Here is a 57,378-nt window from a genome sequence, read left to right as displayed (position 1 = left end):
AGCTCCTCGATCCGCTCGTCGGACAGTTCGGGCGTCGAGACCCGGCCCGATGCCGAAAGAGTCAGCGCTCCCTCCGCAACCAGTCTTCGCACCGCCTCGCGCGCCGGCGTCATCGATGTGTGGAATTCACGCGCCAGCCCGCGCAGTGTCAGCGGCGTCCCGGGCGCAACTTCGCCCAGCATGATGCTGCTGCGCAGGTGGCGGTACAGGCGCTCATGCGCGGCGGGATCTGCGGGTCGGGCGGCGGACATGCGCCATCTGTGATCACAAAATCGCCTGCGGTCAATCGCGGAATTTCCAGACCATCAGATCGCCACCGTGCCGCCTCAGCCAGACACGCTGCGATGCGTGGCCGGGGCACAGCCGCTCGACCACCGACCAGAACCGGCCGGAATGGTCCATATGCGCCAGATGCGCGACCTCGTGCGCGGCGACATAGTCCAGAACCTCTGGCGGCGCCATGGCCAGGCGCCATGAAAACATCAGCCGTCCATCGGCGGTGCAACTGCCCCAGCGAGAACGGGTATCGCGCAGGTCGATGACCCGGAAGGGCCGTTCCAGTGCGGTGGCATGCCGGTCACAGGCCACCCGCAGCCGCTGATGCGCCACATGTTTCAGAAAGGCCGCCAGAACCGGTCCGGCCGGTCGCCGCTCGGGGATCAGCAGCGCGTCCTGTTGCAGGGTCGCGGCCCTGACGGACGCCGCAACGATCTGCCGCGGCCGCCCCTCGACAGGAAGCGCGGCGCCGGCTTCGGCGCGCATCGGCGCGGGCCGGCGGGCCGCCGCCTGCACGAGCCAGTTCCGCTTCGCCTCGGCGAAGGCGAGCCCTTCGCCAAGAGGGACATGCTTGGGCAGGGTCAGCACCATCTCGGCCCCATCCCGGGGAACCCGCAATGTCAGCCGACGGGCACGCGATGACCGCCGAACCGCGATCCGCAAACCTCCGGCGATGGTAATGTGCTCGACCATCTGCCATCTCCCACCAAAGCAACTCGTCAGAAAAGCCTTTGACACCCCCGCGAGGCTGTGGCAGGGGAACCGCCAATTTCCCTAATTGCGGCGGAAGGAGAATACCATGCCCAAAGAGGAATGGGGCACGAAACGCCTGTGCCCGCATTGTGCCACGCGCTTTTACGATCTGCGCAACAATCCGATGACCTGCCCGGCCTGCAACAACCAGTTTTCGCTGGAAAGCATGTCGGACGGACGGGGCAAAGCCCTGGTCAGTGAAAAGGCCGCGCCCAAAAGCAAGAGCACCGTGACCGAGGACGACGACGAACTCGAGGACGAGGGCGGCGATCTCGACGACGATTTGCTGGAAGACGATGACGACGACGGCGACGTGTCGCTGGACGAGATCGCCGACGTGGCCGACGACGACGACGATTGAACCGTCCGCGTGACCGACCTGCCGCTGAAACGCAGCCATCTCGGCTGCGTTTTTTCGTTTCAACCGCAGCGGCCCTGGCAGGCCGGCGGGTTTCCCGCAAAAGCCTCGCAGCCAGCCAATTTTCCACTTGCGCCGCGTCGCACCCGCCCCTATACGACGCCCCACGCAGCGACCCGAAAGGGCGGTGCAGACCTCCGGTGGGGCCATAGCTCAGTTGGTAGAGCGCTTGAATGGCATTCAAGAGGTCAGGGGTTCGACTCCCCTTGGCTCCACCAATAAAATCAATGACTTACGTGAAAAATGGCTCCGCTGTAAGGTCTTGTTTTCTTTTCGGGGAACAGTTGGGGAACGGCCGATTCCGCTTCGTCTTGTTGCTGTGTCGTGACCTTGTGTTGCCCGAAACTCCCTGTTAACGAAACCTTAACACTGGGTGATGTACTGCCTGTGTGCAGTTCACCTGGCGAGAGGGAGTGACTACTTGACAGAGTTCGAAAGTGAACTTCGCGAATTGTCTGCTGCCGATGGGAGTTGGGACGCCGTTGAGCAATCATGGAGTCGTGAGTGCCGTGAGCATGGGGAAGATTTGGATGAATATGCCATCGGCTCATTGCCGGTGGTGAAAGACTTGGCAGACACTCCCCATCAGCGCACACGAGCTCTTGGCCTTTTCGACACCGGCGGTCGATGCCATGCGATATGCCAAGCAAACGTCGCGGTCATTCCGGGATACAAGGAACCTGTCTTGCGTGTTCGGCATTTACTGTTGTCTCCTGCCTATGACTTCGGCGACTTGGATGGCGGAGCCTACGCCATGGCCCTCACATCTGTGTTTGCCGGTGTTGTTAAGGCAGCATTTACCACACTGCCGGCTAAACACGTTCACTTCCACCTGCGCAGCCCAGCTGACGTATCATTTTTTGGAGCAGTCGCGAAAACTTTAGCCAGTCTGCCCACCTTCGAGACTGTTCAAATGAGGGGAGCATGGCTATATCTGACATTGAAGGAAATGCCGCAAATCGGCCGGGGGAGTTAGTTAGATGATCGACCAAGATGAGGTGTTCGTCGCATTTCACAGTGCATTCACCAATGCTATCAATGAATTGGGTGTTGATGCCTTGAAGCGAACTAGCCTGTTTGGCTCCAATGATCGTGCGATTAAGCGAGTCGCAGCCTGACTTTACTCAGGCTAACATCTGTTCATTAGGCCCGCCCTCACCGGCGGGCTTTTTCATGCGCCTCAGCCTGATCTTGTCTTGCCACGGCAGAATCTTGCCGAGGACGATTGCGGCAACACGGGCGGTCCGGCCTTGCCTGTTTGGCTGCCCCCGTGGTGAACAGTAGCAGCCTTGGCCACGCCCCCGGAAGTTTCAGATGGGGGTTTTGGCCGGATGATTGGGACCGCGAAATGTTGTCGGTTGCGTCAATATTACCACTCTTTCACGCGCGCGCGGGTGAACAGATCGGGGCCGGTGCGCGGTTCCCCCGTGCCCCCGGCCCTTGCCCTGTCGCGGGCGATCCGGCCTAGCCGGTCGGGCTGCCCCCGGTGGTGAACCGTGACAGCCTGCGCCGCGCCCCCCGGAAGTTTCAGATGGGGGCCGCGCCGTGACGGGGTTCTGGCCGTATGCTGCCGGGCACTCACCGTCTGATCCCAGATGCTTCGCGGCATGTTAGGGCCGCAGGGCGCATCCCGGCCCTATTCCGCCCAATCGATGAATTGCAGCGCGTCTTGCAGGTGCGCGCCGTCGATCCCCGCCGCCTTCGCTTCGGCCAGCGCCTTGACCATCGTTGCCAATGCCCGAGCCTTCCCGCCCGCGTCGAACGCCTGCGCAGGTCTGACGCAATCAATCGCCACGCGCGCGGCCAGCTTTTCGCTAGCTTCCTCGGCCATGATGTTGGCGATGGGTTGCAGCACGATCTGCGCCAGGTGCCGCTGTGCCTCGCGGACCATCGGGCCGGTCGTCGCCTCGTTCATCAGCCCCGGAAGGATGCCATAGACGCCGAAGATCGCGCCCTTGGCGTCGGTCAGCAGCTTGTCGGCTAGCGTCTTGTCGAGGTGCGGTGAAAGCTGATCCGGTGACTTGCCGGTGTTCGGGTTCATGCCTGCCGCCGTTGCCTGAGCCGTGCCCTCGATCACCAGCGACGCGCCGCGACGGCCACGAAAGCCCGCCCGCAGTTCCGCCATGTCATCGGCAGAGCCTTCGGGAACGGGCACGATCAGGCTGCCCATCGGCGCATCGCGGAATACATCGCGCAAGGCAGTCTCAAGTTCGTGCAGCAGGCCAGCCGACAGAGGCGCGCGGCGCAACGGTGCCGTGCCAGCCCAAGGGGTTGCCGTGTCGCAGCCAATCCGGAAATGCAGCACCTCGCCCGCAAGGACGGTTTCAGCGCGCCCGCCGCCCGCCTCGGGCAGCCCCAGGCGATAGGCGCGCGGAATTCCGTTGCGGGTCGATATGTCCCAATCGGTCGCCGGAATCAGCCGGTCGCGGATCAGGAACACAGCCTCGCCCCGCAGCGCCAGAGCGCGGCCAGCAAGCGCCATGTCGTGCCGGGTCAGCAGGTCGGTTCCGATCACATCGGAGAGGCTGAGACAGCCTTCCCACAGCGCCACAGCAGTTTGCACGGTCGCAGTCAGTTCGCCCATGCTGGACGCGCCGCTGATCCAGCTTTCGCGCGCCGCCATGATCGCCGCCGTATAGCCGGGGGCCACAGCGCGGGTTTCGACAGGCGCAGCCTTCCGGGCGAAAAATGACAGCAGGCCCATCAGATCCTCCAACGGTTCAGGTAGTGAACAGCGCCCCGGCGGGGTTGCCGGTCCTGGTGCGTTTCCCACGCCCGCGCCTCGATCTGCGCCGAGGGATAGGCGGGCCGGGTCACGGTCGAGAGTTCGAACAGCGATGCGCGGGTGATCGTCCGCAGCACGTCCGCGCCGCGCCGTTCGATGCGTTCGCCATCCGCCGCCACGCGGAAGCCGGGGGAAAGGCCCCGGACCAGGCCAGAGCCATGAGCCGCAAGGAAGTCACGCGCCCAGGTCGTGCCGTCTGCAATTGTCGCCTCGATCATCAGCGCGTCGTCGCCATCGGTCAGCGTCAGGTTGCCCGCCGATCTGGACGCCAGCGGGCGGTTGTAATCGTGACCGGCCAGAAGATGGATCTCGCCGCCCGCCTCGATCCGTTCCGCAAATGCCCGAGAGGCGATAACCTCGCGCCGCCCCGGTGCCAGTTCGGTTTCTGCACCATAGGGAAACCGCGCGCGAAGGCGGGTTGAACCGCCCTCGCTGCGAAGTTCCAGCGCCCCGAGATTGCCGCCCCACAGCATCTTAAGCCCCGATGCCGGTCAGGATGCGGATCTGCGATCCGCGTGCCACGGTCACGTCAGCCGTCAGCAGGCCCGTGAGCCGCAGCCCGCCGTTCTGTGCGTCGGTGTAGGGATCGCGGATCAGGTCAAGCCCGCCCCACAGCCCCAGGAACGCCGGGGGCAACCCGCCCGCCGAGGTGGTCAGGATCGCCGTGCCCGCGTCCAGATGGTTTGCCGTGGCGATCTTGCCCGCCGGAACGTGACGGGTCAGGCGGTCCCATTCGGAAACAGCCGTTCCGGTGATCAAAGCGCCGTCCAGATCGGCCCAGATTTCCGGGTCAAACGCGACGTTGACGCCCGATGCGCCGGTGATCTGGTTCGCCTGCATGAACGCGACAATCTCGGCCCGGAACGCGGCCCAGGATGCTGCCGCTGCGATAGCGGTCGAGGCGATGCCGTAGGTTGCCGCGCCGGGCACGAGGCCGAGAGGCTGGCCCGCCGTGCCCGTGCCCATCAGCACGGCCCGGTCGAGTTCGGCCCCGATTGCGCTGTTCATGTCGCGCCGGATCGCCTGTTCCAGCCCGTCGCCGGTCTGCTTCAGCGCCTTGCGGCTGATGCGCATATGAACGCCCAACGTGTGATCGGGGGCCAGCATCCGCTCGGCGGTCTGGAACGGGTTCGGGCCGGTCACGTTGCCGCCTTCCGTCGCCGCCCATCCGGCAATCGCGCCAGAGGTCGCCACGGGCCATTCAACGCTCCCCTGCGCGATGTTGATCGTCTGGACGCCGATGCGGGCCGCAACTGATGCCGGAAAAAGCCGGTCAATGATCGGGCGGGTTTGCGTCGGGTTGGGCACGTCAGCAGAGACGGTATTGCGCAGTTCCAGCGCGGCCAGCGGAACGGGCACGCCGCGATAGCCGCCCGCGTTGCGCATCTCGGCCACAACTTCGGCGGTCTGGCCGGTCAGCGCCCGGCCCTCGTCCAGCGCCAGGACGATCTGGCGCAACTCGAAGCCCGCAACCAGATCAGCGAATTGACGGTCGGTGCGCGTTTCAAGATCAGCACCGGCCTCGCGGCGTTCGCTGTCCTCGGCAGTCAGGGCCGCGCGATAGCGGATTTCATTCTGCCGATATTCCGCATCGAGGGTTTCTATCGAACGGGTTTCGTCGGTCGTCAGGGTTTCCTTGCCCACGAGTTCGGACAGGGCTTGGCGGATTTCAGATTGCCGCCGCGTGATTTTGACAGAATCCAGCATTTGATACCTCATGTTGCCGGGTTGGGGTTCGTCGCCAGATCGGCAACAGCTTGCCCCCAGGCTTGCCGCTCAGGGGTGATGATCGGCGCGGGATGCCCGCACTCGATCCTGGTTTTTTTCGTGTGGCAGGACGGGCAGCGGGTCGCACAATTGGCCAGGTCAAAGGCCAGATCCGGCCGGGTCCGCACGGGTTGCACATGGTCGATTTCCAGCCGCCCACGGGTCTGCCCGCAAGCGACGCAGGCCCATCCGTCGCGCTCCAAGACGATCTGGCGCAGCACCTGCCAGCGTTTCGTTTTCAGCACGGGCCGGGAATAGCGGCGATGTTCGCGCCTCACGCCCATGCCGCCCTCGCTTTCCGCGTGGGTGCTGCCTTCATCCGCGCGCCCTGCGCCACGGCCAGCACGGATGCCGCCGCCGCGTCGATCCGCCCGAGGCTGCGCGCCTTCGCCAGCTTCACATTGTTGGCCGGGTCCAGCAGAACGATGGCATCGGAAAAGGCAGACCGCAGCAACAGCGACGGGGCCACTTTCACCTCGCCGTCGAACAGCGCGCGGCGAAAGCGTTCAATGTCCTCTGATCCGTCCTTCCAGCCGAAGCCGCGCCAGATGAACGGAACGCGGGCCAGACCGGCTTTTTCCATCGCCTCGACAAACTCGGCATGACGAAAACGGTCGCCGCAGATGCAGGCGATTTCCACGCCGTCCAGCTGCCGCACGATCTCGGCCAGCCAGGGGCCGGGCGGCACGGTCGCCTCGCCCATCACGGTCATTTCGCCGCGTTCGGCCATTTCGACATAGCGCCCGGACACGCCATCAGCGGCGCCACGGTCGGCCAGTGAGGGATTGCCGGGAAACGTGCCCAGAGCCTCAAGACGGCCCGTGTCGGGCCAATACATCGCCGCCGCAGACATGGACCGGCTGCCGCCCAGATCCACGCCCAGGACGCAAGGCCCCTCGCGGGGCGGCAACTGGTCGGGGTCAACCTCGGCGGCAAGCCATTCGTCAACCGTGACCAGCACAGAACGATCCTCGGTCGAAACCCGCTCGTTGCGGTTCAGGTTGCGAAAGCTGGACAGGGCCGATCCGCCCCGCGCAATCGCCCGTCGCGCCTGCGCAATGAGCCATTCCGGGCTTGAGCCGATGCCCTCGGTTGCGCCGGGGTTGGCTGCCAGAAGACTTTCCAGATCATCGGCGGGCAGCCCGAACGCTGGCCGGTGTTCCTGCACATAAGTGCCGGGCGGGGGTTCATCCAGCCAGCGGGAAAACGTGTTCGCGTCGTCGGGCGCGCTGGTGCTGATGATCAGCGCCCGGCCTTCGCGCTTGCCAAGGCCCGACAGGATGGCGTTTTCGAGGTTGTCGCCCTTTTCGCGTTCCCACGCCGCCCGCTCGTCCATCAGCGCCAGCGTCGGTGCACCGCCGAGGATGGATTTGCCGTCCGCTGCAATGACACGGGCCAGCCCGCCGCCATTCGACGCATATTCGACTTCCAGCTTGGAGCCGCGCCGAACGGTGAACAGTTCCTGGTCGGCCTCGGGCAGCCCTTCAATGAAACCGATCAGAAACTGAAATGCCGTGCGCGCCTGGTCGCGGTTCCGGGCCGCAAAGATGATTTCGCGTTTCGGCTGATCGTCCCAGATGCCCATCAGCGCGCCCAGGGCCAGCCCCGCCGATAGCGCCGTTTTCGCATTGCCCCGGCCAATCGACAGGCAGGCCACCATCACGCCCCCGGCCAAAGCGCCGCGCACGAAACGCCGCTGAAACTCGGCCAGCTTGACCGGCTGCCCGGCCATTTTTCCCTCGGGAATTTTCAGGGCTTCGAGAAACGCAATCGCCAGATCGGCAGGTTCGGCCCCCGATTTTTCCGAAAGCGCGAACGCAACACTCCGACGCCGGTCCCTGTCTGCATCAGAAAGCCGGGCATTGGGACCAACCGCGCCCCTGATCCGCACGCGCCGGTCTGCCGCCTTCGCCTCGGGCGATCCCGCTGGCAACCCGTCCTTGCGTGGCCTGCCGCGTGGCTTGCCCGCCGCCGCTGTCATATTGCGAGCCGCCGATGACGCGCCGCGATGCGGGCCGCTGCAATGGACAGCCCTTGTGCTGCATCGGTCAGGCCGCGTGCGTCATACATCATCGCCGCATGGTCAGTGACAGCCAGTGCCAGATCAGCCGGGATGCTAGCGCGGTCGGTGCCATATCCAGCAGGATAGCGGACGCGGATTGCAGCGCCGTTGCCATTGCCAGTGAGGTTCAGCACAGGATAGCGCCCGCCCTCGATCCACCAGCCAGCCGGGTGCGGGGTTGCGTTGCCTGCCTCGTCGATCAGTTCGACGGTGATCGGATGATCGGCCAGCCCCTCGGGCCAGAACGGGCCAACTGGCATCGGGATGCGGCTGCACCACGCCCGCAGCGTGACGGTGACAACCTGGGCCAGCAGCGCCAGTTCGCAATGCGCCTCGATTTCTGCCGCCGCTGTATTGCCAATGACGGATAGTTGCAGATCGTCGTCGTCAAAGCTGATGCGGGCACGTTCCTTGACCGCCCCGAGATCATAGGGCGTGGCGGAGCTAATCGGGGTTCGGGTCGTGATCATCGCGTCGGTTCGCTCAAATTCTGCAACGCCAGAATATCCGAAGACAATATATTATGTAACTATATCAATAACTAACACTGCCTCACAGCGTCGCGTCGGAAACGGTCAGCGAGGCAATTTGGGCAAACTTTGCTACAGTTCAACGGACGATCCGTTCTTGATGGGACAGCGTTGCCGTAGCACCTGCGGTCGCCTCTGACCTCGTCCAATCCGGCTGGGTATATGGTATATTAAGGATGTCACTGATTTGGTGACGGTAGGCATGTCCAGCGGGGTCATCTCGTCACTGATTTGGTGACGCCCTGTCACTGATTTGGTGACGCCTATTTGTTACCCGTCACTATTTCGGTGACGTGCCGTCGCCAATTCGATGACAGGGTTTTGCTTTCGGTTGGTGCCGCGCGGGTTATGAATCGCCGCCTTTTGCACCGGATAATCGCCGCCCTCTTTCCAGTCGGCAAACAGTTTCCTTGGCCGTGTGCCTTCGCCCGGCATGGCAATCTCGGTTAGCTCGAACTCTGGGGCAGTTGCCTGCCCCTTGACGCCCAGTTGCGCGTGACGCTTCACCACCAGAAACCCCTTGGCTTGCAGATCATGGAACGCCCGCGCCGCCGTGTTGATGCCGCAGCCCATAAGCCCCGCCGCTTGTCGGACACTCAGAACGATCCTGCCGTTGTTATTCGCCTTCGGCCCGCGCCACTCCAGCTTTAGCCAAGGATAGAGCGCCTGCGCACTCGGTGACAGAGCGCGCCAGGCAGGGGTGGACATAGTGTTGCGGATCATGGCTGCGAAGTGCTCGGCCCGCGCTCCGTTGCGCTTGTCGCGGCCCATCAGATCGCCTCAGCAGCCCGCGCTTGAAGCCACTCGGCCATCTCGGCCTCGCGCCAGTAACGCCGCTTGCCGATGTAAATCGGCTTCGGAAAATCCATCTCTGGATCATGCAGCCAGCGCCACAGGGTCATGTCAGAAATGCCAGCGCATAGATCGCGCACCGCGTTTGCGGATATTAGTTTGTTTTCCATAGCATCACGCCTTTTGTTAGAACGTGATGCTTAATACTCACACGAACGCCGCCGTGTGAATTTCCCAAATTTCAGCCCCTTACGCCGCTTATTCGGGGAATCGCTAAATTACCGCCCTAGCGCCGCTAATTCGAGCTATCAGACCTCAGGGCATTTTCGACGTATCGGGCGCGGCCGGTTTCGACCGTCTCTGGCGGAAAGATCATGGCGGGCCGCATGCGCTCCAGTTCAGAGAGGAACAAGACAAACTGCGATGTCTTGTGGACTGCGACATTGCCGCCCGCATCGCTGATTATCCCTCGAATTTTCTTTATTGCAGAATGATAGCTACCTGACGGATTATATTCCCTGAAATAACGCTCACGCGCCTTCGAGAGACGCAACAACCATCCGAATAAACGAATGCTTCCTTCATGCTCACCTGTTGTCTGGGCCATGTCGCCATCTATTGAAAGCGACAGATCTCCAAAGTCTCGATAGCCACGAATGGCAGCAAGCATTTCCTTGGCTGCCTTTTCGATGCGCTCGATCTCTTTTTCAGATCCACGCAGAACCGCCGGGGTCAAATCGACCGTCACAAGCCGCTCCCTTAAGAGGTCGGAAATTCTGGTCACGACTTCTTCCTCGTGCGGCAATTTGTGTGATTGCAGCGCCTTGACGATAGCTGACGTCTCTATCTCACGCAGCCATCCACCGGCGTGCCTAAGTGCAAGGGTCTTGCGCCCTCGGGTCTGGACCATCATCGCCCCCCGATCCGAACGACATTATCCGGCTTGCCCTCAACAAGCTGCGTCACATAGCTGGCCCATGCGTTCAGCGCGGCCCGCTTTTCGTCGGCATAGGAATAGCGGTTATACACGCCTGCCACGCCACGCCGGGTCCCGCTGCGATGATTCAGCACCGCCTCGACCACATGAGGCGGAAAGCGTAGCCCTGCCATTCCGGTCGCCGCCGTTCTGCGCAAATCGTGGATCGTGAAAGGCGGGACCGTCTCGGGTTCCGCCGCTTCGGCCATCACCCGGTCCAGCCGTTCCTTCGCTCGGGTAAAGCCGGAAACTGGCGTCAGCCCGGTTGTCGTGAACGCATATCGCCCGATGCGTGGCAGGTTGTCGAAGATCGCGCGCGCCTCGGGCGACAGCGGGATGGTGTGTTCATCGCCGTTCTTGCTTCGCGCGGCCGGCAAGGTCCATACATCGCCGTTGACCTCGCGCCACTCAATTTCCGCCACCTCACGCAGCCGCGCGCCAGTCAGGAGCAACAGGCGATACAGCGGTGCGAAGGGATAACCGAGGTGCTCGGAGGTGATCCAGAACAGGCGAATTTCGGCATCGTTCAGCACTCGGTCCCGCGGCTTTTCAGGTGCCGGGGGCTTGATGCCGTCCAGCGGGTTCACGCCGATAATGTCGCGGCCCTTAGCCCAATTGAAAAAAGTGTTCAGATGCGCCCGCAGCCGGTTCGCGGTCACGGGGCTGCCCCGGTCAACGATGGCGTCCAGCACGTCGATCAGGTCGCGTTTCGTGATCGAATGAATTTCCCGATCGCCCCATTTACCCAGAACCTCGCGCCGGAACATCGCGGCCACATCGTCGGCGCGACGGTTGCGGCTGGCGTGGCGCTTCAAAAACAGGTCGATGACGGTTGCCACCTTGTCGCGGTCGTCCTTGGGCTTGGGTGCCTTCGCCGCCTTCACTTCTTCGGCAGGGTCGCGCCCCTCTGCCGCCAGCGCCAGCGCATCACGCGCCCGCTGCCGTGCATCGGCAAGCGAAAGGATAGGATACCCGCCCAAGGTCATACGACGATGCACGCCGCTGTGCCGATAGCGCACTTGCCAGCCCTTCTTTCCGGTCGGCTGCACCGTGAGGTAAAGCCCGGTGCAGAGGCTATCGGGTATCTCTTGCCGCCTGTCGGTCGGCTTGATGCTGTCTACGGTCGCGGCTTTCAGCTTCATGTCATTTTGCCCTTTGGGGGAACAGTCTGGGGAACAGAGTTGCTTATAGGCCGTGTTCCCCCGCGTTACCAACTCCCCCTAACATGAGTCATATTTTACATTTTTTCAAGTATGATAAGCAAGTTCAGGTGTTTTGATATGTTAGGCCATTTTGGGGATAGATCTTTGAATGGCATTCAAGAGGTCAGGGGTTCGACTCCCCTTGGCTCCACCAATAAAATCAGCAACTTAGTATGAAGTTAGCCCCGCCGTTTAAGCGGGGCCAAGCCATCGGGTAACGCTCGGGGTAACATTCCGAGAAAATGGGCGAAGCGATCAGTCCTACGGCAGATTGACGCTATCCAGTGCCACGTTGAGTTCACAGGCAAGGTGCAGCGCCACCGCGATCAGCGACGTTACCGCGTTGCCGCCGATACCCTCATTGTCCAGAAGTTCGATGGCTTCGAGGACGCCGACCAGTTGGCAGGCGCGGGTCCGCGTCGCGCAGGATGGGCCAGAGCCGCGAAATCACCGCATAGAGATCGGCGCGAAGCCTTAGCATGTCCGCCAGCGCGTCGGCTGTGCTTACTCGATTTCCCACGGTGCGCGCCCCTTCCTCATAGGCCTTGATGACACTGGCGTTGTCGGCCTCAACGATGCGATCCAGAAGCGTTTCGATCTGCTTCTCGGCATCGCGAAGCTGAGGGCGACGCTAGGACCGGACCAGACGCGCCGGGATCAGGCCGCGCAATGCGTTGCCGCAAAACAGCTCTCCGCGTGACAGGTCGGCGGCGACCAGCGGCGCTTCCCGGGCCTCGCCCGCGTCAAGCAGCGACTGGCGCAGGATGCCGGGCAGCAAGCCGCAGGATAGCGGAGGCGTCAACAGGGACGGCCCCCTGCGCAGGAACAGCGTGGTGATCGTGCCTTCGCAGATCTCGTCACTCTCATTCATCAGGATCGCCTCGTCGGTGCCCTCGGGCATCAGGCGCCGTGCGGCATCATATTGCGGTCGCCACGAGGTCTTGATGCGCAGCCACGGATCAGAGCTTTCGAGGCGGACCGGGGACAGCGCGACCGTCCAGAACGGCGGGGCGGGCGGCAGCGGCTCGCAGGCAAGGCCGACCCGTCCGCTGCCCTCGACCGTCAGCCGCACCCGCAGCGCCCGACCGATCGGCAGCGTGCCCAGCCTGTCGGCAACCGCATCCTCGTCGAGGGGAAAGCCGACCACGCCGCAATCTCGCCGCAGGCGTGCCAGGTGCAGGGGCCACAGGCCGATGCGGCCGTCGCGTCCTGAACGCATCGTCTCGATGACGGTCAGCCCGTCGGGGACAGTTCCAGAAATGCCGATTTGCACAACGCTTCCTCCCATTCGGCGCCGGCGCCGCTGTCATGGGTGATGCCGCCACCCACGTTGAGGCGAAGCTTGCCCGGTTCCGCCATGACCGGCGTCCGGATCGCCACATTGAACCGCATGGGTCCGTCGGGGCTGGCCCATCCGATCGCCCCGCAATAGATCCCGCGCGGCTGCTGTTCCAGTTCCGCGATGATTTCCATCGCGCGGATCTTGGGGGCGCCCGTGATCGATCCGCAGGGGAACAGGGCCATCAGGATTTCATCGAGGCCCGCGCCCTCGCGCAGTTGTCCGGCGACCGTCGAGGTCATCTGGTGGACGGTCGCATAGGGCTCGATCTGGAACAGCTTCGGCACATGCACGCTGCCCGGAACGCAAACCCGGCTGATGTCGTTGCGCAGCAGGTCGACGATCATCAGATTTTCCGCCCGGTCCTTCTCGGATATCGACAGAGCCGCGGCGGCGGCCACGTCCTCGTCCTGCGTCGCGCCGCGCCGCGCGGTGCCCTTCATCGGGCGGGTCTCGATCCGGCCGGCATCGTCGACCGCGAAGAACAGCTCGGGACTGCGCGACAGAACCACCGGCCCGCCCAGATCGACAAAGGCGCCCTCGCCCACGGGCTGGCGCGCCGCCAGCGCGGCATAGATGGCCAGCGGATCGCCAGAGACATCGGCCTGCATCGGGAAGGTCAGATTGATCTGGTAGCTGTCGCCCGCCTCGATATAGCGATGCACCGCCGCGACCGCCCGGTCGTAGCGATCCCGCGACCAGTCGGCACGCGGAGCCGAGATCGACACGCCGACCGGCTGGGGCAGGGCCGGCGCCGGGCGCGGCTGGTCGAAAACACCCATCAGGATCAGCGGAACATCCCGGCTTCCGGGCATCAGCGGCGCCAGCCTGGTGGTCAGCGCATAGCCCAGCTCGTAGGACAGATAACCCGCCAGCCAGCAGCCCCGCAGCCGCGCGGCCTGGATCGCCGCCAGCGCCGGCGCGACGCCTGCGGGCGTGTCGGCCCGTATCACCGTCTGCGGCGCCGAGAACAGCGTTCCGCCCGGCAAGGGCCCATGGTCAAAGCGAATCTGCGCGGTCACCGGGTCACCTTGGCCTTCGCGGCCAGGTCGCGGGCGATCGCGAACGCGCCCTTGATGCGATCGCCATCCGAGCCCCAGTCGCGGCGCAGGATGATCTTGTTGCCCTCGACCTTGGCCTGGCCCTGCTGATCGGTCAGGAACTCGACCAGTCCGGCCGGATTGGGGAACTTGTCGTGATGGAACTGCACGGTCGCGCCCTTGGGGCCCGCGTCCAGCCGGGCGATATTGGCGCGCTTGGCCATCGCCTTGATGCGCATGACAAGAAGCAGCGTGTTCACCTCGCGCGGCAATGGCCCGAAACGGTCGATCAACTCTGCGGCGAAACCTTCCAGCTCGACCTTCGTGGTCAGTTCGGCCAGCCGGCGGTACAATCCCAGCCGCACATCCAGGTCCGGGATGAAGCTCTCGGGGATGGTCACCGGCACGCCCAGGTTCAGCGTGGGCGCCCATTCGTCCTCGGGCGTGCCCTCGATCTCGCCGGATTTGAGCTTGGCGATCGTTTCCTCAAGCATCTGCTGATACAGTTCGAAACCCACCTCCTTGATGTGGCCCGATTGTTCTTCGCCCAGCAGGTTGCCTGCGCCGCGCAGATCGAGGTCCTGCGACGCCAGGTTGAAGCCCGCGCCCAGGCCGTCGATCGAGCCCAGGAATTTCAGTCGCCGCATCGCCTGCGGGGTCATCGGCTGGCGCGGTCTTGTGGTCAGATAGCAGTAGGCGCGCGTCTTGGACCGCCCCACCCGGCCGCGGATCTGATACAGCTGCGACAGTCCGAACATGTCGGCGCGCCAGATGATCATGGTGTTGGCGGTCGGGATGTCGAGGCCGGATTCGACGATGGTCGTGGCCAGCAGCACGTCGTGACTGCCGTCGTAGAACCCGTTCATGCGCTGGTCCAGATCGCCCGCCGCCAACTGGCCATGGGCGACGAGATAGCTGATTTCCGGCACGTTCTCGGACAGCCAGTGTTCGACATCGGGCAGGTCCGCCAGGCGCGGGACCACGAAGAAGCTTCGCCCGCCGCGATATTTCTCACGCAGCAAGGCCTCGCGGATGGTGACGCTGTCGAACTCGCTGACATAGGTGCGGATCGCCAGACGGTCCACCGGAGGCGTGCCGATCACCGACAGGTCGCGCACCCCGGTCAGCGACAATTGCAGCGTGCGCGGGATCGGCGTGGCTGTCAGAGTCAACACGTGGATGTCGCTGCGCAGTTCTTTCAGCCGTTCCTTGTGGGCAACGCCGAAATGTTGCTCCTCGTCGATGATCAGCAGGCCCAGATTTCGGAACCGCACGCCCTTGGCCAGCACCGCATGCGTGCCGATCACGATATCGACGCTGCCATCGGCAAGTCCCTCGCGGGTTCTGGCGGCATCCTTTGCGCCCACGAAACGCGACAATGGACGGACCGAAATGGCGCTGCCGCGAAACCGCTCGGCAAAGGTCCTGAAATGCTGGCGCGCCAGCAACGTGGTCGGCGCGACCACGGCGACCTGCATCCCCTGCGAGGCGGCGACGAAGGCCGCGCGCATGGCGACCTCGGTCTTTCCGAAGCCGACATCGCCGACCACCAGCCGATCCATCGGGCGGCCGGCGGCCAGGTCTTCCAGCACGTCCTCGATCGCGGCGGCCTGATCGTCGGTCTCGCTATAGGGGAAGCGCGCGGCGAAGGCCTGCCAGTCGTGGTCCTCGGGCTCGAGGACGGGGGCCGGGCGCAGCAGGCGTTCGGCGGCCACCCGCATCAGCTTGTCCGCGATCAGCCGGATGCGTTCCTTCAGCCTGGCCTTGCGCGCCTGCCATGCGCCGCCGCCCAGACGGTCCAGCAGGCCCTCCTCGTGACCATAGCGGCTGAGCAGTTCGATATTCTCGACCGGCAGGAACAGCCGGTCGCCGCCGGCATATTCCAGCGCGACGCAATCATGCGGGACGCCTGCCGCCGTGATCGTTTCAAGCCCGGTATAGCGACCGATGCCATGTTCGACATGCACCACCAGATCGCCGGGGGTCAGGCTGGTCGTGTCGCGCAGGAAATTCTCGGCCTTGCGGCGCTTTCTTGCCCCCCGGATCAGCCTGTCGCCCAGAACGTCCTGTTCCGAGATCACGGCGATGGCGCCAAGCGCCTGCCCCTGCGCCACGAAGCCTTCGTCCAGCGGCCAGACCGCCAGCCCGATGGCTCCCATGCGTTCGGGCAGGTCACGCAGATCGCCGATCGGCGCGGCGCCGGTCAGCCCCTCATCCGCCAGCAGGCCTGCCAGCCGCTCGCGCGCGCCATCCGAGAAGCTGGCGATGACCACGCGATGCTCTTTTGACAAAGCCTTTACATGCTGCGCCAGGGCACTGAACAGGTTCGCGGATTCCGACTGCCGCTCAGGCGCGAAATTCCGGCCCGCGCGGCCGCCCGCATCCAGCACGCCGGGACCCGGAGGCCGAGCCAGCACCGAAAGCCGCAGAACGCGGCGTCCGGCCAGCCAGGCTTGCCATTCGCCTTCGGTCGGGAACATCAGGTCGGGCGGGACGGGCTTGTAGACGGTATCCGCCCGCCCCTTCGCGGCCATCGCGGCGCGGCGAGCCTGGTATTGTTCGTGGATCATCTCGCGCCGCGCGTCGATCACCTGGCCTATATGGTCATCCAGCACCACAGAGGCGCCGGGCAGGTAATCGAAAAGGCTTTCCATCCGGTCGTGAAACCAGGGAAGCCAGTGTTCGGTGCCTGCCATCTTGCGCCCGGCACTGACGCCCTCATACAGCGGGTCGCTGGTCCCGCCGCCATACTCGGCGCGATAATTCTGGCGAAACCGGGTGATCGCGGGCTCGTCGAGGATCACCTCGGACATCGGTGCGATCTCGACCCGCGACAGTTTCTCGGTGGTGCGCTGGGTGACCGGGTCGAAACGGCGGGCACCATCCAGGACATCGCCAAACAGGTCAAGCCGGACCGGGCCGGATTCGCCCGGCGGAAAGATGTCGATGATCCCGCCGCGAATGGCATAGTCGCCCGGCTCGGTCACCGTCGGAGACTGCACGAACCCCATCCGGATCAGGAAATCGCGCAGCCCGGCCTCGTCGATGCGGTCGCCCACCCGCGCGGCGAAGCTGGCGCCGGCGACAAGTTCGCGCGCGGGTACACGCTGCAGCACGGCGTTCAGCGTCGTCAGCAGGACGAAAGGCCCCTTCACCGCGCCCTGCGCCAGCCCCGCCAGAGTGGCCATTCGCGCGGCCTGCACCTCGGGCGCGGGCGACACCCGGTCATAGGGCGTCGTGTCCCATGCGGGGAAGTCCAGCACCGCCAGATGCGGCGCGACGAATCCCAGGGCCTCGCGCGTGGCGGCCATGCGCCGGTCGTCACGGGCAATGTGCAGGACGGGGGCGCCACGGTTTTCCGGCCGTGCCGCCTCGCGCGCGATCAGCGCCGCGTCATAGCCCTCGGGGGCGCCGGAAAGGATCAGCTGATCGGACATCTCGCGTCAGGTAACGGGCGGTGCGTCGGTGTCAAGGCTTACAGGCCGTTCGGATGGGCCAGCGCCCAGATCGTGCCCCACAACGCGGTCGTGGCGAACGCCGTGACGGACAGCACCGTCACCAGGCGCTTGTGTCGCACCATGTGCCGCACCGCCTCGGCCGCGATATCCGTGATCGTCCGCTGGCCTGTCTGCCCCGCCTCCAGAAGCGGGGCAAGACGCCGCGCAAGGCGCAAGCGCAGCCACAGCAGCAGCAGGAAGGGCGCCAGCAGGAATGTCAGCGCCTGCGCCATCTCCAGCCCGTATCCGAACCCGAAGATTGCAAGCGAGGTCAGAAGGAACGCGGCCACCGCCAGAAATGCCGCGCCCTCGTGCGGACCAAGCCGCCAGCGCGGCAACAGCAGGGACAGCCAATCCAGCAAGGTGACCACCGCAGCGCCGTCGGTCTGTCCCGCGTCCTGTGCGCGGCGGGCACGCGTCAAAACCTCGGCCGGGACCCCCAGAACGGTGCGGCCGGTTGCCGACCACATGCCGATCAGCACCAGCCAGAACCAGATCGTCCCGAACGAACGGCTGTCCAGGAAGCTGATGAATCCGTCGAATTGCGGCACGCGCTGGTTCCTTGTCCTTGCTCGCGCGCGACCTTAGAACGACAGCGTGCCAAGGGAAAGCACATGGCTGCCCCATCGACGCCCCGAAAGGATACGACCATGGTCACCCCGATCATCGCTCCCTTCCCCGCCACGCGCCTGCGGCGGTTGCGCCGCACCGCCAATCTGCGGGCGATGGTCAGCGAGGTGAACCTGACACCCGCGAACCTGATCTGGCCGATCTTCGTCACCGAGGTGGCCGGCGCCGAGGGCGAGATCGCATCGATGCCGGGGGTCGAGCGGTTGACGCTTGACGGCGCCAGGCGCGCGGCTGAACGGGCCGCACGGCTGGGCATCCCGGCGATCTGCATCTTTCCGCATTCCGATCAGGCCCTGAAGACCGAAGGCTGCGAACGTGCGTGGGACCCGGACAATATCGGCAACCGGGCAATCCGCGCCGTCAAGGACGCGGTGCCCGAGCTGGCGGTGATGACCGACATCGCGCTGGACCCCTATAACGCCAACGGCCATGACGGCATCGTTCTGGATGGCGAGATCCTGAACGACGAAACCATCGAGGCCCTGGTCAGGATGGCGCTGCTCCAGGCCGAGGCGGGCGCCGACATCCTGGGTCCCAGTGACATGATGGATGGCCGGATCGGCGCTCTGCGTGGCGCGCTGGAGGCTGCGGGCCACAAGCATGTGGCGATCCTGTCCTATGCGGCGAAATTCGCCAGCGCCTTCTATGGTCCGTTTCGCGATGCGGTGGGCGCGTCGGGACGGCTGGTCGGGGACAAGAATACCTATCAGGTCAATCCCGCCAACCGGGGCGAGGCTCTGCGCTGCGTGGCCCGCGACCTGGCCGAGGGCGCGGACATGGTCATGGTCAAGCCCGGAATGCCCTACCTGGACATCTGCAAGGCAGTGAAGGACCAGTTCGGCGCGCCTACCTTCGCTTACCAGGTCAGCGGCGAATACGCGATGCTCGAGGGGGCGATCCGCAATGGCTGGCTGTCGCGCGATGCGATGCTGGAAAGCCTGCTGGCCTTTCGGCGCGCCGGATGCGACGGCGTTCTGAGCTATTTCGCGCCAGACGCCGCCGAAATGCTGGCATGATTGGCCCGGCTCGCTTATCGTGTCGCGGAACGGACCGTCAGCGTCCGGCAAGCGAGGGCGAGGCAAGGACATGAGCAGTTCCAGAACGATGACACGACGCGGGGTCCTGGCCACGGCTGGGGCCGTGCTGGCCCTGGCGGGATGCACGAACGCGGTCGGCGGCAGTGCCGCCGCGCAACTCGATGCGCGGGTTGACCAGACCCATCAATACCTGCTGCAAAACTACCCGACCGCCGCGCCACTCGTCCAGAACGCCAAGGGGGTGCTTTACATGCCCCTGATGACCGAGGCGGCCCTGGGCTTCGGTGGCGCGTATGGACAGGGTGCGCTCAGGATCGGCGGCGCGACCGTCGATTATTATTCCGCCGCGCAGGCCAGCGTGGGATTTCAGGCCGGCGCGCAGCAATACGCCCATGTGCTGATCTTCCAGACCGATCAGGCCCTGGCCGCGTTCCGCGCAGCGCCCGGTTGGGTCGCGGGCGCCGACGCCTATTACGCGATCCCGGCCGGCGGAATGTCCCTCGGCGCGGACACCATCACCGCACAGTATCCGGTGGTGGCGATGATCTTCGGGCAGGCCGGGCTGATGGCCGGCGCCGCGATCGAGGGCACGAAATATACGCGCGTCATCCCGTCGTCCCTGGTGGATTTCGGCAGCATGGGCCTGCCCTCGCTGCGCCGCAACTGATCCGCAGCCGGACTCGCCCGGCCCGCCGCGGCCACCCGCGCTCCTGGCCGCGGATGAGCCGGGTCCAGTCGATCGGTTTCCCATCGATCGAGCAGCATCGTGCTGCGAGCGAGGGGTTGACCATGACCAGCGGCCCGCGCCGGAGCCGCAGACCGGCATTCGCGGCGAACCCGGTGGTGACCGTGGTCAAGGGTGCGAGACCCGGCGTGTTCGGCCGAAGTCGATCTGCGCCATGCCTGGGATGGCCTGCTCCGCGAGCGCAGAATCCCGGAACCGACGAATTTCCAACAGCCTGCGCCCGACATGCGCCATGCGGGCGACCTCGTGGATACTGCCGCAACGATCGATGTCCGAGAAGCTGCGCAGCCCTTAGCGCAAACCCAGCTCGGCAACAGTTCATTCAAGCTTATTGATTGGTGGAGCCGAGGGGAATCGAACCCCTGACCTCATCATTGCGAACGATGCGCTCTACCAACTGAGCTACGGCCCCATGGAGGCGCTAGTTGTACCGGACGCGTAAAATTGTCAAGAGTTTCGCGTCCCCCCTGCCCTATCCCCTGGAGACCGGACCGTAGGCGCGACCGGTCGCAGGTTGCATGGACACCGGGTCACGCCGATCACGGATCCGTCGCCAGAATCGCCGCTGGTGGAGCCGAAAACCAGCTTGCGCGGGCCGTAAGGCGATTCGATGTCATCGTTCCTGATATCGGATCGCAGGGGCAGGTCCAGCAAGGCCGGCAACGACGACCGATGCGGGTCGAGAATCCTGCCACGCGTTGTGTCGGCTGGCGCAGTGCAGGAAAACGTTTTGGCCTGAGAGGGTGAGCCGCGTAAGGTTTCGGGCATATTCGCAGCGGAGAGTGAACGGTCTTGTTTGAAGTCATCACCATAAGTTTCGCCTTCATTTTTGGCCTGACGGTGCGGCAGATCGGTCTGCCCCCCCTGGTCGGCTTTCTGGCTGCGGGCTTCGCCATCAACATCCTTGGACCCGTGCTGGGTCTGCCCGATTATACGGGCGAAACGCTGCAACATGTTGCGCATCTTGGTGTTCTGATGTTGCTGTTCACGGTTGGCCTCAAGCTGAAGCTTGCCCAGATCGCCCAGCCACAGGTCATCGGCGGGGCGCTTTTGCACTTTGCCATTTCGGTCGTGGTCTTCATGCCGGCGCTCAAGCTGTTCATGGGGCTGGACTGGAACACCGCGCTGCTTCTGGCCATCGCGCTGTCCTTTTCCTCGACCGTGCTGGCCGCGAAACTGCTGGAAACCAGGCGCGAACTGGGCGCATTTCATGGCCGCACCGCGATCGGCATCCTGATTGTGCAGGACATCATCGCGCTGGTGGTGCTGGCGGTCTGGTCTGGCCAGACGCCGAACATCTGGGCGCTTCTGGTCCTTGGCCTGCCATTGTTGCGCCCGGTTCTGCATCGGTTGCTGGATTTCGCGGGGCATGATGAACTTCTGGTGCTCATGGGCATGATGCTGTCGCTGGTCATTGGCGGCATGGGGTTCGAGGCGATGGGGCTGTCGTCGGAAATCGGCGCATTGGTGATGGGGGTGCTTTTGTCCACCCATACCCGCGCCAAGGAACTGGGCGCATCGCTCTGGTCGCTCAAGGAAATATTCCTCGTCGGTTTCTTCCTGCAGATCGGGCTGACGGGCCTGCCAGACTGGGGGGCGATGATCTTTGCGCTGGCCGTGGGCATCGCGCTGACGCTCAAGGGCGCGCTGTTCTTTGCGCTTCTGGTGGCGTTCAAGCTGCGCGCGCGCAGCGCGTTTCTCAGCGCGCTCAGCCTGACAGCCTATTCCGAATTCGGGCTGATCGTGGCAGCGGGAGTGTTGCCGGAATACCTTGTGCCGCTGGCCATTGCGGTGTCCATCTCCTTTCTGATCTCGGCCCCGCTCAACCGCTATGCGCATTCGCTGTCCCAGCGCTTCGAGGGCAGGTTGCGCGCCTACGAGCGTGATACCATCCACCCGGACGAACAGCCCAAGGACATGGGTGATGCGGATGTGCTGATCTTCGGGATGGGGCGCACAGGCAGCGCCGCCTACGGGTTTCTCGAGGAGCAGGGGCTGAAACCGCTGGGTCTGGATGCCGACACCTACAAGGCCAAGGCGCACCAGGCATCCGGGCGCAATGTGATGTTCGCGGATGCCGAGGACAGCAACTTCTGGCGCAGCTGCAACCTTGGCCAGATCAAGGCCGCGATCCTTGCCATGGACGATAACCAGGCCAAGCTGATCGCCGCCCGCTCGCTGCGGAAACGCGGATTCGCCGGGCCGATCGTGGCCCATGCCATGCACGAGTCGCACGAGCAGCAGATCCGCGAGGCCGGCGTGGATTACACCCATCTGACCATGAACCAGGCCGGGATCAGCCTGGCAAAGCAGACGGCCGAGGCGATGGCCGACGCATGACCCGGACCGCCCCGCTGTGGCGCTTTCAAGCCGGGCTGCCTCAAGGTGGAAACGTGATCGATTTCCACCGCCGGCAACAGTTGCCCTTATCGCGCCCGGGTGCGGACCGGGGCGCAAGCGCGACGCCGCACCGCTTGGTCCCTCACGTCTCGCCCACGAAGGCGGCCAGCGCCATCGGCAGAGGCCAGCGGTTCATCGTGTAGACGTGGAGCGCCGGGGCACCATAGGCGACAAGGCGGCGGGCGTGTTCGACCGTCATCGCTGCGGCGAGATAGGGCTCCAGCTCGGGCGTGGCCTCGGCCTTGGCGAACAGCCGGTCGAGCCAGTCCGGCACGGCGGTCCCGTTTGCCCTGGCGAAGCGCCTGAGCCTGGGCCAGCGCTCCATCGGCATGAGGCCGGGTATGAGGGGCGCGTCGATCCCGCGCCGCGCGCAGGCCTCGATGAAGCGGCCATAGGCCGCCGGGTCGAGGACGAACTGGCAATAGGCCGCCCCGGCCCCGGCATCGAGCTTGCCCCGGAGGTGGTCGATATCCGCCTCTGCGCTTTCGGCCTCGGGGTGCGTCTCGGGATGCGCGGCGACCGCGATCTCGAAATCGTGCCGCGCGCGCAGGGCGGCCACCAGCTCGGAGGCGTGGGCGAAGCCCGGCGGGACGCGGCCAGCCCCGTCGGGGCGGTCGCCGCGCAGGGCAAGGATGTGGCGGATGCCGCGCAGCCAAAGCTCATCCGCCGTCTGCATGGCCGCGTCGCGCGTGAGACCCAGAGAGACCAGATGCGCCATCACCGGGCGGCCGGTGCGCTCGGCGATCTGGGCCGCGGTCTCGACCGTACGGTCCCGCGTGGCGCCGCCCTGTGCCATCGTGACAGAAAAGCCATGCCCGGCCATGGGGGCAAGCCGGTCCGCGGTCTGCTGAAGGGCTGCGAGTCCGTCCGCGTCCTTCGGTGGGAAGACCTCGAAGCTCAGCGGCAGGCGCCGCTGCGTCTCGTCCAGGGGGCACGGCAGCGCGTCCTGCGGTTGATCGGCCTGGAATGGCGTGTCCATGCGGCGGCTCCCTTGGTATTATGGCCGGTCGCGACGCGGGACCGGGAAGCAGAAAGGCGGGCTTCGGTCACGCTAACCACACAATGGCCCGCCGACCAAGTCCACAGGAGGGACGTTGTTGATGAAGGGTGAGGATGGGCGAGATCTGGCGAACGCGCTGGGTGAATGGCTCACGCGCGCCTGCCGTCACCCTCAGGACAGGAATGTGCAGAAGGCTGGCCCTGCACGGTTATGAACCATCGTCCTCGTTCCGCCCGGGCAGCAGCGACTTGACACCAGCGGCGCGTGGGCGCGCGATGCCAAGGGAAGTCCAGCGTTTGATGAAGACCAGGTCGATGACTGCATCGTTCGCTCGATCCGGACCGCATTGTCTTGTGGCTGATCTGCGAATCGCAAGGCGACAAGTTCAATAGCATTCGGGATTTCTGCAAATCGGAGGATAAAAACGCCACTTCGACCCGGTCGAACCGATCCGTGCTCAGAGGCGCATCAGACGAACCGTGGTGACGCCGCCGAAACGCGCCGTACCACCCAGCGTTCCTTGCATCGCGTGCTTTACGGGAAGGTCCCGCATGCAGACCGGCAGCAGATCTTCCGCGTCGGCAAGGGCAGACTGGTCGGACTCGATCGCATCGAGATACCGCGGCAAGCCCTTGTCGGTATTGTCAGTTCCGGCGAGATCACCGCCACCGGCGGCGAGCCGGCCGTGGCGCTCGTCAAGGCGGAACTCGAGGTGATGTCCGGGAAGGCGGAGGGCGCAGGTCTCGAGATTCACAGGTTCTGGTGAATAAACCACATTGATTTTTGAAGCCAGATCGAGTTAACCTAGGTTAAGTCAAGTGACCGACATCCTGAATTGACGGCCCGGAAGCGGCCGCACCGGGCGCGATTTCGCGATAGTTTTTATCTTGTTCTGATCAGTTTTCAATCGACCTCTCGTTTGGAGAATGGTCTTGAGCATATTTGATTATCCACGGATCAACTTCAGCGGTATTCTGACCCTGAATCCGGGCACAGCCAACAACGACGATTACTCGGGCGATTGGCGTGATCCGAGGACCGGAAAGAATCTGGCCCTGATTGACTCAGCCACAGTCCAGCCAATTACCAGTGGTCTGGAAAATACGGAATTCGTTGAGTGGATCCAGCAAGAGCACGCCTTTCAGCCGACCCGTGGCGACGGCCCCGAACAAAGCATCATCCCGGCCGAGTGGAACTACTACGGCAACATGAGTTCCAGCGCGACCGTGCAGATCATGGGGGTACAAACCGGTGCCGGCGCGCTCGCCACGACCGACCCGGAATATAGCCAGCTGGTCGGCCAGAAAATCCACCTGAGCGGCAACATCACCGACATCAACTCCGAAGGATCTCCGCCCGGCACGCAGTTCTTCCTCAACCGTATTTCGCTGAAGTCCGGAGAGATCGAGATCTCGGGGAACCCCGGGAAAGCCGCCTGCCAGTGGATCAATTTTGCCCGCAACCTGAACATGCAGGGCGATGCCGGGGCCGGCGGCTACATGTACCATGCGATCACCGGCGGCACGATCAGGCTGCCGGGATTCGAGGATCCGAACCTTATCGGCATGGTCCTTCGCTATTACGTCTACGCGAAGCATAATTCCCTGAACGATCCGCGGGAGATCCTCAAGCGCTACGCCACGAAATCGACCAACCCTGCCGATTTCATCATGACGGGCACCCTCGCGCCCTTGTTCGCAGATGAGACCATCCGTACCGGCCCGGTGGGGCGACTGCTGGCCAATGATACACCCAATATCCCCATCCCCAACGGCCTGAAGAACAACACCGGCGGCAAGCTTGCGCTGGCACCGGCCGTTCTTTGCGAGGCGGAAGGGCGCATCAGCGTCGATTTTCTCGGCAGCTTTCCCGAGCAGATGACCGGCACGTTCCCCTCCCTGCCCGAGATCGACAACCCTGAATGGCATGATCCCGTCAGGAAGAACCCCAAGTTCGGATTCGGCGATGTCACGCTGTCCCTTCGCAACAGCACTGAGAGCGTGGAAATCGGCCCGGTCCCCTATCAGGACACCGAGAAAGGCAACGCGCGCGGCTGGGTGTTTGATTTTGATATATCCGGAAACCTCGCGGCGCAAAAGCTGCTCGCCGATCCGAACGCCACGTTCAGCCTGACAAGCGCGGATCACGGAACGGTTCTTGGCGAGGTCGACTATTATTTCGTGACCAACCAGCAAGCGATCTACGCCGAACAGGGCGATCAATCCGGCCTTTTTGTCAATCAGGGCATGCCCAGGGAAGACGCCAGATTCGAAGTCTACCATCGCGGCAAAAGGCTTTCCGCTGCCGATAGCCCGCCCATCACGATCTGGGGATACCGGACGACGCCGCTGGGCTTTTCGGGTCGTCGGACGGTGCTCTTCGAGGGGGTCAAGCCGGGCACTGCGCTGTCATTGACCCCGCATGGTGCAGAGGATTTCTTCAAGCCGGGCACTTACCTGCTGACCTTCGGCACCCCGCAGGCGACGGGTCCGACCGCATCGCCGCCCCCGGATGATTACGCAGGTTATATTGCACCGCCCTTCACCACGTTGACCAACCGCACCGGGATCAGCGTCAGGGTGCTGCCCAACGAGGATTTCGGCGCCTGTCTGACCGAAGGCAGGACCGGAACCATCACCAAGCCGGATGTCACCTTCCAGTATGTCTACGAAAAGACGCTGCGGACCTACGATCTGCTGTTCCCGGCCATGCACGCAATCTTCTCGCTGGGCGACGAAAAGACCGTTGCCGACAACGCCGACAGCATTCTGAAGCGGACCGATCCATCCGTCTGGGGCAGCACCGGCTTCATGCCGATCACCCGCGACATGTCCGAAAGCCGACGGCAGTTGCTGCAGGCCTGGTGCCGCGGCGTCATCGAAGCAAGAGACGCGGGATCATAGCGCAGGACTTTCGACCGAAACCACCAGTTCCAAGAGGGATACCAAGATGACTTTTTCAGGAAGTTTGGCCGGGGCAACGGCCGGGATCGTGGCGCTCGTCGGAATGGGTGTTTTCCCCGGGACCGCGCAGGCGGCCTGCGAAGCGCCCGGCAGCTGGACATCGCACGACGCGGTGCCCGCACCCGACAACACCGCCATTCCGCAAACCAATTGCGATTTTCACGTCTGGTCGTGGAACACCTTCCTCTGGATGACCCAGCCCGACGCCGACGGCGACCTGCGCTTCGAGAACTTCGCGACGCTGGAAGAGCTTTTCGATCCCGCGCCGGAGAATCAGGCCTTCAGCGCCCTGTCGCTCGACAAGTCGCTGGTGCTTTCGCCCCGGTCGATCAAGCCCGCGCACCCGACGGCCCCTGCCGCCACGGTCAAGGGCGTCGACGGGATCAATCAGGCAGGCTCGCTCGGGGTGCTTGTCCGGCGCAGTTCAAACGATCCCGAAAGCGGGCGCGCGGTCTATTATTCGCTGAGCGTCGATCCGGTCTATTACGACTTCATCCGAACCAACAAATACTACGATGTCGCGACCTATCTCGGGGCACCGGCCGACAAGAATTTCGACGTCGGCGCGGCTGAATTCAAATACTCCTGGATGGTCGTGGAAGACGGCGAAGACGTCAGCGATTTCTTCACCGTCGACGCCCAGATCGTCGAGCTGACCACCGATTCCACCGGCAAGGTCGTGCCCGACCCCACCAGGATGATCCCCGCGACCGTCGCACTCGTGGGCGTCCACGTGGTCGGCGTCGTCCAGAACCATCCCGAATTCATCTGGGCCACGTTCGAGCACAAATCCAACGCGCCCGACCTGCCGCAGGGCATGGACCCCACATCCGACGATGGGGTCAGCGATCAGGACTGGACGTTCTACGCGGCCGGCACCCCCGCCAAGGACAGCAACCTCATCGACAGCGCCACCAACCTGAAATTCGCCGACCAAAGCGCCCAGACGTTGCAGCCTGTCGTCGATGTGTTCCGCCAATTCGCCTGGGGGACGGACATGTCCGCGCCCGACGGCGCCGAGAACGCAGCCAACATCCAGTCGCTGAACCAGAGCGTCCTGTCGGGCACCCTCGCGGGGGATGCGGTCTGGAGCAACTACCGACTGACCGGTGCCGTCTGGGGCGATGGCACGCTGACGCCGAACACGCCCGTCACGCCGATCGGGTCCACGAAACTGTCGAATTCGACCCTCGAGACCTTCACGCAGGGCGGCGCCAACTGTTTCAGCTGCCACGGGCCCTACAGCAACAAGAACATGAACATCAGCCACATCATGCTGCAGCACTCACAGGCAGATTGATCCGACACCAACAGGGAACAAAGACCGATGGCCGATCCAGTAAGCTTCGATGCACAAATCAAACCCCTTTTCACACCGCAAGATATCGGGTGCATGTCCGGAATGGGCGTCAAGCTCGATGACTATACCTGGATGTCGGACCCCGCGGGCGGCACCCTGGGAAGCTGCAACAACTTTGCCGACCACATGAATGCGCGCACGGTCTACGCGAAGCTGACCGGTACCTGCCAGCCGCAGATGCCGCTGGGCGGCACCGCATGGGACCAGAGCGATCTCGATCTTTTCGACCAGTGGATGACGGACGGGTTCAAGCCCTGAGCCCGACCCGCATCCGGCGCCCGAACACCACATCGCAGGGGGAAGCATGATCAGGCTTAAATGGACATCTCCGAATGATATCGGAGATATGCAAGCGCTTGTGCAGACGGCCATCGACCTTGAGTTTTCAACGCTGCCGCCGTATCTCTACGCGCTGTTCTCGATCAGGCCCGACACCAATGTCCCCGCCTTCGAGCGGCTGCACGAGGTCATCATGGAAGAGATGACCCATATGTGCCTGGCGTGCAACATCATGAACGCGATCGGCGGCAAGCCTGCAATCAACGCCCCGAAATATCCCGGGCCGCTGCCTGGCGATGTCGATGCCGGGCTGACGGTGCATCTTCTGCCGCTCTCGGAAGCGGCGATGCAACAGGGGATGGCCATCGAGGAGCCCTCCGAGCCGATCACCCCCAAGGCGATGGCAATGGCGCCCGAAGACACCGGCGTGACCATCGGCGAATTCTACGAACGTCTCGACAAGGAGCTGAAGGCACTGCCCGCCAGCGCCTGGACGGCCAACCGCAACCAGGTCGATGACGCGCAGTTCCTTCAGGGCCAGATCTTTGCCGTCAACAACTATGAAGACGCGCACAAGGCCATCGACCAGATTGTCTCGGAAGGCGAAGGCACCCCGGTCACCCCGGACGGCAAGGGCAGCCCGCTCGATTTCCGCGATGATCTGGCACATTACTATCGATTCTGGGAAATATCAAGAAATCAGCTACTTGTGAAAGACAGCAGCGAGGCTGGCTATGCCTGGGGGCCCTCGCTCGGCGTGGATTGGGACAATGTCTATCCCGCGATCCCCGACCCACAGCTGCACGATTTCTCGAAAGAACCAGAAGCGGCCCAGAAGGCGCAGCTGGCCTGCAACGGGGCCTATACCGGCATGATCTACATGCTGGCCGAGGCCTTCAACGGCGGCGAAGGCGGCATGGGCCTTGCCGTGCGGCAGATGTTCGATCTGAGGGTCGCGGCCAGGGTCGCGCTCGAGACGCCTCTCGCGGACGGAAAATCGGTGGCCGGTCCGGCCTTCATCAATCTCAGCGCCCCAGCGGCGTCATCGGGAGGACAACAGCAATGAGCGTTCTGGAAATCCCCCGCATCTACTTCAAAGGCGATATCGCCTGGGATCCGGTCACGACCAACAACTACCCAAAAAACAGCGCCCCCGCCGCCTACGACGAAAAAGCCAGCGAGGCGATCTTGAATACAACGGCGGTGGATGGCGGCACGGTCGCCGCTTTCCGCAAGGCCGCGATCGACGAGGTCGTCTCGGTCGGCAACTGGAACCCTCACGGCTCCTACCGCTCGCCCTTCTTCAACACCAGCATTACCGGCGTGGATACCGGAAGCGGGCTGGACACCCGCGACCCGTTCGTCAGCGCCCCGGTGGATTTCGTCGGCATGCTGGTGGATGCCGAACCCTATGGCGCCTTTTCATCGCAGCTTTTCTTCGATGACATCAGCTTCGGGATCGGCGGCGGCTGTCAGGTTTTCGGCAAGCGCAAGCAGCATTTCACCGACCGCTACATCAATTTTCAGGCCAACCCCAACAATTCGATGATCGCGGGCATTGCCTCGGTCCTGTGGCAGACCTGCTTTCCCAAGAACGAAGGGCTGCGGATCGACAGCTTTGATTCCCCTGCGCTCGCCGCACTCGATACGCTGATGGCCGAGGATGACGTGCTGGGCGTGATGGTCCGCTTCTGCACCTATCGCACGGTCTATTACGACGATCCGACCCTCTCCAACGGCTCTCCGGCGATGCAAGCCGCCGGGGCCGCCCTTCAGGCCAAGCTGAACGCGGGCGGCTTTCAGCCCAACCCCGCGCGCAGCAAGCTGGTCGGCACACTCGGGCTGTGGCGTCGCTGCGACGCCGTGCACGAACCGGGCGACCGTGCGCTTCTGACCACCGCTCAGCCGATCACCCAAGGCATGCCCGCCAAACATCCGGCGGTCTGCGGCACGGCCTTCGCGCGGGTGGCGGACGACCGCATCACCCTCGATCTGTCGAATTGCATCCCGGCCCGGAATCGTGATGCGGAAAAGGTCGATCTTGGCGATCTGAAACTCATCGCCGCCGATCCCGCTCCGGCCGTTGCGATCACCGAGATCGCGACAATTCCCTACAGCCGGTACGATCAGGCGGCCTTTGAGGCGACGTCCGGCATCGTCGATATTCCCCTTGCTCCCGGTGTCGCCAAATCCCTCGCGGGCATGAACCTGAGCGTATCGGCAGGAGGCAAGACCTACCTCGAAGAAGCGCCACTCCGCGCGATTTCCGACAAGCCGAATTGCTATCTGGACGAAGGCAGTCCGGGAGAGGCCACCGTCCAGGTCTACGAGCGTGGCGTGCCTGCGGGGGCGGGCATCGACGTCACGCTGTCCGAACTTGGCGCCTCTCAGCCCACCGCGCTCAGCCTGAAAACCGACAGCAGCGGTCAGGTCACGTTTCCCCTCTCCGCCAGCGCCGGCAATGTCACGGGGTTGGTGCTGCAACCGGGACCGGACCCGACCCTGCCGGTCACGGTCAACAGCTTCAATGTCCTGCGCTCGACCTACATGTACCTGCGCGTGCTGCCCGCCGATGACGACATCGCCGCGCTGCCGCCCACCTGGCAGAACGTGCACGACCACGTGCTGTCGAACTGGGAGGCCATGGCGCCCTGCATGGACAACTGGCTGCGGCTGGGCGACGAAGCGCAGGTCCGCTCTTACGGGCCGTTGATCAAGAAGCTGACGGATCCCGCGAATTTCGAGGATTTCCGCTTTATGCCTGTCACGCGTGACCTCACCCAGGGCCAGCGCAGGCTGCTTTATAATTTCCTCGACGGAGCCGCCGGAATGGCGGCGGCGGGCGAGGCCGAAAAGGATGCCGCGCCAGAGCCGAATTACCACGCGCTCAGCCGCGCAATGCGCAGCACATGACCCGCAGCCGGCGTCGCCGCGCGGGGGGTCCCAGGTGAGGACACCGGCCGCTTCCGGGCCTGCGGGCCCGGCGCTGCGCTGGGCGCTGATCCTTGTCGCGCTTCTCATCGCGCTGATCATTCCCTTCCTTGTCTTCGAAGAGCCTATCGAACGCCTTGCCTTGCGGCTTCTGGCCGAGCCGCCGGGTCCCGCCGCGATGACCGCAGTGATTGGTGGCGCGTTGGCCTTCGACGTGATCCTGCCCGTCCCCTCGAGCCTCGTGAACGCGGCGGGGGGGGCGGTGCTGGGTTTCGCGCTGGGGACGTTGGTGTGCTGGCTTGGAATGACCCTTGGATGCCTTTTCGGCTACTGGATCGGGGCGACGGGCGGCACGGCGTTGATCCGCAGGCTGATGGGCGAGGCAGAGCTGGCGCGCGCCGAGAACCTGGCGTTGCGCGTGGGCGGGTCGGCCCTTGTCGTCATGCGCGCGGCACCGGTGCTGGCGGAGGCCTCGACCCTGGCGGCGGGCGCGGCGCGCTACCCGCTCGGACGTTTCATTCTGCTGACGAGCCTGGCCAATCTCGGGATCGCGGCGGCCTATGCGGGTGTCGGCGCCTATGCGTTGTCCGCCAACTCCTTCCTGCTGGCCTTCGCGGGGGCGGTTGGCATCCCGGCCCTGGCCTATGCTGGAATGCGCGCCACCTTTCCCTGGACCGGCATTTTCCTTGGCACGGCGCGCGCGAAGCCCCAGAGCCGGGCAGAAACGCAGACCAGCCAATTCGCCGTTCGCTACAGCTTCCCGGTGGTTTTCACGCGAGGGCTGTTCGATCCGGCCAATCCCGCCCTGGTGGACGCTCTGGCCGGGCACGGCGCGGACAAGGCCAGGTGCATGGTCCTGGTCGATGATGGCGTAGCGCGTGCAGACCCCAAGCTTGAGAAACGCCTGTCAGCCTATTTCGCCGCGCATTCGGACCGGATCGCGCTTCTCGAAACGCCGCGGCACGTCCCCGGCGGCGAGGCGATCAAGGACGGCTTGACGGTCATCCCCGACATCTACCGCATGTTCCTGCGCAACGGTGTAGACCGGCACGCCCATGTCATCGCAATCGGGGGAGGCGCGGTGCTCGACGCGGTCGGCTTTGCCGCCGCCACCGCCCACCGCGGTCTTCGGCATATCCGCGTGCCGACAACGGTGCTCAGCCAGAATGACAGTGGTGTCGGAGTCAAGAACGCGGTCAATTTCGAGGGCATAAAGAACTACGTGGGCACCTTCGCGCCGCCTCACGCGGTGCTGAACGATTTCGACTTCCTCAACGCGCTGCCCCGGCGGGAGCGCATCGCAGGCATTGCCGAGGCCGTGAAGGTCGCGCTTGTCCGCGATGCGGCCTTCTTCGACTGGCTAGAGGGCAATGCCGTCGCGCTTGCCCGGTTCGAGCCAGAGGCGGAAGAACACATGGTGCGCCGCTCCGCCGCCCTGCACATCCGCCAGATCACCAGGGGCGGAGATCCGTTCGAGACCGGCTCGGCCCGGCCCCTGGATTTCGGACATTGGTCTGCGCACAAGCTCGAAGCCATGACCAACCATCGGATCCGGCATGGTGAGGCGGTGGCCATCGGGATCGCCCTCGATTCCCGATACTCCGTCCTCTCGGGTCGTCTTGCGGCGGGGGAGGATGACCGAATTGTCGCGCTTCTGGACCGGATTGGCTTGCCGACCTGGCACGACGCCCTGACGCAGCGCGGTGCGGAGGGGGAGCTTCTGGTGCTGAAAGGTCTGCGCGAGTTTCAAGAGCATCTCGGCGGAGCGCTCAGCGTGACCTTGCTCGAGAGGATCGGAACCGGTGTGGAGGTGCACGCGATGGACCCGACGCTGGTGCACGACGCCATCGACTGGCTCGAGAACCGGAGACCGCGGTCATGAAGCTGCCCGATAGGCTGGGCCATCTGACCTATTGCCTCAACATCCATGCCACGCAAACCCATGCGGAGGTGATGGCTGCGCTGACCGGCCCTGCAGCACAGGTGAAGGCCCGTGTGTCCCCGGGCGACGCCTTCGCTGTCGGGCTGCGGTTTTCGGGTGAGGCCCTGGACGAGTTGGCGGATCCAGCCAAACGCGCGGCTCTCAAGGCCGCGCTCGATAAGCACGACTTCCGCGCCGTCACCGTGAACGGCTTTCCCTATGGCCGCTTTCACGGCACCCGCGTGAAGGAAGAGGTCTACCAGCCGGACTGGCGCAGCGAGGACCGCGTGCGCTACACGAATGCGCTGGCCGATCTGATGACGCATCTGGCGCCCGAGGGCGAGACGGTCAGTCTCAGCACGGTGCCGGGGACCTTCAAGCCCCTGGCGGTTGGCGCGGAGGCGCTGATCGCGGACAACATCCTGCGATCCGTGGCGCATTTGGCCGCGCTCGAGGCGCGCACGGGGGTGACCGTTGCTCTTGCAATCGAACCGGAACCAGCCTGCTTGCTGGAGACCATCGACGAGAGTGTGGCCTTTTTCATCGATCATCTTTTCAGTCCCGCAGCCGCGGCGCGAGTTGCCGGGCTGACCGAACTTCCCCTGGAAGACGTCGCCGCGGCCCTGCCCCGACATCTCGGGCTTTGCTATGATGTCTGCCACGCGGCGGTGGAGTACGAGGATCCGGCAGGAAGCATTGCGGCCTTGCGCGATGCGGGTATCCCGATCCACAAGCTGCAACTCAGTGCGGCGCTTCTGATCCCGCAGATCAGCGCTGCGACGCGCGACGCGCTCGCCGCCTATGCCGAACCCACCTATTTGCACCAGGTGATGCGCCGGACGCGCGAAGGCCTGAAGAGCGAGGTCGATCTGCCCGACGCGCTCGCGCTCGGTGCATCGGCCGATGGCGAGGAATGGCGCGTGCATTTCCACGTGCCCGTGTTCATTCGAGAGCTTGGCGCCTTCTCCTCGACCCGCGATTTCCTGGCATCGATCCTGGCACTGCACCGGCAGGACCCGATCTCGCCGCATCTCGAGATCGAGACCTACACCTGGGATCTGCTGCCCGAAACCCTGCGCGGCGCAACGGTAGCCGAGGATATCGCGCGGGAGTTCGCGTGGGTCCTGGGCGAACTCACAAGATGCACATGAAGGTCTGGCTGACGCTCGGGCGGGTCTCGAACCTGCCGACGGTGTGGACGAACGCACTTGCGGGCGCTGTGCTGGCAGGAAATCCCGCGACCGGCTCTGTGGTGCTGTCAGCTCTCGCGCTGACGGCCTTCTATGTCGGGGGCATGTGGCTCAACGATGCATTCGATGCCGAGATTGACGCGCAGGAGCGCGCGAACCGCCCCATCCCCAATCGCGAAATCTCACGGGCGGCCGTGTTTCGCGGCGGCTTCGGATTGTTGTTCCTGGGCATCGTGCTTTCGTTCCTCAATGGCGCACATGCGGGGCTTGCCGGGCTCTGTCTGGCGAGTGTGATCCTGCTCTACGACTGGCTGCACAAACGCACGATTCTCAGCCCCGTCATCATGGGGGGCGCGCGGTTCTTCAGCTATCTCCTGGCCGCCTTGTCCTTGGGGCAGATCACCGGCGCTGTTCTCTGCGGGGCGCTGGGGCTCATGGCCTATACGGCCGGACTGACCTACGCCGCCAGGCAAGAGGCCCATGATCGGCTCGACAATGCCTGGCCGTTGCTCGTGCTCATCACTCCGCTCCTCTACGCGCTTTGGTGGACCGGCGACGCGCTCATGGCACTCGCGCTGTGGACCGGGCTGATCCTGTTGGTTTCGTTCGCGCTGTATCGGCTGCTCAGGCGTGGTTCAGGGGATGTGCCGAAGGCTGTGGTCACGCTCATAGCCGGCATCGCGCTTTACGACGCGGTGCTGATCGCCGGCGCGGGTCACGCGCTGCTTGCGCTGCTCGGGCTGGCCGGGTTTGTGCTTACGCTGGCCTTGCAGCGGATTGTCTCGGGAACCTGATCAGTCGAAGATGTGATCGAGCACCAGTTGCTTGAAGGCCGTGGCTTCAACGGGCCCCTCGCGCAGAAGTCCCGGAGCGGATGAAATGACCAGCGGCCCGTCGTCGGGGTCATCCGTCACGCGCCCATGAGTGCCTTTCACCAAGCCCGTGTCCCTGAGCGAGATCACGTCGAGCAACTGCCGCTGGCCCAGCCTGCGCTTGGCCAGCTTCCAGGCAGTTCGCAGCTTGGCGAAGGGCATGTCCGGATCGAGGAACAGTTCCAGCGGATCGTAGCCCGGCTTCCGATGGATATCGACCGTGCGCGCGAAGTCCGGCGCCTTGGCGTCATCAAGCCAGTAGTAATAGCTGAACCACCGGTCGGGCCTTGCCACCGCGATCAGTTCCCCGGAGCGGGGATGGTCGAGGCCGTTGGCGCGCTTGCCGCCTTCGCCCCAAACGGCCTCGACCCCGTCGAGCGCTTCTATGAGGGCCCGAACCTCTGCAACCTGCGCCGGGTCCTTCACATAGACATGCGCAATCTGGTGGTCGGCCATGGCGAAGGCCCGGGACGCACCGGCGTCAAGGATCTCGCGGCCATGCTCCTCGCGTCGCACGGCGATGAGACCGGCTTCCCGCAATGCGCGGTTGATATGCACCGCGTCCCGCGCCGGCGTGATCCCGTATTCCGAGACGACCACGACGCGGCGCCCGGTCCGCTCTGCAAAGGTGATCAAGTGGCCGCATAGCGCGTCTACCTCCCGCAGGTCCTGCTGCAGACGCGGATGGTTGAGGTCCGGCCCGAGCCGCTGCAGATTGTAGTCAAGATGCGGCAGGTACGTGAGCGTCAGCGTCGGATCACGCGTCTTCATCACATGCAGCGTCGCCTTCGCGATCCAGTCCGACGAGGTGATGTCGGCCAAAGGTCCCCAAAACCTGAACAGCGGAAACGGCCCGAGCCTGGCATCAAGTTCATCGTGCAGTTCGGGGGGATGAGCATAGTGATCGGGGATCTTGCGGCCATCGGCGGGATACATCGGGCGCGGCGTCGCCGACCAATCCGCGGTCGAGTACATGTTGTACCACCAGAACATCTTGGCGCAGGTGAATTCCGGATCGCGCGCGCGTCCCGCGTCCCACACCTTTTCCCCCGCGACAAGCTGGTTGGGCTGGCGCCACAGCAGCACCTCCGAGAGGTCGCGGAAGAACCAGCCATTCGCCACGGCGCCATGACCCGAGGGCGGCAGGCCGGTCACCAGCGTCGACTGCACTGCACAGGTCACCGCGGGCGTGACCGTGTTCATCGGGCGCAGCCCTCCGCCCGCCGCCAGCTTTTGCAGCTGCGGCGTGTTCGAGCCGAGCAGGCGCGGGCTCAACCCCACGACCAGAATCACGAGAACCTTGTTCATCACCGGCAGCGTCGGAAAATTGGCCTGGCCTTGCAAGGAATTTGCCTTGGCATGATTCTGGCGCGTCCCTAGACTGAAGTTGTTCGGGGAGGGTTTCGAGTGACGCAGGCGGCGGATCTGCTTCGGAATTGGGTTCTGGCTCAGGCCGAGGACGAGGCGGACTGGATCGTCCGGTCGCTGGCCAGGATCGCTTCGGCGACCCAGGAGCGCGACCTCTTCATCTTCATGGGATTGGCACCGCGGCGCCTGGGCAAGGCCGATTTGGCGTTGGGCGCCGAGGATCTCGATGCCGCAGATGCCGCGTGCCCCGGCTGGTCGCCCGAGGGATGGAGCGTTGATGGTGCCGCACGCGTTCTGGCGATTCTGACCGCACCGGCGACCCGCATCTTCGCGGACCGTTTCAAGGATCTGCGCCGCACCGCGGACGTGGCGGAGATGATCGCACTTTACCGTGGTCTGCCGCTTTATCCGGACCCTGACAGCCTGCATTTCGAAGTGGGGGAAGGGTTGCGCTCGAACATCAAGGCCGTTTTCGAGAGCATCGCGCATCGCAACCCCTTTCCGCGCGACCATTTCGACGAGCACCGCTGGAACCACATGATCCTGAAGGCGCTCTTCATAGGCAGCCGCCTCACGCCAATCACCGGGCTTGGGGCACGCGCCAATCCGGAGCTTGCACGGATCCTGGTGGATTACGCCGAGGAGCGCATCGCGGCGGGACGCCCCGTGCCGCAGGACCTCTGGATCCCCCTGAAGCCGTTCCGAGGCGACCCGGCCGTCGCCGCGATCCTGCGCCAGGAGGAGGTCGCACAATGATGCTGATCGACCCCCACGCGCATATGATCTCGCGCACCACCGATGACTACGTGGCGATGGCGGACGCGGGCATCGTGGCGCTGATCGAACCTGCCTTCTGGGTGGGCCAGCCGCGGACCTTCGTGGGCACCTATGTCGACTACCTCTCGACCATCGTGGGGTGGGAGCGGTTCCGCGCCGGCCAGTTCGGCATCCGCCATTACTGCACCGTCGGGCTGAACTCGAAAGAGGCCAATAACGAGGAACTGGCCGAAGGTGTCATGGATTGGCTTCCGCGCTTTGCCTTGAAGGAAGGTGTCGTCGCCATCGGCGAGATCGGCTATGACGAGCAAACGGCGCTTGAGGACAGGTATTTCCGGCTGCAACTGGAGCTTGCCAAGGAGTTGAACCTGCCGGTGATGATCCACACGCCCCATCGCGACAAGAAGCGCGGCACCTCCCGCTCGATGGATGTCTGCGAAGAGCATGGTCTCGACCCCGGCATGGTGATCGTGGACCACAACAACGAGGAGACGGTGGCCGAGACGCTGCAGCGCGGGTTCTGGGCTGGGTTCTCGATCTATCCCTCGACCAAGATGGGCAACGCACGCATGGTGGAGATCCTGCGTCAGTACGGCGGTGAGCGCATCATCGTGGACAGCGCGTGCGACTGGGGAATCTCGGATTGCCTTGGCGTGGCGAAGACAGCGCAGCTTGCGCTCGATCGCGGCATCCCGAAGCAGACGGTGCACATGGTGTGCTATCAGAACGCGCTGGACGCCTATGGGCAGTCCGGTCAAATGCAGGAAGCCGATTGGCTGGACCCTCCGGCGATCGATCAGCGTACGCTTTTCGAAGGCAACTCGATCCTGCGTGGCGGGCGGGAGCCGCATATCGAAGCGCCCGGCGACCGTCGGCGCACGGACCACATGATCGACTAGCGGCACCCTCCTTTCCAGGAATTCAGCCCGGCGTCCCGCGCGCTCACCGCAGCGCGCAGGCGCAGCGCCGCCCGCATTCACCGGCTGGCGGCGGTCCCGACGCGTGATGCCCGACGCGCCACCAGATGTTTGGCCAGCGATGTCACGTCGCGGAGCGCGGATGTCACGTCATCGCGGCTGATCCGCACCATCCCGACGGTTCCGCGCGGGCTGGGCTGTCACGACCCGTCGGCAGGTGTCACGCCGCTGCGTTCCGCGCCGGCGGAAACACGGGATATTCTCGGGGAGCCGAAGCGTTGCGGCCTCCGGGGCAGCGTCCCGGACCCGCGGAACCGTCACCGGCAGCGCGCCGATCCCGGTCCGGACCTCGCGTTCGGGCACTTCACCGTGCCGGACACGGCGGCCGCGCCCCCTTGGAATCGGTCTGATCGGCATGGGCGGACAAAATATGGCCCGTGCGACCTCGACGGCGTGCGCGTTCAACTCCCGCGCTGCCTGGCGCAGAAAATCCGTCAGCGGACCGGGCTAAAATCCTTCTGGCGCATGAGCAACGCCTTGATATGCCGCGCACTCCCCCCGTCATCCACTGTCAGCGACCGTTCGTCCAAACCTCGCGCGTGTTTCGCGCCACTGCGAGCGGAACGGCCTCGAGGTCTGCAAGAATGCTTGTGAACCTGAGTCGTTTTCAGCATACCGAACCGGTATTCCCGAACGTTGGTAACGGCAGAGCAGCATGACATCAGGACAAAGGACGGCGATTGTAACGGGTGGGCTGTCCGGAATGGGGCTTGCGATTGCGCGCAGGCTGACAAGGGACGGAACCACGGTTTTTGTCGGCACGCGACGTGCTGGCGATGAGGCCGTCGTGCGCGATGTTCTTGGTTCCGACGCCGGATCTATTCAAGCAGCGTTCCTCGACGTTCAGTCGCGCGAGAGCGTCGATGCCTTTGTAGCCCATGTTGCTGCGGCGCGGGGTGGCGTTGATATTCTGGTGAATGCCGCAGGTGTCTATGAGGAAGCCGGAATAATCGATCACCCGGACAAGGTTTGGGAGGATCACATCGATACCAACCTCAGCGGCACGTTCCGCATGATACGGGCTGTGATGCCGCTTATGACTCGCGCCGGCTGGGGGCGGATCATCAACCTGGCCTCGGTCGCAGCCCATAATGGCATGGCCAACAACGCGGCCTATTGCGCGTCCAAGGCGGGGCTTTTGGGCCTTGGACGCTGCGTCAGCCTTGAGGGGGCAGCGCACGGCGTCACATGCGTGTCGATCAGCCCCACTTGGGTCGAGACCGAGATGCTGCGCCGGTTCATCGATGCCGATATGAAAGCCACGGGCCAAACGCTGGAGCAGGTGCGTGCCGACTATGCCAGGTCGAATCCGCAGAACCAGCTTGTTCAGCCGTCCGAAGTCGCAGAGCTTGCCGCGTTCCTCGCCAGCGATGCGGCGCGGGCCTTGACGATGGAAGATTATCAGATCAACGCCGGATCTCTTTGGTAGTCATGCGCCCGGCGCGCCAGCAAGGCATCGCCGTCGCTGATGGTGTCGAAGGGGTGATCGCTTATCCGCGCCCAGGCCGCTCGGGCGGCGCTGTTCCTGAAGGTTGAATTGGCGCGCAAGGTATCCGGAAAATCGGCGATCACCTTGGCGATGCCCGGGTCCAGAGTGACCTTGGCCAACCACTCCTTCGGGGGAAGTGCGTTCGGATGCTTGGGCGCGATATGCGCATCCGCCATCAGGTTGTAGATCGGAGCGCCTTGCGCCGTGACCGGGCCAAGCAGAAATGCGGCGGCAGCGGTCACGTCGGTCATCGGGAATTCAAGCGACTGCGGCATGTGCCCGGCTTGCAGGGACGCCTTGAGAATGATCTCGTAGATGTCGCGCGGGTTCGGAGCATTCAGGTCGTAGAGCGACGGCAAGCGCACGATGGCCGCGGGGATGCCCGCGGCGCGAATGGCGTCCTCCGCCGCGATCTTGGCCGCGCCGTAGCCCGTGCAGCCTTCCCAGACCGTCGCGGGCGCCTCGGCCCATGGGCCGCCCCTGTCGGGGAAGATCGAACTGGACGAGGTAAACCGCAGATCGGCGCCCGCATCGGCGCAGAATCTGAGCACCGTCTCCATCCCTCGCGCCGACCATTCCAGCATGTCTTCGCGTCGGATCGCAAGGTTGACCATCGCCGCGCAGTGGACAACCTGTGTGACCGATCGGGCCAAAGACGTGTATGCCTCGTGGCCCAGCGCGAAACGTGGCGCGTCCAGTGTGCCGTGGACGATGACATAGCGGTCTTCTGGCACGCCCTGCGCCAAAGCCACTGCGTCCAGCCGATCTCGCGCGCCACGGTTCTTGTCCCGCACAAGGCAATAGATGACGCTGTCACCCGGAAGGTCGCGGGCCGCTTTTGCCAGGACATGTCCGCCCAGAAATCCCGTAGCGCCGGTCAGGAGGATTCCGGGGCGATCGAAATTTTCTGCGGGCGCAGGCGCATCGGCCTCTTTGGTCAGCAACTGGTCAAGCCGGTGCAGCGGCACGTTCATGGCAAGATCGAAGTCGATCGGAACGCCGTAGACCTTTTCAAGCTCCAGCATCAGGGTCACGCACATCAGGGAGTCGCCCCCCTGATCGTGAAAGCTGAGTGCCGGGTCGATGTCGGACGGCGCACACGACATTGCCAGGGCAGCGGCCGCGATGACCGCGTCTTCGCTGTGCTCCGGGCGGCGGGGGTCTTCCGTGACCGGTGGCAGGGCGCGCAAATCGGCTTTGCCAGAAACCGGATGCAACGGAAGCGCATCCATCTGCACAAGGAAGGAGGGCACGCAATAGGCTGGCACCACGGCGCGCAGATCGGCGGCAAGGGCTGCGGGTGTTCTGTTGGTCCCCGCCACGATCCCCCAGTTTTCGGCATTGCGCCTTGCCTGTGCGGCGTCGGCGGCATAGTAGAAAATCAGGCTTTGACCGCGTGCGCCGACCGCCGCGACCCAGGGAACCGCGCCTGAAAACGCCAGCTTCTCGCGCATGGTATCCGCCAGCTCTTTGGTCTGGATCGAAAAGCCACGCAGTTTCAGCATATGCGCGATGCGCCCTTCGATATGCAGCGCTCCGGTCTCATCCACCCAAGCCTGATCGCCGGTGTCATACAGCCGCATGACGCGGCCCTCGATGGTCAATTCGCGAAACCGCAGGCGGGTTTCTTCGGGCCGGTTGACATATCCGGGGCCAAGCATTCTAGGCCCCTCGAAGTGCAGTTGACCGGATGTTCCGGCGGGACAAGGCGTGCCGGTCTCGTCCAGAATGACAGCGCGCAGATGTTCCATCGGGACACCAACCGATGCAGGCCGATCACCCGACGGTTCCGTCAGATGCGACATGCAGACATCGTGGGTTTCGCAGATGCTGTAGAGATTCCAAAGCGCCACATCGGGAAGCTTGGCGAGTGACAGGAGGATCAGGTCATCGCTGACGACCTCACCATTCAAGACGACACGCGAAAGCGTCAGTTTCGCAGCTTTGCCTGCGTCCAGCGCGTCGAGGAATGTGGCATAGAAGGATGGTGTGAACAACATCTCGTCGATGTCATTGTCGATCAGGAATTCAGCCAGTTTTCCCGGAGCGAACAAGGTGCTGGCATCGGGAAAGCACAGCTCCGCGCCCTTTCGCAAGGGACGAAACATCTCCCAGATCGCAAAGATGTAAATACCAATGCGCATGCCTGGACCGTAGGGCGTGAATTCATCGCGCCAGGCATAGGACAGACAGGCGGCGTCCTGACTCACCGGAATGCATTTTGGCCGCCCTGTCGTGCCGGATGTCGCCACCAGATAGATCGGATCGGTAGCCGCAACCGCGGCAGCATGCAGCGGCGCATAAGGCGCGGGCGCGTCGCCCAGCAGGTCCTTGGCATCGATCGTCTCGCAACCACCCGGCAACTGACCGGGCGCGGCTGTCTCGCAAGTGACAATCAGGCTGACCTGCAATTCAGACAGGATGTTATGCATGACCATTTGCGGCATGGCGGGATCGAGATGCACAAACGCGCGGCCATGGATCACACAGGCAACTGCGCTTGCCGCCATGGCAATGCCGGGTGAGCCAAAAATGCCGACAACCTGAGGTGCCTCCAGGCCGCTGCCGAGTCTTGAAACGAACTGGCCAAGTCTGCCATACGTGATCGTGCCGGCGTTATCGGACATTGCTGGCATGTCCGCGCATGTCGCAATGGCACTAACGAGCTCGGCCGCAACCGTCCGGGGTGATGTCATGACGTGAATCTCTGCCTTTTGGTTCCGTGCATGCAAGCATGAAAGCGAGGAAGCAGCCCGATTTTCGGCTTTGGGTCATGGCCTGCCCCCGACGAGTGGTTCCTGTCGACTGTTAATGCACCGTCGGTCGCTGGTCCATCGGGTCGAAGGCGTCTGGTGCCGGGGCGGTAGCCCAGCGAACGGCGCGGCCCGACGATGTTGTCGTGGTGACGCCGGTTTTCGATGAGGTGACCGTCGTCGCCCGTGCTGAGGTCAACCTCGAAACGTCCAAGCCCTTCCCGCCGTCGCCGCTGCATGGGTCATGCCCGGCAGACCCCCGGCAGATCCGGGCACCGGGCCTTCCGCACACCCGGCCAGCACCGCTCGGCCCAGTGCAAGCTGCCCTGCCGCCAGCCAGGCGCAGAGCGGCTGACCGGGGAGATCATCGCGCTGGCGCAGCAGTCCCGGTCGCCAGGCATGCCGCATGGGCACGGGCGTGTTGAAAAACAGCGGCTGGCAAGCAATCCACAGGCATGTGCAGCGGATTCGTTCAGGATCGGACCCACCACATCGGACCCGTGTGGGCCGCGTATTCCACACACTCGACCTCACTGAGCCGGCACCATGACGCCGCGCCCGACATGGGCAACGAGGTGACGCGGCACACCGCGCTGATGGCAGTCATGGGCACGAATGACGAAGGTTGTGATGTCGCCGATCTCGACGCGGGGCGTGGGCCAGATCTCGAAAGCCCCAACGGTCAATGAGCCGGTGCTCTCGGACCAGATTCATGCGAAGGCCTCGCTTGCCTGCCTGCTCAGGTGCCTCCCGGAAGCTTCCTTTACCGGTTTGCCCATTCGTGCAATCGTCCGACCCCGCAAAAGCGTCCGAACCGGCCAACCGGTGATCTCCATCCCCTCATAGGGGGTGTAGTCGCAGCCATGGTTCAGGCTTTGCTGACGGATGGGCTGGATCAGGTTCGGGTCCCACAAGCTCAGATCGGCATCAGCGCCGATCGCGATGCTGCCCTTTTGCGGGTAGAGACCATAGAGCCGCGCCGGGTTCGTGGAGGTCAGTGCCACGAACCGCTGCAAGCTGATGCGGTTCTTGCTGACGCCTTCGGAAAACAGGATCGGCAGGCGCGTTTCGACGCCGGGTATACCATTCGGCACCCACCGAAATGAGGTTCTGGCGCGCGGATTGTCCTTGCTGCCCGGCCCCTCGAAGCGGAACGGGCAGTGGTCGGACGAAAAGAGGTCGAAGGTCCCGTCCCGCAACCCTTGCCAGATCGCCGCCTGACTGTCTGCGTCGCGAGGGGGCGGCGAGCAGACATATCTGGCGCCGTCGAAATCCATGTTCAGCCCGCGCAAGTCGTCAGCCGTCAAGGAGATGTATTGCGGGCAGGTTTCGGCATGGACCTTCATGCCGCGGGCGCGGGCCCACTGGATCTGCTCCATCGGTTCGCGACCCGAAACATGGACGATCACGATGGGCAAATCCATCAGCTGGGCATGGCTGATGGCGCGGTGGGTGGCCTCGCGTTCGGCGATCTGGGCATGGGCCTGACTGTGATAATAGGGGGCCGTGCGGCCCTCGGTCTCCAGCCGCCGGGTCAGATGCTTGATCGCGTCGTGCCCCTCGGCATGAACCATGACCAGCGCGCGCTCGCGGCGGGCAACCTCGAAGAGATCCAGCAACTGCGCATCCTGCAGCACCAGGTCGTCATAAGTCATGAAGACCTTGAACGAGGTATAGCCGTCGCGCACCAGCGCAGGCAGTTCTTGCCCCAGCACCTGCGGGGTGGGGTCAGTCACGATCAGATGGAACGACACATCGGTGTGGCAGTTGCCCTCCGCCTTGCGGTGATAGTCTTCGACGCAGGCGCGCAGGGACTGACCCTTGATCTGCAGGGCGAAGGGCAGGACCGTGGTATTGCCCCCCGCCGCAGCCGAGCGCGTGCCACTGGCGAAGTCGTCCGCCATGACGGTTCCGTCCGAGGTCGCCTGGTCCAGATGCACATGCGCGTCGATGCCGCCCGGCAAGACCAGCAGGCCGGTGGCGTCGATCCGGTCCGACCCTGTCAAACCCTCGCCAATCTGGGCGATGCGGCCGTTGCGGATGCCGACATCGGCGGCATAGCTGTCGGCGGCGGTAACGACCGTGCCACCTGCGATGACCAGGTCCAGCGTGCTCATGCCGCGCCCTGCGCCAGGATCGCGCTCAGCGCTTCGGTCAGGCGGTCGACTTGCTCGAGTGTATTGTAATGCACCATGGACACGCGCAGCACGCCGCCGTCCTGATCCTCGCCCAGATGCTCTACCAGCCGGCGCGAGTGGAAATCGCCAAACCGCATGGCGATGCCATGAGCGTCCATCGCCCGCGTCAGGCTGCCGGAATCGATGCCGTCGAACTTGAAGGCGATGGTTGGGACACGACTGCTGGCGCGGTTCGCGGCCTCTCCGATGATCCGGCAGTCGTTGCGGGCACCAAGCCAGGCCAGCAGATGATCGGTCAAAGCGTCCTCCTGCGCGGTGATCAGGTCGTAGGCGGCGGCGAGCAGCGCGCGTTCGTCGCCAGTGGCTCCGTGGTGACGTGCAAGGCCGGTCAGATAGGCAAGGACGCCGTCGGTGGCATAGGCAGCCTCATAGCTGGGGTTGCCCGGCTCCAGCTTGGCCGTGACCTTGTCCTTGCCGTAGAAATAGTGATACAGCCCGTCCAGTTCGGCCAGCAGATCGTATTTGCCATACATCACCGCACCATGCGGACCGTAGGCCTTGTAGAGGCTGAACACATAGTAATCCACGTCCCAGGTCTGCACATCGATCAGGCGGTGCGGCGCATAGGCCACCGCATCGACGCAGATCAGCGCGCCGTGGTCGTGGATATAGCGCGCAAAATCCGCGACCGGATGGATCTTGCCCAGGATGTTGGATACGTGGGTCACGCAGACCAGCCGCGTGCGGTCCGTCATCAGGGGCGCCAGATCCGCCAGTTGCAGATCCATCGTCTGCGCATTCAGGGGCCAGACCTTGATCGTGACGCCGAATTCCTCCAGCCGAGTCCAGGGACCGATGTTGCTTTCGTGATCCGCCATGGTCACGATCACCTCGTCGCCCGGCGCGAATTGGCGGCGCATCGCCTGCATCAGATTGCCCATCAGCACGGTGGTCGAGGGGCCGAAGACGATCTCTTCGGAGCGGGCGGCATTGACGAGCGTTGCAGCCGCCTGCCGACCGGCCATCAGCGCCGCGGCGGCAGCCATCGAGGCGGGATAGCTGCCGCCGATCTGGACATTGCGATGGGTCAGGAACTCCACCATTCGGTCCAGCGCGGGCTGCGCGATCTGCGATCCGCCGGCATTGTCGAAATAGACCCAGTCAGCGGTCAGGCCGGGAAACTGGGACTGCACGTAAGCCATGTCCAGCTGTGTCATCGCGTTGCTTTCTTCAGTGGTTCAGCACGGCGCCGAGAAAATCTCGCGTGCGAGGCTCCTGTGGGTTGGACAGCACCTGGTCCGGCGGTCCCTGTTCGACGATCAGGCCGGCATCCATGAAGATGACGCGGTCTGCCACCTGGGACGCAAAACCCATCTCGTGCGTGACGACGATCATGGTGACGCCGGTGTGGGCCAGATCGCGCATCACATCCAGAACCTCGCCCACCATCTCGGGGTCCAGCGAACTGGTGGGCTCATCAAACAGCATCACCTGCGGTTCCATCGCCAACGCGCGGGCAATCGCCACACGCTGCTGTTGTCCGCCCGACAGGTGGTCGGGATATTTTTGGGCCTGGTTTCCGATGCCCACGCGATCCAGCAACCGGTCCGCCTGCCGCGCTGCCTCGGCACGCGGGGTGTTGCGAACCCGGCGCGGCGCCAGCATGACGTTTTCGCGCACGGTCAGATGCGGGAAAAGGTTGAACGACTGAAAGACCATGCCGACCTCGGCGCGAACCCTGGCCAAGGCGCGACCCGATGCGACCGGGATGCCATCCACCCGGATCTCGCTGTCGGAAGAAAAGGATTCCAGCTTGTTGATGCAGCGGATCAACGTGGACTTGCCGGACCCCGAGGGGCCGATGATGCAGACGACTTCGCCCTTCGCGACGTCCAGGTCGATGCCTTTCAGCGCCTCGAAGCTGCCATAGGACTTGCGCAGGTTCCTGATGCTGACGAATGCCGCCATCCTAGCGCCTCCTTGCCGCGAAGCGGCATTCCATGCGCGACACCAGCGCGACCAGCGGCCACAGGAACGCGATATAGATCGCGGCGGCCACGATCAGAGGCGTCGGATTGGCCGCCAGGGCCTGCGCCTGCGTGGCCTGCTTCAGCAGGTCCGGCATCGCCACGACCGAAGCCAGCGCCGTGTCCTTGACCACGTTGATCGCGTTGTTGGTCAGCGGCGGGATGACGATCCGCACCGCTTGCGGCAGGATCACATCGGCCATCGCCTGCCGCCCGCTGAGGCCCAGTGCGGCGGATGCCTCGAACTGGCCCTTGGGGATCGCCTCGATGCCGGCGCGAAAGATCTCGGCCGTATAGGCGCCCGAGACAAGCGTCAGCGCGCTCATGGCCGAAACAAAGGGCGACAGCCGCAGGCCTAGGAAAGGCAGCGCGTAATAGACGATGATCAGCAGCACCAGCAGAGGGATCGACCGGAAGATGTCGATATAGAACCGCGTCAGCAATCGCAGGGGCATCGGTCCGTATAGCCGTGCCATCGCCAGCGCCAGCCCCAGGACCAGGCCCGCGACAATGCTGGCCGCGCCAAGTTGCAGCGTGATCCACAATCCCTGCATCAGCATGGGAAAGGTCCGCCGCATGACCTCGGCGTTCAGGAAGGTATCAAAGAGATCCATGAGCGTCCTTTCGGGTCCAGGTCAGGCCCGGACCCGAAGCAGCGGATCAGTCCAGCGACGGCATCGGCAGGACGGTGACGGTCGAGGAGCCCTCGTCGGGGGCAACGCCGAACCATTTCTCGTGCAGCTTGGCCAGCACGCCCTCGGTCTTGAGATCGTCCAGCACGGTGTTCACCTGCGTCGCGAGTGCGGCATCCTTGGCGAACATCATCGAGTATTTCTCGCCGGTGGGAATGCGCTCGACCACCTCCAGTTGCGGCTTGTCGCGAACATAGTATTGCAGCGCCGGAATATCGGAGACATAGCCGTCGATCCGCCCCGCCTGCAGGTCCAGCATGGCAGGCGCCAGCCCCTCATAGCGGCGGATGTCGGAGAAGCCGTAGGCCTCGGCCTGCGCAGTCGCCCACATGTCGCCTGTCGATCCGGTGTCGACTCCCACGACGCGGCCCTTCATCTCGGCCAGCGAGGCCGGGCCATCGGCCAGAGCCGTCAGCGACTGGTCGCTGTCGTAATAGGGCTGGGCGAAGCTGACCGATTCCAGACGCTCGTCCGTGATGGTGATCGACGAGGTCGCTATGTCGATGCGCCCTGACTGCACCGCCGAGAAGAGGCCGTTGAAGGGTATGTTCACCGTTTCGACCTGGGCGCCGAGGCGTTCGGCCACGGCCGCGACAAGGTCGATCTCGAACCCGACGAACTCACCCGATTCGTCCTGGAATTCCCAGGGCACGTTGCCGATGTTGGCACCGACCGTCAGCGTGTCCTGCGCTGTCGCCGACAGCGTCGTCCCGGCCAGCAATGCCATGGCCCATCCCGTCAGTCGCATTCCTTGTCTCGGCATGATAGCTCCCCACCCTTGTCATTCTGGATCAACCGGCCTAACCGGTCTGACCAGTATTAAGGCATGGTGCGGACGCGTTTGCAATGCTTGTCGCGGGATGCGCAAACTGGGTCGGACGAACATGGCGCCGAGGAAAGGCAGACCGAACGTGATGTGGGACAAGGCGCCAGTGCCGCAGGTGATCGCGCGCAGATTGCAGGACATGATCCGAACAGGAGAGTTGAAGGCCGGCGAGCGCCTGCCCTCGCAACGCGCCCTGTCCGAGCAGCTGAATGTCGCGCGGCCCACGCTGCGCGAGGCTCTGCTGACGCTCGAGACCCTGGGCCTTGTCCAGACCTTGCCGGCCCGCGGCACCTTCGTGCGCGATCCGGCGTCCCGGCCTGCACAGACCTCCTGGCGCTATGACGACGCGCATGATCTGCGCGACGTTTTCCAGACGCGGCTGTTGATCGAAGGCGAGATATGTGCGCTGGCCGCCGCAGCCATGGTCGCAGAAACGGTCAGCACGCTGCACTTGGCCGCCAGAACGTTCCGGGATGCCTGGCAAAGCGGTGATCTGGTTGCCCATGTCGAGGCGGATCTCGCCCTGCACCAGGCAATCGCGGATGCTTGCCCCAACCGGGTGCTGGCGAAGGTCTACGCCAACATGCAGCACCTGCTGAGCGAAACGCAGCGCCAGCCCATCCCGAACACCAACCCGGAGCGGATGCGGCAATCCATCGAGGAACACGGCGCCATCCTGGCGGCTCTGGAAAACCGAAATCCCGACGCGGCCCGGCTCCGGATGCAAGAGCATATTCGCAACACGGCCCGTTGCGCCGGGCATGACGTGTAAAGAGGTCAGATCGTCCAAACCCGTCCATTCATGACAACGGCACCCGCGCCATCGTCCACCGTGCTGCTGCGTCCAGCTGTTCGATCATCGCTGAGCGAAATCGGAGACGCGGCGGCGGCAGAATGACCGAGACGACACCGGCCCAGTCAGCGCACACCACGATCATCGAGGCCAGGGCGACGATGCTGACGCACTGGAGGCGATCTCGGAGCGATTTTCTGACATCTCGCCTGCCTCGCTCGAACCGGCGGCCGTTTTGCCTGGCCGCCCATGTCTCTCGCCCAGCATGAGCATCGCCGGCGTCAGGATGAGGGTCAGCAACGTCGCGACGACGAGCCCTCCGACGATCGCGCTGCTGAGTTCGGTCCAGTATTGCGTCGAGGGCGCGCCGAAGACGATGTCGCGGGTGAAGAAGTTCAGGTTGGCGCCCAGGACCATCGGCATGAGGCCGAGCGCCGTTGTGACCGAGGTCAGCAGCACGGGTCGCAGACGTTGCGCGCCGGTGCGCAAAGCGGCCTCGCGCGGGGACAGGCCGGACCGCTTGAGGTCGTTGTAGGTGTCGATCAGCACGATGTTGTTGTTCACCACGATGCCCGCCAGCGCGATGACGCCGATGCCACCCATGACGACGCCGAAGGGGCGGCCGGTGATAACCAGGCCCAGCAGCACGCCCGCGACCGAGAAGACGATGGCGCTCATGACCACGAAGGCCTGGTAGAAATTGTTGAACTGCAGGACCAGGATGACGAGCATCAGCACGATCGCCGCAACGAAGGCGCTGACCAGAAAGATCATCGCCTCGGTCTGTTCCTCGGCCTCGCCCGCGAAGCTGTAGCTGACATTTTCGGGAATGTCGGCATCGTCCAGAGCCCTCTGGAGGGCGATGACCTGGTCGTTGACCAACAGACCCGGGGCAACATTTGCCTCGATGGTCACGACGCGTTGCTCGTCGATGCGGGTGATCGTGCCGGTGCGCTCGACCGGTTCGAAGGTCACGAAGTTGGATATGGGCACCAGACCGGCCGACGTCGGCACGCGCAAATTTCCAAGCTCGGACAGCGATCGTTCTTCGGCGGGGAACCGGACGCGGATGTCCATTTCGCCGTCGGCATCGCTGGGACGATAGTCGGCGACAGCTATGCCTTGCGTCAGAAGCTGAACCGCCTGTCCCAGCAGGCTGACATCGGCGCCATAGCGGGCAGCCTCGGCCCGATCGACAAGGATGAACACCTCGACACCGGGAAGCGGGCGGGTATCGGTCACGTCGGTGAAGCCACCGATCCGATCCATGATGGAGAGGACCTGTTCGACCGCGACGGCCTGTGCCGCGGGATTGCTGGCCGCGATCCGCAGGTTCACCGGCTTGCCAGTGGTCGGCCCGCCGCTTTCGGTCTGAACCTGCACGTCGATGCCGGCGATGTCCGACACGTCCTGCCGGATTTCGGCGCCGATCGTTTCTGCCGTTCGGCGGGTGTCCCAATCCTTCAGCTCGAGTTGCAGCGTGCCGATCGTCTCCTCGTCGCCTTGGCCTGCGCTCATCGTCGACCGGGCATAGACCGTGGCGATCTCGTCGTAGTCAATGAGCCGTTCCTCCACCCGGCGCACCAGCGCGTCGCGCTCGTAGATCGAAAGATTGTCGCGCGCGCGGATCTGCACCTGCATGAATTCCGGCTCGACAGACGGGAAGAACGCCAGTCCCTTGCCGAACTGCCCATAGAGGCCGAAGCCACCGAGAAGAAGCGCGAGCGCCAGAAGCGCGGTCGCCCATGGACGCAGGATCGCCCATTCGAGCAGCCGGACATAGATGCCGGTCAGGCCCCCGATGCGCCTCGGATCGCCCTGTTCTGCCGCGTGCAGAGACAGCTTGGCCGCGGCCTTCTGCGGCTGCCGCTTGCCGATCAGGCCGCCCAGGACCGGAATGAAGATCAAGGCCATGAAGAGCGACGCGAAGAGCGTCAAAATCACCGTGATCGGCAGGAACTTCATGAACTCCCCGACCATACCGGACCAGAAGAGCAGCGGAAAGAACACGCTGAGCGTGGTCGCGGTCGAGGCGATGATCGGCCAGGCCATGCGCTTGGCGGCATGGGCGTAGGCGGTCTTTGGATCGTCGCCCTGCTGCAGGCGCCGGTCGGCGAGTTCCACGGTCACAATGGCCCCGTCCACCAGCATCCCCACGACGAGGATCAGCGAGAAGAGCACGACGATGTTCATGGTGTAGCCCATCGTCCAAAGCGCGGCGACACCGGCGAGAAAGGCTCCGGGAATGGCAAGGCCGACCAGGATGGCCGAACGCAAGCCAAGGGCCGCCACGATGACGATCATCACGAGGATCACCGCGGCGATGACGTTTGCCTCCAGATCCGACAGCAGCGTTTCGACCTGCTCGGACTGGTCCTGGAGATAGGTGACCTCGACGCTGTCGGGCCATTCGGAGCCGAGGTCTTCCAGCGCGGCTTTCGTCGCTGCCACCGTGTCGATGATGTTCGCGCCCGAGCGCTTCTTGACCTCGAGCGCGAGCGCGGGCTGGCCGTCGATCCGCGCGAAGCCGGCCGGGTCCTCGAACGCGCGCCGGATCGTCGCCACGTCCTCGAATGTGACGACGGTATCGCCGCGCACCTTCACCGGCATCTCCATGACGTCCCCGAGATCCTCGATCAGGCCCGGCACCTTCAGCACGATCCTCCCGCCACCGGTTTCGATGGCGCCCGCGGCGATCAGCCGGTTGTTGCGCTGAAGCTGGCCGATCAGTTCATCGAAGCTGAGGTTGTAGGTCTGGAATACGGTCGGATCGATCAGCACCTCGAGGAACTCGTCGCGCGCGCCGCCGATATCGACCTCGAGGACGCCTGGCACGCCCTCGATGGCCTCCTGCGCCTCGTCGGCCAGGTCATTCAAGGCGCGTTCTGGCACTGGGCCCGAAATGATCGCGGTGATGATCGGGAACAGGGCGGTGTTGATCTCGGTGATCGTCAGGTCATAGGCGTCTTCGGGCAGGTCGCCCTCGACCCGGTCGGCGGCCTCACGCACTTTGTTGAGCGCCTCGTCGATGTCACCACCGGGCGTGAACTCGAGCTGCAGGCTTGCGAAGCCTTCCGAGGCATGGCCCTCGATCTTCTCAAGCCCCTCGATGGCGGCGAACTCGGCCTCCATCGGTTCGATCAGCAGCCGTTCGGCATCCGCCGGGCTGATGCCTTCGAGGCCACTCGAAACATAGACCAGCGGCAGCGGTACCTCGGGATTGGCCTCCTTGGGGATCACGACATAGGAGATGGCGCCGATCCCGAGGATCATCAGCAGCGCCATGAGAGCGACCCGGCTGCGCGAGAACGCAGCGTCGATGATGCTGTTCATGACTCAGCCTTTCTCCGCCAGTGCCTCGGTCGCGTCCGGGGCGGGCGATGGCCTGACCGTCTCGCCTTCGGTCACGAAGCCTTGGCCGAGAGTGATGATCCGGACGGTTTCCGGCAGGCCTGTGACCCAGAGGCCGTCGATTTCCGCGCGCACGATCTCGATGGGGTGGAACGCCACGGTCTCATCGTCATCCACCGTCTTGACGCCCAGGCGGCCTTCGGGGCTCAGCGAGACCGTGGACGGCTGCACGAAATGCGCCTCCGCAGTGCCGGTCGGGATGCGGATCTGGGCCGAGATGCCCGCGGGAATGGCGCCATCCTCGTTCGGCACGGTGATTTCAGTCAGGAAGGTCCGTGTCTCGAAGTTGGCGGCGCTGCCGACGAAGTTCACTGTGCCTTCGCGCTCCTCACCCGTGATGAAGCTGACGGTCGCGGTCTGCCCGTTCTCGATCCGACTTAGCGCCTGCTGCGGAACCTGGATCGCCACGGTCAGGGGGCGGTTATCGACGATGCGCCCGACTTCGGCGCCCGCCTCGACGAACTCGCCGGCGTCGAGCGACAGCGTCTCGATCCGACCTGCGAAGGGGGCCTTGATCTCGAGCGAATCGATCACCTCCTCCGCGGCAGTGAGCGAAGCCTCTGCGGCGGCGAGCGCGGCGCGGGCATCGCTGACGCGGTCGGCCGTCGCCACACCCCGCTCCAGCAGCTCCGAGGCGTTGTCGAATTCGCGTTGCGCGCGGGCACGCTGTTCTCGGGCGCGAGAGAGATCGGCTTCGGCGCGCGTGGTGGAAAGCCGCGCGATCACGGCGTCGTCGTCGACATCCTCGCCTTTCCTCACCAGAACCTCGGCCACATCGCCCGGCGTCTCGGCGCGGATCGAGGTGTCCCGGTCGGGTTGCGCCTGGCCCTCGGCCTGGAAGTAGAGCGTCACGGGCCGCGTCACAGATCGCTCGACGGCGACGGCAACAGGCTCGGCCCGTGTTTCAGCAACCTGGGCCGCGTCCTCATCCCCGGATGGCAGGATGTAGCCGCTTCCCATCCAGCCGATGATGACCATCACCAACGCGGCCGCGATCCATGTCGCGCGGGATGCGCCCCTGTCGTCCTCGAAGGACAATCTTCCGGTCTTGTCTGTCATGTCGATGATCCTCGAAGCGGCTGACCGCGTTCCCTTTTTCGCCTCAAGCAGCGGGTGCGGTCAGGCCGACCAGCATCCGGCGATAATCCGCGGGGCCCGACAGTGAGACGCTCCCTTTCGGCAGGCCCAGCAATCGGTCGCAGATCGTTCCCTCGGCCTGCATGCGGTCGTCGAGATGGCGGGTTGCGCGATCCAGATCGCCCGAGGCCGCCAGCGTGGCCGCCTCTTCGAGCACCTGCCGCCGCCCATGCGACAGTCCGACGATCACCTCGGCCGTCAGACGGGCATCGGTCACGTCGAACGTGCCGTCTGCGATGCCCTCGGCGATCAGGTCCTTCAGCACGGGCACGGCCGCCGCCGCCGTCGCGTCGACGACGCGACGATAAAGGATGTCGTTTCCGGGCTTCATGAGCACATCGGCGAAAAAACGCATCTCGCCGATGTTGTCGGCCTTCCAGCGCACCGATCCGGCCATGAACGCGTTCAGCTTGGACAATGCGTTTCCAGTCGCCTGGTGGCGGGCAGTCTCTGCGGCCGCAAGTCCCTGTTCGGTCATCCGGGTGACGATACCGGCCAAGAGGTCGTCCTTGGCGCTGAAGTGATGATAGAACCCCCCCTTCGAGATGCTTGCCGCTTCCAGCACGTCGGCGATGGTCACCTCCTCCCAGCCTCGCTCGATGAACAGCGCCTGGGCAGTATCCAGAATGGCCTTGCGCCGTTCCTGGGGCGCCATCCGGTTTCGGTTTGCCCTTGATCCATTGCTCTGTGCCATCGGAGATTGCCTGATTACAAACCGTCGGTCGGTATGTAGGTCTTCAGGTCGCAGACGACAATCACTCATTCGGTTCCGTTGACAGAAACCCTGAGGCATGGCGATCGGCTGTGACGCCGCCCGAGAAATGTCTTTCCTCGATCACCTTCGCCAGATCGTCCGCCCAATAGTTCACCTGGCGACGGCATCGATTGCAGTGCATGACCATCAGCATGCGGTCGCGGGCGCAATCGGCGATCGAACGGTTGGCGAACCTGTTGCGGGATGGAACGGAAGGCATCGCGATTCTCACTTTCGCCAACGAGAACATTCGACGAACACAGGCGCAAGCCCTGGCCGAGCGACGCTTGACTGAGAGGCGGCGCAGGCCAATTCACCCCGCAGCCCCTGTCCGATCGGCTGAACACGCGCAGGACACGGACAGGTCGTGGCGGGCTTTGGCGCATGTCGACCATGCGGAACCTGTCCAGGTGCCTGCAAAAACGCTCGATCGGGCGCCGGAAGTCATGTTGCTGTTGCAGACACCTGCCTCGACGTGAAAGCAGGGCAAGCATGTGGAACGATCGAGGGGACATCATGAGCAGAACCGCATTCCCGGCCTTCCTGGCCCTCATTCTTGTCGTCGGGTGCAACGTCGGCTCGGGCGGACGGGTGATCGTCAAGGGCGCGGGTCCGGACGACCTTCTGAAACTGCGGTCAGGGCCCGGGCTGAACCACAGGGTGATCGTGGGCTTGCCGGATGGGACCGAATTGAACCGCCGTGGCTGCAGGACCGAACGTGGCCAGACCTGGTGCCATGTCTCACTAGCGGATTCGCCCGGGGTCACGGGATATGTCTCCGCAGACTATCTGGCGGTGTTCTGAGCAAGCGTGAACAGCGCCGTCGGGTGACCGGGACAACCCCGTTACCAAAGTCCGAAGCCGAACTGCCTGCGCGCGTTGCGTCAGGATTAAAGCCTATCCTTTCCTGACGGAATCCCGGGGATGTCCCGTCTCGGCGAATGGTGATTCAAGACGGATGCCGGCGAAGGAGGCCGGCGTCGATGACGAAACCCTTTTCGAGTGATTTGCGGACGGGCATGGTCGAGGAGATCGAGGCTGGCTCCAGCCTTCGCAGCGTGGCTGAGCGGTCCGCCAAGCGTTTCTCGCCGGCTACCAGGAATTCCGTCGGCCAGGTGCAGCGGAGGCTCTCTGCGATCCCCTCGCGCCGGCACAGCTTCGCGACGCTTTCCTTGCCGGGAAGGCCCGCCAGCACGCTGCGGATCCTCTCCTCTGCCGGGCAGTGCTGGCGCGTCTTCCGTTTGATCCCGCCTGGCCAGCCTGCCAGCGGCGTCCTCGATGTTCCGGATTTCTTGTTCATCGTCGCTGCCTGATTGAATCGAAGATGAACAAGAAATCCTCCGTTGCTCGAACCCCGGAACCTGTCCGGTGGACGATGACGCCAGACATCCGGGAACAAGCCGTCATTCGCTGGAACGGTGCCAACAACCGCCGTCAGCCCATTCCGCTGAAAACGTCGTCGTGCACACCGATCTGATTTGAAACCACCAAAGCCTGATACCAAAGTCCAGCATCGTGCAAGTATCTCCTGGTTGTACTAATGTGCGCGGGAGGAGGTTCTCATGGTTGAACGTCATCACATCGAGGAAATCGCGCAGGTTCTGGGCGGTCATGCGACCGGCCGGGACAGTTACGTAGATGCCTCCTGGCGGCGATGCGTCGAGATTTACGGCATGGACCCAACGCGCAGTGATCCGGCCCACATCGTCACGGACACCGAGTTTCGCACACACCGCGAGCAGGCCGATTGGATGATCGGGGCGGCGCGATCCAGTCTCCAAAGTCTGTTCCGACAGGTTGCGGGCCAGAATTACGTGCTGCTGCTGACGGATGCCAAAGGCGTCTGCGTCGATTTTTTCGGTGACGATCTCTTTCTGGACGAGTTGCGCGGGGCGGGTCTTTACCTCGGTTCGAACTGGTCCGAGGACGTGGCCGGAACATGCGGGGTCGGTGCCTGCATCGTGACCGGCGAGCCGGTCACCGTCCATCAGGATGATCACTTCGGAAACGCGCATACGGCGCTGTCCTGCACCTCGGCGCCGATATACGACAGTCTGGGCCAACTGGCGGCCGTGCTCGACATCTCCCTGCTGCGCTCGCCGTCCCCCAAAAGCAGCCAGAACCTTGCCATGTCCCTGGTCATGGCGGCGGCGCGACGCGTCGAGATGGCGAACCTCATGGCTGCCAGCCGTCGAGAATGGGTGTTGCGGTTTTCGTCCAGCCCCGAGTTCCTCGATGTCGAGCCGGAAGCGGCCATTTCCCTTGACGGTTCAGGCCATGTGATCGGAGCCACCCGCGCCGCCACGCGGATGCTTTCGGGCGGCAGGAACCTGATCGGCGCGCGTATCGACAGCCTGTTGGGCTTGGGCGTCGATGACCTGCCCGACCTGATGCGCGACCGCCCCACAGAGGAAAGGGTCGTGGCTTTGGGCGATGGCGGCGCAGTGTTCGGACATGCGATCGCGCCACAGGCTCCGCGACAGGTGCAAAAGAAGAAAGCGGCTCTGGAACGACGTGCGCAGGGGTGGTTTGTCGGTACATTGGCGGGCAGCGATCCGACCATGTCACGCGTGTTGTCACAAGCAGAACGGCTCGCGCCGACGCCTGTTCCGCTGATGATCTGCGGCGAGAGCGGCAGCGGCAAGACCAAGCTTGCCCGCGCCATTCACATGGCCTCTCGTCGCGAAGGATTCGCGGCACTGGACTGCGCCGGAGCCGTGCCCGAGACTGTGCGCGATGCCCTCTCAGCTCAGCGCGGACCCGGAACGCTTCTGCTGCACCGCATCGAGAATCTGCCACCAGAGACGGCGCAGGTCCTGCCGGGTCTTCTGGATTCACATCCCGATACGCGTCCTGTCGCAACCAGCGGTCAGGCGCTCACCGCGCTGATGTCACGAGAGACGCTTCCGTCGGAACTCTATTTCCGGCTGTCGGGGGCCGTACTCGAATTGCCCCCTCTGCGCGAGCGGCAGGATCTAAGCTGGTTGATCGAGCGGCTGCTCGGTCGGCGCTGCGGCGGAGACATGCGCCTGACGCCTTCGGCGCGGGCCGAGCTGATGGGTCGCGACTGGCGCGGGAACCTGCGCGAGCTCGGCAATGTTCTGGATGTCGCCTGCGTCTTGGCCGAGAGCAATGTGATCGACCTGCCGGATCTTCCTGCCGCGCCGCAGGCGCGCGAGCAAGAGCAGAATCTCGAAGGTGTCTTGGACGCCTGCAACTGGAACATGGCCCGGGCCGCGCGCCGTTTGGGGGTCAACCGGTCGACCGTTCTGCGCCGCATCCGCAAGGAGGGGTTGCGCGCGCCGGACTGAGACGTTGCGCGGCGTTGCATGTGCAACATGCCGCATCGCAGCATCGCCTTGGGCAGCGATTTTCGCCAGATTTCCATGGAGGCGATGCGGCTCGTTTCGCCACTGTCTGCTCATCACATTGCTGATGAGGAGGAAACATGATGCTCGACTCGACAGTCAA

At 64.1% G+C, this 57,378-nt stretch carries 53 protein-coding genes and 2 tRNA genes (2 of these 55 only partly in view); 24 read left to right on the top strand and 31 right to left on the bottom strand.

What is annotated here, in order from left to right; all coding sequences use genetic code 11:
- Together L1965_RS10065 and L1965_RS10060 are read right to left on the bottom strand one after the other, a co-directional pair.
- A protein-coding gene (locus L1965_RS10065; protein WP_235756297.1) for a GntR family transcriptional regulator crosses the window boundary here: on the bottom strand, nt 1-251 show its start. 394 nt of this gene lie to the left of the window's left edge; only the first 251 of its 645 coding nucleotides appear in the window; the start codon lies at nt 249-251; its stop codon lies off the left edge, out of view.
- Between the two features lie 31 nt (nt 252-282).
- A complete protein-coding gene (locus tag L1965_RS10060) occupies nt 283-969 on the bottom strand; it encodes a M48 family metallopeptidase (protein WP_235756296.1) in 687 nt (228 codons plus the stop codon).
- A gap of 106 nt (nt 970-1,075) precedes the next feature.
- On the opposite strand from L1965_RS10060, the gene L1965_RS10055 reads away from it, so the two are divergent.
- The 4 genes from L1965_RS10055 to L1965_RS10040 all read left to right on the top strand — a co-directional run bounded on the left by L1965_RS10055 (nt 1,076) and on the right by L1965_RS10040 (nt 2,565).
- Nucleotides 1,076-1,390, top strand: coding sequence for an FYDLN acid domain-containing protein (locus L1965_RS10055; RefSeq protein ID WP_235756295.1), 315 nt, complete (start codon nt 1,076-1,078; stop codon nt 1,388-1,390).
- A 199-nt stretch (nt 1,391-1,589) separates the two neighbouring features.
- Nucleotides 1,590-1,665, top strand: a tRNA-Ala gene (locus L1965_RS10050).
- 203 nt (nt 1,666-1,868) lie between these two features.
- The gene (locus L1965_RS10045) at nt 1,869-2,423 is read left to right on the top strand and encodes a hypothetical protein (protein ID WP_235756294.1); all 555 of its coding nucleotides are present in this window, start codon (nt 1,869-1,871) and stop codon (nt 2,421-2,423) included.
- A 4-nt stretch (nt 2,424-2,427) separates the two neighbouring features.
- Nucleotides 2,428-2,565, top strand: coding sequence for a hypothetical protein (locus L1965_RS10040; protein WP_235756293.1), 138 nt, complete (start codon nt 2,428-2,430; stop codon nt 2,563-2,565).
- Nucleotides 2,566-3,083: 518 nt separating this feature from the next.
- Here L1965_RS10040 and L1965_RS10035 read toward each other — a convergent pair.
- From L1965_RS10035 to L1965_RS09970, 14 genes are all read right to left on the bottom strand, one after another.
- Nucleotides 3,084-4,151, bottom strand: a complete 1,068-nt coding sequence (locus tag L1965_RS10035) for a phage portal family protein (RefSeq protein WP_235756292.1) — start codon at nt 4,149-4,151, stop codon at nt 3,084-3,086.
- Complete coding sequence (locus L1965_RS10030; protein WP_235756291.1) at nt 4,151-4,705, bottom strand: HK97 family phage prohead protease; 555 nt, start codon at nt 4,703-4,705, stop codon at nt 4,151-4,153. The genes L1965_RS10035 and L1965_RS10030 overlap by 1 nt, the downstream gene beginning before the upstream one ends.
- A gap of 1 nt (nt 4,706) precedes the next feature.
- Nucleotides 4,707-5,939, bottom strand: a complete 1,233-nt coding sequence (locus tag L1965_RS10025; protein ID WP_235756290.1) for a phage major capsid protein — start codon at nt 5,937-5,939, stop codon at nt 4,707-4,709.
- A gap of 8 nt (nt 5,940-5,947) precedes the next feature.
- Complete coding sequence (locus L1965_RS10020; RefSeq protein WP_235756289.1) at nt 5,948-6,220, bottom strand: HNH endonuclease; 273 nt, start codon at nt 6,218-6,220, stop codon at nt 5,948-5,950.
- Between the two features lie 53 nt (nt 6,221-6,273).
- Nucleotides 6,274-7,731, bottom strand: a complete 1,458-nt coding sequence (locus tag L1965_RS10015; RefSeq protein WP_439332079.1) for a terminase TerL endonuclease subunit — start codon at nt 7,729-7,731, stop codon at nt 6,274-6,276.
- A 245-nt stretch (nt 7,732-7,976) separates the two neighbouring features.
- The gene (locus L1965_RS10010; protein WP_235756287.1) at nt 7,977-8,531 is read right to left on the bottom strand and encodes a head-tail connector protein; all 555 of its coding nucleotides are present in this window, start codon (nt 8,529-8,531) and stop codon (nt 7,977-7,979) included.
- Nucleotides 8,532-8,861: 330 nt separating this feature from the next.
- Nucleotides 8,862-9,362, bottom strand: a complete 501-nt coding sequence (locus L1965_RS10005) for a helix-turn-helix domain-containing protein (protein WP_235756286.1) — start codon at nt 9,360-9,362, stop codon at nt 8,862-8,864.
- A complete protein-coding gene (locus tag L1965_RS10000; RefSeq protein ID WP_235756285.1) occupies nt 9,362-9,553 on the bottom strand; it encodes a helix-turn-helix transcriptional regulator in 192 nt (63 codons plus the stop codon). The genes L1965_RS10005 and L1965_RS10000 overlap by 1 nt, the downstream gene beginning before the upstream one ends.
- A gap of 125 nt (nt 9,554-9,678) precedes the next feature.
- Nucleotides 9,679-10,296, bottom strand: a complete 618-nt coding sequence (locus L1965_RS09995) for a hypothetical protein (protein WP_235756284.1) — start codon at nt 10,294-10,296, stop codon at nt 9,679-9,681.
- Entirely contained in the window at nt 10,293-11,573 is a 1,281-nt protein-coding gene (locus tag L1965_RS09990; RefSeq protein ID WP_235756283.1) for a tyrosine-type recombinase/integrase, read from the bottom strand. Before L1965_RS09990 ends, L1965_RS09995 begins: the two co-directional genes overlap by 4 nt.
- Nucleotides 11,574-12,192: 619 nt before the next feature.
- Entirely contained in the window at nt 12,193-12,834 is a 642-nt protein-coding gene (locus L1965_RS09985; protein WP_235756282.1) for an aminotransferase class IV, read from the bottom strand.
- The gene (locus L1965_RS09980; protein ID WP_235756281.1) at nt 12,795-13,922 is read right to left on the bottom strand and encodes an aminodeoxychorismate synthase component I; all 1,128 of its coding nucleotides are present in this window, start codon (nt 13,920-13,922) and stop codon (nt 12,795-12,797) included. Before L1965_RS09980 ends, L1965_RS09985 begins: the two co-directional genes overlap by 40 nt.
- On the bottom strand, nt 13,919-17,377 hold the full coding sequence (mfd, locus tag L1965_RS09975) for a transcription-repair coupling factor (RefSeq protein ID WP_235756280.1): 3,459 nt from the start codon (nt 17,375-17,377) through the stop codon (nt 13,919-13,921). The genes L1965_RS09980 and mfd overlap by 4 nt, the downstream gene beginning before the upstream one ends.
- A gap of 38 nt (nt 17,378-17,415) precedes the next feature.
- A complete protein-coding gene (locus L1965_RS09970; RefSeq protein ID WP_235756279.1) occupies nt 17,416-17,988 on the bottom strand; it encodes a hypothetical protein in 573 nt (190 codons plus the stop codon).
- Nucleotides 17,989-18,051: 63 nt separating this feature from the next.
- Between L1965_RS09970 and hemB the strand changes: the two genes are divergently transcribed.
- Entirely contained in the window at nt 18,052-19,083 is a 1,032-nt protein-coding gene (gene hemB / locus L1965_RS09965) for a porphobilinogen synthase (protein ID WP_235756278.1), read from the top strand.
- Nucleotides 19,084-19,153: 70 nt separating this feature from the next.
- Nucleotides 19,154-19,771 (top strand): lipid-binding SYLF domain-containing protein, encoded by a 618-nt coding sequence (locus tag L1965_RS09960; protein ID WP_235756277.1) that lies wholly within the window; start codon nt 19,154-19,156, stop codon nt 19,769-19,771.
- Between the two features lie 414 nt (nt 19,772-20,185).
- Here the strand turns inward: L1965_RS09960 and L1965_RS09955 are convergent.
- Nucleotides 20,186-20,261: transfer RNA gene (locus tag L1965_RS09955), tRNA-Ala, on the bottom strand.
- A gap of 380 nt (nt 20,262-20,641) precedes the next feature.
- Here L1965_RS09955 and L1965_RS09950 point away from each other — a divergent pair.
- Nucleotides 20,642-22,189 carry a cation:proton antiporter domain-containing protein gene (locus L1965_RS09950; RefSeq protein WP_235756276.1) on the top strand — a complete coding sequence of 516 codons (1,548 nt, stop codon included), beginning with the start codon at nt 20,642-20,644 and terminating at the stop codon, nt 22,187-22,189.
- Between the two features lie 142 nt (nt 22,190-22,331).
- On the opposite strand, the gene L1965_RS09945 is transcribed toward L1965_RS09950, so the two are convergent.
- Complete coding sequence (locus L1965_RS09945; protein WP_235756275.1) at nt 22,332-23,228, bottom strand: methylenetetrahydrofolate reductase; 897 nt, start codon at nt 23,226-23,228, stop codon at nt 22,332-22,334.
- Nucleotides 23,229-23,706: 478 nt separating this feature from the next.
- A complete protein-coding gene (locus L1965_RS09940) occupies nt 23,707-24,003 on the bottom strand; it encodes a hypothetical protein (protein WP_235756274.1) in 297 nt (98 codons plus the stop codon).
- A gap of 178 nt (nt 24,004-24,181) precedes the next feature.
- Between L1965_RS09940 and L1965_RS09935 the strand changes: the two genes are divergently transcribed.
- From L1965_RS09935 to L1965_RS09900, 8 genes are all read left to right on the top strand, one after another.
- Nucleotides 24,182-26,152 carry a hypothetical protein gene (locus L1965_RS09935; RefSeq protein ID WP_235756273.1) on the top strand — a complete coding sequence of 657 codons (1,971 nt, stop codon included), beginning with the start codon at nt 24,182-24,184 and terminating at the stop codon, nt 26,150-26,152.
- A 46-nt stretch (nt 26,153-26,198) separates the two neighbouring features.
- On the top strand, nt 26,199-27,512 hold the full coding sequence (locus tag L1965_RS09930) for a hypothetical protein (protein WP_235756272.1): 1,314 nt from the start codon (nt 26,199-26,201) through the stop codon (nt 27,510-27,512).
- Nucleotides 27,513-27,539: 27 nt separating this feature from the next.
- Nucleotides 27,540-27,830 carry a hypothetical protein gene (locus tag L1965_RS09925; RefSeq protein WP_235756271.1) on the top strand — a complete coding sequence of 97 codons (291 nt, stop codon included), beginning with the start codon at nt 27,540-27,542 and terminating at the stop codon, nt 27,828-27,830.
- Between the two features lie 88 nt (nt 27,831-27,918).
- On the top strand, nt 27,919-28,917 hold the full coding sequence (locus L1965_RS09920; protein ID WP_235756270.1) for a ferritin-like domain-containing protein: 999 nt from the start codon (nt 27,919-27,921) through the stop codon (nt 28,915-28,917).
- Nucleotides 28,914-30,764 carry a hypothetical protein gene (locus L1965_RS09915; RefSeq protein ID WP_235756269.1) on the top strand — a complete coding sequence of 617 codons (1,851 nt, stop codon included), beginning with the start codon at nt 28,914-28,916 and terminating at the stop codon, nt 30,762-30,764. The genes L1965_RS09920 and L1965_RS09915 overlap by 4 nt, the downstream gene beginning before the upstream one ends.
- Complete coding sequence (locus L1965_RS09910; protein WP_338421482.1) at nt 30,709-32,664, top strand: 3-dehydroquinate synthase; 1,956 nt, start codon at nt 30,709-30,711, stop codon at nt 32,662-32,664. Before L1965_RS09915 ends, L1965_RS09910 begins: the two co-directional genes overlap by 56 nt.
- Entirely contained in the window at nt 32,661-33,854 is a 1,194-nt protein-coding gene (eboE, locus tag L1965_RS09905) for a metabolite traffic protein EboE (RefSeq protein ID WP_277882961.1), read from the top strand. Before L1965_RS09910 ends, eboE begins: the two co-directional genes overlap by 4 nt.
- Nucleotides 33,851-34,687: a UbiA family prenyltransferase gene (locus L1965_RS09900; RefSeq protein WP_235756267.1), complete on the top strand. Its 837-nt coding sequence runs from the start codon at nt 33,851-33,853 to the stop codon at nt 34,685-34,687. Before eboE ends, L1965_RS09900 begins: the two co-directional genes overlap by 4 nt.
- Here L1965_RS09900 and L1965_RS09895 read toward each other — a convergent pair whose 3' ends face one another.
- Complete coding sequence (locus L1965_RS09895; protein ID WP_235756266.1) at nt 34,688-36,109, bottom strand: alkaline phosphatase family protein; 1,422 nt, start codon at nt 36,107-36,109, stop codon at nt 34,688-34,690.
- 63 nt (nt 36,110-36,172) lie between these two features.
- On the opposite strand from L1965_RS09895, the gene L1965_RS09890 reads away from it, so the two are divergent.
- From L1965_RS09890 to L1965_RS09880, 3 genes are all read left to right on the top strand, one after another.
- Nucleotides 36,173-36,889 carry an EboA domain-containing protein gene (locus tag L1965_RS09890; RefSeq protein WP_235756265.1) on the top strand — a complete coding sequence of 239 codons (717 nt, stop codon included), beginning with the start codon at nt 36,173-36,175 and terminating at the stop codon, nt 36,887-36,889.
- Nucleotides 36,886-37,809: a TatD family hydrolase gene (locus tag L1965_RS09885; protein WP_235756264.1), complete on the top strand. Its 924-nt coding sequence runs from the start codon at nt 36,886-36,888 to the stop codon at nt 37,807-37,809. Before L1965_RS09890 ends, L1965_RS09885 begins: the two co-directional genes overlap by 4 nt.
- A gap of 733 nt (nt 37,810-38,542) precedes the next feature.
- The gene (locus L1965_RS09880) at nt 38,543-39,316 is read left to right on the top strand and encodes an SDR family NAD(P)-dependent oxidoreductase (protein WP_235756263.1); all 774 of its coding nucleotides are present in this window, start codon (nt 38,543-38,545) and stop codon (nt 39,314-39,316) included.
- Here the strand turns inward: L1965_RS09880 and L1965_RS09875 are convergent.
- From L1965_RS09875 to L1965_RS09845, 7 genes are all read right to left on the bottom strand, one after another.
- Nucleotides 39,289-42,003 (bottom strand): AMP-binding protein, encoded by a 2,715-nt coding sequence (locus tag L1965_RS09875; RefSeq protein WP_235756262.1) that lies wholly within the window; start codon nt 42,001-42,003, stop codon nt 39,289-39,291. The two genes, L1965_RS09880 and L1965_RS09875, sit on opposite strands and share 28 nt — an antisense overlap.
- 656 nt (nt 42,004-42,659) lie before the next feature.
- Entirely contained in the window at nt 42,660-42,815 is a 156-nt protein-coding gene (locus L1965_RS09870) for a hypothetical protein (protein WP_235756261.1), read from the bottom strand.
- A 24-nt stretch (nt 42,816-42,839) separates the two neighbouring features.
- Nucleotides 42,840-44,246 carry a dihydropyrimidinase gene (hydA, locus tag L1965_RS09865; RefSeq protein ID WP_235756260.1) on the bottom strand — a complete coding sequence of 469 codons (1,407 nt, stop codon included), beginning with the start codon at nt 44,244-44,246 and terminating at the stop codon, nt 42,840-42,842.
- On the bottom strand, nt 44,243-45,484 hold the full coding sequence (locus L1965_RS09860) for a cysteine desulfurase-like protein (protein ID WP_235756259.1): 1,242 nt from the start codon (nt 45,482-45,484) through the stop codon (nt 44,243-44,245). Before L1965_RS09860 ends, hydA begins: the two co-directional genes overlap by 4 nt.
- A gap of 13 nt (nt 45,485-45,497) precedes the next feature.
- Entirely contained in the window at nt 45,498-46,235 is a 738-nt protein-coding gene (locus L1965_RS09855) for an amino acid ABC transporter ATP-binding protein (RefSeq protein ID WP_235756258.1), read from the bottom strand.
- Between the two features lies 1 nt (nt 46,236).
- Nucleotides 46,237-46,908: an amino acid ABC transporter permease gene (locus L1965_RS09850; protein ID WP_235756257.1), complete on the bottom strand. Its 672-nt coding sequence runs from the start codon at nt 46,906-46,908 to the stop codon at nt 46,237-46,239.
- 46 nt (nt 46,909-46,954) lie between these two features.
- The gene (locus tag L1965_RS09845) at nt 46,955-47,749 is read right to left on the bottom strand and encodes an ABC transporter substrate-binding protein (RefSeq protein ID WP_235756256.1); all 795 of its coding nucleotides are present in this window, start codon (nt 47,747-47,749) and stop codon (nt 46,955-46,957) included.
- 151 nt (nt 47,750-47,900) lie between these two features.
- On the opposite strand from L1965_RS09845, the gene L1965_RS09840 reads away from it, so the two are divergent.
- Nucleotides 47,901-48,584 carry a FadR/GntR family transcriptional regulator gene (locus tag L1965_RS09840; RefSeq protein ID WP_235756440.1) on the top strand — a complete coding sequence of 228 codons (684 nt, stop codon included), beginning with the start codon at nt 47,901-47,903 and terminating at the stop codon, nt 48,582-48,584.
- A gap of 162 nt (nt 48,585-48,746) precedes the next feature.
- Here the strand turns inward: L1965_RS09840 and L1965_RS09835 are convergent, their stop codons facing one another.
- From L1965_RS09835 to L1965_RS09825, 3 genes are all read right to left on the bottom strand, one after another.
- Entirely contained in the window at nt 48,747-51,938 is a 3,192-nt protein-coding gene (locus L1965_RS09835) for an efflux RND transporter permease subunit (RefSeq protein WP_235756255.1), read from the bottom strand.
- A 3-nt stretch (nt 51,939-51,941) separates the two neighbouring features.
- Complete coding sequence (locus L1965_RS09830; RefSeq protein ID WP_235756439.1) at nt 51,942-52,994, bottom strand: efflux RND transporter periplasmic adaptor subunit; 1,053 nt, start codon at nt 52,992-52,994, stop codon at nt 51,942-51,944.
- Between the two features lie 124 nt (nt 52,995-53,118).
- Nucleotides 53,119-53,808 carry a TetR/AcrR family transcriptional regulator gene (locus L1965_RS09825; RefSeq protein ID WP_235756254.1) on the bottom strand — a complete coding sequence of 230 codons (690 nt, stop codon included), beginning with the start codon at nt 53,806-53,808 and terminating at the stop codon, nt 53,119-53,121.
- Between the two features lie 239 nt (nt 53,809-54,047).
- On the opposite strand from L1965_RS09825, the gene L1965_RS09820 reads away from it, so the two are divergent.
- Nucleotides 54,048-54,386 (top strand): hypothetical protein, encoded by a 339-nt coding sequence (locus tag L1965_RS09820; RefSeq protein WP_235756253.1) that lies wholly within the window; start codon nt 54,048-54,050, stop codon nt 54,384-54,386.
- Between the two features lie 37 nt (nt 54,387-54,423).
- Nucleotides 54,424-54,711, top strand: a complete 288-nt coding sequence (locus L1965_RS09815; RefSeq protein ID WP_235756252.1) for an SH3 domain-containing protein — start codon at nt 54,424-54,426, stop codon at nt 54,709-54,711.
- Between the two features lie 145 nt (nt 54,712-54,856).
- On the opposite strand, the gene L1965_RS09810 is transcribed toward L1965_RS09815, so the two are convergent.
- Nucleotides 54,857-55,207 carry a hypothetical protein gene (locus L1965_RS09810; protein WP_235756251.1) on the bottom strand — a complete coding sequence of 117 codons (351 nt, stop codon included), beginning with the start codon at nt 55,205-55,207 and terminating at the stop codon, nt 54,857-54,859.
- A 24-nt stretch (nt 55,208-55,231) separates the two neighbouring features.
- Between L1965_RS09810 and L1965_RS09805 the strand changes: the two genes are divergently transcribed.
- From L1965_RS09805 to L1965_RS09795, 3 genes are all read left to right on the top strand, one after another.
- Nucleotides 55,232-55,384: a hypothetical protein gene (locus L1965_RS09805; protein ID WP_235756250.1), complete on the top strand. Its 153-nt coding sequence runs from the start codon at nt 55,232-55,234 to the stop codon at nt 55,382-55,384.
- 85 nt (nt 55,385-55,469) lie between these two features.
- Nucleotides 55,470-57,218 carry a sigma-54-dependent Fis family transcriptional regulator gene (locus tag L1965_RS09800; RefSeq protein ID WP_235756249.1) on the top strand — a complete coding sequence of 583 codons (1,749 nt, stop codon included), beginning with the start codon at nt 55,470-55,472 and terminating at the stop codon, nt 57,216-57,218.
- 140 nt (nt 57,219-57,358) lie between these two features.
- Nucleotides 57,359-57,378, top strand: the beginning of a protein-coding gene (locus tag L1965_RS09795; protein WP_235756438.1) for an NAD(P)/FAD-dependent oxidoreductase. 1,780 nt of this gene lie beyond the right edge of the window; 20 of the gene's 1,800 nt are visible here — the first part of the coding sequence; the start codon lies at nt 57,359-57,361; its stop codon lies off the right edge, out of view.

Source organism: Paracoccus salsus (assembly GCF_021556615.1).
Taxonomy (GTDB): Bacteria; Pseudomonadota; Alphaproteobacteria; order Rhodobacterales; family Rhodobacteraceae; genus Paracoccus; species Paracoccus salsus.
This window is presented reverse-complemented; position numbering and strand designations above follow the sequence as displayed.

What these genes read in the sequence shown, in the direction of transcription:
- L1965_RS10060 (WP_235756296.1), bottom strand. Translation starts at nt 969, where the DNA reads ATGGTCGAGCACATTACCATCGCCGGAGGTTTGCGGATCGCGGTTCGG.
- L1965_RS10055 (WP_235756295.1), top strand. Translation starts at nt 1,076, where the DNA reads ATGCCCAAAGAGGAATGGGGCACGAAACGCCTGTGCCCGCATTGTGCC.
- L1965_RS10040 (WP_235756293.1), top strand. Translation starts at nt 2,428, where the DNA reads ATGATCGACCAAGATGAGGTGTTCGTCGCATTTCACAGTGCATTCACC.
- L1965_RS10035 (WP_235756292.1), bottom strand. Translation starts at nt 4,151, where the DNA reads ATGGGCCTGCTGTCATTTTTCGCCCGGAAGGCTGCGCCTGTCGAAACC.
- L1965_RS10030 (WP_235756291.1), bottom strand. Translation starts at nt 4,705, where the DNA reads ATGCTGTGGGGCGGCAATCTCGGGGCGCTGGAACTTCGCAGCGAGGGC.
- L1965_RS10025 (WP_235756290.1), bottom strand. Translation starts at nt 5,939, where the DNA reads ATGCTGGATTCTGTCAAAATCACGCGGCGGCAATCTGAAATCCGCCAA.
- L1965_RS10015 (WP_439332079.1), bottom strand. Translation starts at nt 7,731, where the DNA reads ATGGCCGGGCAGCCGGTCAAGCTGGCCGAGTTTCAGCGGCGTTTCGTG.
- L1965_RS10010 (WP_235756287.1), bottom strand. Translation starts at nt 8,531, where the DNA reads ATGATCACGACCCGAACCCCGATTAGCTCCGCCACGCCCTATGATCTC.
- L1965_RS10005 (WP_235756286.1), bottom strand. Translation starts at nt 9,362, where the DNA reads ATGGGCCGCGACAAGCGCAACGGAGCGCGGGCCGAGCACTTCGCAGCC.
- L1965_RS10000 (WP_235756285.1), bottom strand. Translation starts at nt 9,553, where the DNA reads ATGGAAAACAAACTAATATCCGCAAACGCGGTGCGCGATCTATGCGCT.
- L1965_RS09995 (WP_235756284.1), bottom strand. Translation starts at nt 10,296, where the DNA reads ATGATGGTCCAGACCCGAGGGCGCAAGACCCTTGCACTTAGGCACGCC.
- mfd (WP_235756280.1), bottom strand. Translation starts at nt 17,377, where the DNA reads ATGTCCGATCAGCTGATCCTTTCCGGCGCCCCCGAGGGCTATGACGCG.
- hemB (WP_235756278.1), top strand. Translation starts at nt 18,052, where the DNA reads ATGGCTGCCCCATCGACGCCCCGAAAGGATACGACCATGGTCACCCCG.
- L1965_RS09960 (WP_235756277.1), top strand. Translation starts at nt 19,154, where the DNA reads ATGAGCAGTTCCAGAACGATGACACGACGCGGGGTCCTGGCCACGGCT.
- L1965_RS09945 (WP_235756275.1), bottom strand. Translation starts at nt 23,228, where the DNA reads ATGGACACGCCATTCCAGGCCGATCAACCGCAGGACGCGCTGCCGTGC.
- L1965_RS09930 (WP_235756272.1), top strand. Translation starts at nt 26,199, where the DNA reads ATGACTTTTTCAGGAAGTTTGGCCGGGGCAACGGCCGGGATCGTGGCG.
- L1965_RS09925 (WP_235756271.1), top strand. Translation starts at nt 27,540, where the DNA reads ATGGCCGATCCAGTAAGCTTCGATGCACAAATCAAACCCCTTTTCACA.
- L1965_RS09920 (WP_235756270.1), top strand. Translation starts at nt 27,919, where the DNA reads ATGCAAGCGCTTGTGCAGACGGCCATCGACCTTGAGTTTTCAACGCTG.
- L1965_RS09915 (WP_235756269.1), top strand. Translation starts at nt 28,914, where the DNA reads ATGAGCGTTCTGGAAATCCCCCGCATCTACTTCAAAGGCGATATCGCC.
- L1965_RS09910 (WP_338421482.1), top strand. Translation starts at nt 30,709, where the DNA reads ATGCCGCGCCAGAGCCGAATTACCACGCGCTCAGCCGCGCAATGCGCA.
- eboE (WP_277882961.1), top strand. Translation starts at nt 32,661, where the DNA reads ATGAAGCTGCCCGATAGGCTGGGCCATCTGACCTATTGCCTCAACATC.
- L1965_RS09900 (WP_235756267.1), top strand. Translation starts at nt 33,851, where the DNA reads ATGAAGGTCTGGCTGACGCTCGGGCGGGTCTCGAACCTGCCGACGGTG.
- L1965_RS09885 (WP_235756264.1), top strand. Translation starts at nt 36,886, where the DNA reads ATGATGCTGATCGACCCCCACGCGCATATGATCTCGCGCACCACCGAT.
- L1965_RS09880 (WP_235756263.1), top strand. Translation starts at nt 38,543, where the DNA reads ATGACATCAGGACAAAGGACGGCGATTGTAACGGGTGGGCTGTCCGGA.
- L1965_RS09875 (WP_235756262.1), bottom strand. Translation starts at nt 42,003, where the DNA reads ATGTCCGATAACGCCGGCACGATCACGTATGGCAGACTTGGCCAGTTC.
- hydA (WP_235756260.1), bottom strand. Translation starts at nt 44,246, where the DNA reads ATGAGCACGCTGGACCTGGTCATCGCAGGTGGCACGGTCGTTACCGCC.
- L1965_RS09860 (WP_235756259.1), bottom strand. Translation starts at nt 45,484, where the DNA reads ATGACACAGCTGGACATGGCTTACGTGCAGTCCCAGTTTCCCGGCCTG.
- L1965_RS09855 (WP_235756258.1), bottom strand. Translation starts at nt 46,235, where the DNA reads ATGGCGGCATTCGTCAGCATCAGGAACCTGCGCAAGTCCTATGGCAGC.
- L1965_RS09850 (WP_235756257.1), bottom strand. Translation starts at nt 46,908, where the DNA reads ATGGATCTCTTTGATACCTTCCTGAACGCCGAGGTCATGCGGCGGACC.
- L1965_RS09845 (WP_235756256.1), bottom strand. Translation starts at nt 47,749, where the DNA reads ATGCCGAGACAAGGAATGCGACTGACGGGATGGGCCATGGCATTGCTG.
- L1965_RS09840 (WP_235756440.1), top strand. Translation starts at nt 47,901, where the DNA reads ATGTGGGACAAGGCGCCAGTGCCGCAGGTGATCGCGCGCAGATTGCAG.
- L1965_RS09835 (WP_235756255.1), bottom strand. Translation starts at nt 51,938, where the DNA reads ATGAACAGCATCATCGACGCTGCGTTCTCGCGCAGCCGGGTCGCTCTC.
- L1965_RS09830 (WP_235756439.1), bottom strand. Translation starts at nt 52,994, where the DNA reads ATGGTCATCATCGGCTGGATGGGAAGCGGCTACATCCTGCCATCCGGG.
- L1965_RS09825 (WP_235756254.1), bottom strand. Translation starts at nt 53,808, where the DNA reads ATGGCGCCCCAGGAACGGCGCAAGGCCATTCTGGATACTGCCCAGGCG.
- L1965_RS09820 (WP_235756253.1), top strand. Translation starts at nt 54,048, where the DNA reads ATGACCATCAGCATGCGGTCGCGGGCGCAATCGGCGATCGAACGGTTG.
- L1965_RS09815 (WP_235756252.1), top strand. Translation starts at nt 54,424, where the DNA reads ATGAGCAGAACCGCATTCCCGGCCTTCCTGGCCCTCATTCTTGTCGTC.
- L1965_RS09810 (WP_235756251.1), bottom strand. Translation starts at nt 55,207, where the DNA reads ATGAACAAGAAATCCGGAACATCGAGGACGCCGCTGGCAGGCTGGCCA.
- L1965_RS09805 (WP_235756250.1), top strand. Translation starts at nt 55,232, where the DNA reads ATGAACAAGAAATCCTCCGTTGCTCGAACCCCGGAACCTGTCCGGTGG.
- L1965_RS09800 (WP_235756249.1), top strand. Translation starts at nt 55,470, where the DNA reads ATGGTTGAACGTCATCACATCGAGGAAATCGCGCAGGTTCTGGGCGGT.